51 protein-coding genes and 1 tRNA gene (1 of these 52 cut by a window edge) are annotated in these 48,574 nt (G+C 67.3%); 29 read left to right on the top strand and 23 right to left on the bottom strand.

Translation table 11 applies throughout. From position 1 onward, the window contains the following. Positions 1-127: 127 nt before the first annotated feature. From ACWDUN_RS19585 to ACWDUN_RS19575, 3 genes are read right to left on the bottom strand one after another with little or no spacing between them, the layout of a single operon-like run. Entirely contained in the window at positions 128-754 is a 627-nt protein-coding gene (locus ACWDUN_RS19585) for a hypothetical protein (RefSeq protein ID WP_449931556.1), read from the bottom strand. A gap of 18 nt (positions 755-772) precedes the next feature. Further along, positions 773-1,417 carry a PaaI family thioesterase gene (locus ACWDUN_RS19580; RefSeq protein WP_449931554.1) on the bottom strand — a complete coding sequence of 215 codons (645 nt, stop codon included), beginning with the start codon at positions 1,415-1,417 and terminating at the stop codon, positions 773-775. After that, a complete protein-coding gene (locus tag ACWDUN_RS19575) occupies positions 1,414-2,703 on the bottom strand; it encodes an adenylosuccinate synthase (protein WP_449931552.1) in 1,290 nt (429 codons plus the stop codon). The genes ACWDUN_RS19580 and ACWDUN_RS19575 overlap by 4 nt, the downstream gene beginning before the upstream one ends. A 125-nt stretch (positions 2,704-2,828) precedes the next feature. On the opposite strand from ACWDUN_RS19575, the gene ACWDUN_RS19570 reads away from it, so the two are divergent. The 3 genes from ACWDUN_RS19570 to ACWDUN_RS19560 are packed head-to-tail and all read left to right on the top strand — an operon-like array spanning position 2,829 to position 5,091. Further along, the gene (locus tag ACWDUN_RS19570; RefSeq protein ID WP_449931579.1) at positions 2,829-3,365 is read left to right on the top strand and encodes a hypothetical protein; all 537 of its coding nucleotides are present in this window, start codon (positions 2,829-2,831) and stop codon (positions 3,363-3,365) included. A 13-nt stretch (positions 3,366-3,378) separates the two neighbouring features. Next, a complete protein-coding gene (locus tag ACWDUN_RS19565; RefSeq protein ID WP_449931550.1) occupies positions 3,379-4,158 on the top strand; it encodes a site-2 protease family protein in 780 nt (259 codons plus the stop codon). Positions 4,159-4,200: 42 nt separating this feature from the next. Continuing rightward, positions 4,201-5,091: a cation diffusion facilitator family transporter gene (locus ACWDUN_RS19560; protein ID WP_449931548.1), complete on the top strand. Its 891-nt coding sequence runs from the start codon at positions 4,201-4,203 to the stop codon at positions 5,089-5,091. On the opposite strand, the gene ACWDUN_RS19555 is transcribed toward ACWDUN_RS19560, so the two are convergent. After that, positions 5,088-5,504, bottom strand: a complete 417-nt coding sequence (locus tag ACWDUN_RS19555; protein WP_449931546.1) for a DUF3151 domain-containing protein — start codon at positions 5,502-5,504, stop codon at positions 5,088-5,090. The genes ACWDUN_RS19560 and ACWDUN_RS19555 overlap by 4 nt on opposite strands. Before the next feature lie 80 nt (positions 5,505-5,584). Here ACWDUN_RS19555 and ACWDUN_RS19550 point away from each other — a divergent pair, with 80 nt between their 5' ends. Both ACWDUN_RS19550 and ACWDUN_RS19545 read left to right on the top strand, forming a co-directional pair. Further along, complete coding sequence (locus tag ACWDUN_RS19550) at positions 5,585-6,274, top strand: Rv0361 family membrane protein (RefSeq protein WP_449931544.1); 690 nt, start codon at positions 5,585-5,587, stop codon at positions 6,272-6,274. Positions 6,275-6,384: 110 nt separating this feature from the next. Then, complete coding sequence (locus ACWDUN_RS19545) at positions 6,385-7,851, top strand: PPE domain-containing protein (RefSeq protein ID WP_449931542.1); 1,467 nt, start codon at positions 6,385-6,387, stop codon at positions 7,849-7,851. Here ACWDUN_RS19545 and fbaA read toward each other — a convergent pair. Next, entirely contained in the window at positions 7,848-8,885 is a 1,038-nt protein-coding gene (gene fbaA / locus ACWDUN_RS19540) for a class II fructose-bisphosphate aldolase (RefSeq protein ID WP_449931540.1), read from the bottom strand. The genes ACWDUN_RS19545 and fbaA overlap by 4 nt on opposite strands. A gap of 100 nt (positions 8,886-8,985) precedes the next feature. On the opposite strand from fbaA, the gene ACWDUN_RS19535 reads away from it, so the two are divergent. Beyond that, entirely contained in the window at positions 8,986-9,471 is a 486-nt protein-coding gene (locus tag ACWDUN_RS19535) for a lipoprotein LpqH (protein ID WP_449931538.1), read from the top strand. Between the two features lie 25 nt (positions 9,472-9,496). Next, on the top strand, positions 9,497-10,192 hold the full coding sequence (locus ACWDUN_RS19530) for a DedA family protein (protein WP_449931536.1): 696 nt from the start codon (positions 9,497-9,499) through the stop codon (positions 10,190-10,192). Here ACWDUN_RS19530 and nhaA read toward each other — a convergent pair. From nhaA to ttfA, 6 genes are read right to left on the bottom strand one after another with little or no spacing between them, the layout of a single operon-like run. After that, a complete protein-coding gene (nhaA, locus tag ACWDUN_RS19525) occupies positions 10,189-11,976 on the bottom strand; it encodes a Na+/H+ antiporter NhaA (RefSeq protein ID WP_449931534.1) in 1,788 nt (595 codons plus the stop codon). The genes ACWDUN_RS19530 and nhaA overlap by 4 nt on opposite strands. Beyond that, positions 11,973-13,079 carry a glycoside hydrolase family 76 protein gene (locus ACWDUN_RS19520; protein ID WP_449931532.1) on the bottom strand — a complete coding sequence of 369 codons (1,107 nt, stop codon included), beginning with the start codon at positions 13,077-13,079 and terminating at the stop codon, positions 11,973-11,975. The genes nhaA and ACWDUN_RS19520 overlap by 4 nt, the downstream gene beginning before the upstream one ends. Before the next feature lie 15 nt (positions 13,080-13,094). Then, positions 13,095-13,739 carry a TrmH family RNA methyltransferase gene (locus ACWDUN_RS19515; RefSeq protein ID WP_449931530.1) on the bottom strand — a complete coding sequence of 215 codons (645 nt, stop codon included), beginning with the start codon at positions 13,737-13,739 and terminating at the stop codon, positions 13,095-13,097. After that, entirely contained in the window at positions 13,732-14,631 is a 900-nt protein-coding gene (locus tag ACWDUN_RS19510; RefSeq protein WP_449931528.1) for a hypothetical protein, read from the bottom strand. Before ACWDUN_RS19510 ends, ACWDUN_RS19515 begins: the two co-directional genes overlap by 8 nt. After that, on the bottom strand, positions 14,631-15,398 hold the full coding sequence (locus tag ACWDUN_RS19505; protein WP_449931526.1) for an SDR family NAD(P)-dependent oxidoreductase: 768 nt from the start codon (positions 15,396-15,398) through the stop codon (positions 14,631-14,633). Before ACWDUN_RS19505 ends, ACWDUN_RS19510 begins: the two co-directional genes overlap by 1 nt. Further along, positions 15,399-16,214 (bottom strand): trehalose monomycolate transport factor TtfA, encoded by an 816-nt coding sequence (ttfA, locus tag ACWDUN_RS19500; protein ID WP_449931524.1) that lies wholly within the window; start codon positions 16,212-16,214, stop codon positions 15,399-15,401. It abuts the gene before it with no gap. Between the two features lie 80 nt (positions 16,215-16,294). Between ttfA and ACWDUN_RS19495 the strand changes: the two genes are divergently transcribed. Next, on the top strand, positions 16,295-17,956 hold the full coding sequence (locus ACWDUN_RS19495; RefSeq protein ID WP_449931522.1) for a CocE/NonD family hydrolase: 1,662 nt from the start codon (positions 16,295-16,297) through the stop codon (positions 17,954-17,956). Position 17,957: 1 nt separating this feature from the next. On the opposite strand, the gene ACWDUN_RS19490 is transcribed toward ACWDUN_RS19495, so the two are convergent. Beyond that, positions 17,958-20,234, bottom strand: a complete 2,277-nt coding sequence (locus ACWDUN_RS19490) for an ATP-dependent Clp protease ATP-binding subunit (protein ID WP_449931577.1) — start codon at positions 20,232-20,234, stop codon at positions 17,958-17,960. A 51-nt stretch (positions 20,235-20,285) separates the two neighbouring features. Between ACWDUN_RS19490 and ACWDUN_RS19485 the strand changes: the two genes are divergently transcribed. Next, positions 20,286-20,359, top strand: a tRNA-Arg gene (locus tag ACWDUN_RS19485). A gap of 260 nt (positions 20,360-20,619) precedes the next feature. Here ACWDUN_RS19485 and ACWDUN_RS19480 read toward each other — a convergent pair. Continuing rightward, positions 20,620-21,396 carry a DUF2510 domain-containing protein gene (locus ACWDUN_RS19480; protein ID WP_449931575.1) on the bottom strand — a complete coding sequence of 259 codons (777 nt, stop codon included), beginning with the start codon at positions 21,394-21,396 and terminating at the stop codon, positions 20,620-20,622. 119 nt (positions 21,397-21,515) lie between these two features. Between ACWDUN_RS19480 and ACWDUN_RS19475 the strand changes: the two genes are divergently transcribed. From ACWDUN_RS19475 to ACWDUN_RS19440, 8 genes are all read left to right on the top strand, one after another. Next, positions 21,516-22,283 carry an EspA/EspE family type VII secretion system effector gene (locus ACWDUN_RS19475; RefSeq protein ID WP_449931520.1) on the top strand — a complete coding sequence of 256 codons (768 nt, stop codon included), beginning with the start codon at positions 21,516-21,518 and terminating at the stop codon, positions 22,281-22,283. A 9-nt stretch (positions 22,284-22,292) separates the two neighbouring features. After that, positions 22,293-22,634 carry a type VII secretion target gene (locus tag ACWDUN_RS19470; RefSeq protein WP_449931518.1) on the top strand — a complete coding sequence of 114 codons (342 nt, stop codon included), beginning with the start codon at positions 22,293-22,295 and terminating at the stop codon, positions 22,632-22,634. Further along, a complete protein-coding gene (locus tag ACWDUN_RS19465; protein WP_449931516.1) occupies positions 22,631-23,101 on the top strand; it encodes a DUF2694 family protein in 471 nt (156 codons plus the stop codon). Before ACWDUN_RS19470 ends, ACWDUN_RS19465 begins: the two co-directional genes overlap by 4 nt. A 67-nt stretch (positions 23,102-23,168) precedes the next feature. Beyond that, complete coding sequence (locus tag ACWDUN_RS19460) at positions 23,169-23,804, top strand: hypothetical protein (RefSeq protein ID WP_449931514.1); 636 nt, start codon at positions 23,169-23,171, stop codon at positions 23,802-23,804. Then, a complete protein-coding gene (locus ACWDUN_RS19455) occupies positions 23,801-24,190 on the top strand; it encodes an Rv0361 family membrane protein (protein WP_449931512.1) in 390 nt (129 codons plus the stop codon). The genes ACWDUN_RS19460 and ACWDUN_RS19455 overlap by 4 nt, the downstream gene beginning before the upstream one ends. A 25-nt stretch (positions 24,191-24,215) precedes the next feature. Beyond that, complete coding sequence (locus ACWDUN_RS19450) at positions 24,216-24,884, top strand: GAP family protein (protein ID WP_449931510.1); 669 nt, start codon at positions 24,216-24,218, stop codon at positions 24,882-24,884. A gap of 24 nt (positions 24,885-24,908) precedes the next feature. Continuing rightward, positions 24,909-26,075 (top strand): FAD-binding oxidoreductase, encoded by a 1,167-nt coding sequence (locus ACWDUN_RS19445; RefSeq protein ID WP_449931508.1) that lies wholly within the window; start codon positions 24,909-24,911, stop codon positions 26,073-26,075. 12 nt (positions 26,076-26,087) lie between these two features. Continuing rightward, positions 26,088-26,969: an aldose 1-epimerase gene (locus tag ACWDUN_RS19440; RefSeq protein WP_449931506.1), complete on the top strand. Its 882-nt coding sequence runs from the start codon at positions 26,088-26,090 to the stop codon at positions 26,967-26,969. A 68-nt stretch (positions 26,970-27,037) separates the two neighbouring features. Here the strand turns inward: ACWDUN_RS19440 and ACWDUN_RS19435 are convergent, their stop codons facing one another. Next, entirely contained in the window at positions 27,038-28,033 is a 996-nt protein-coding gene (locus ACWDUN_RS19435) for a LacI family DNA-binding transcriptional regulator (protein ID WP_449931504.1), read from the bottom strand. Between the two features lie 156 nt (positions 28,034-28,189). Between ACWDUN_RS19435 and ACWDUN_RS19430 the strand changes: the two genes are divergently transcribed. The 4 genes from ACWDUN_RS19430 (at position 28,190) to ACWDUN_RS19415 (ending at position 32,115) form a co-directional block, all read left to right on the top strand. Further along, complete coding sequence (locus ACWDUN_RS19430; RefSeq protein ID WP_449931502.1) at positions 28,190-29,503, top strand: aryl-sulfate sulfotransferase; 1,314 nt, start codon at positions 28,190-28,192, stop codon at positions 29,501-29,503. A 104-nt stretch (positions 29,504-29,607) separates the two neighbouring features. Further along, complete coding sequence (locus tag ACWDUN_RS19425; protein WP_449931500.1) at positions 29,608-30,360, top strand: ABC transporter permease; 753 nt, start codon at positions 29,608-29,610, stop codon at positions 30,358-30,360. Position 30,361: 1 nt separating this feature from the next. Next, entirely contained in the window at positions 30,362-31,120 is a 759-nt protein-coding gene (locus ACWDUN_RS19420; RefSeq protein WP_449931498.1) for an ABC transporter ATP-binding protein, read from the top strand. A gap of 26 nt (positions 31,121-31,146) precedes the next feature. Then, complete coding sequence (locus tag ACWDUN_RS19415) at positions 31,147-32,115, top strand: ABC transporter substrate-binding protein (RefSeq protein WP_449931496.1); 969 nt, start codon at positions 31,147-31,149, stop codon at positions 32,113-32,115. A gap of 70 nt (positions 32,116-32,185) precedes the next feature. Here ACWDUN_RS19415 and ACWDUN_RS19410 read toward each other — a convergent pair whose 3' ends face one another. The 7 genes from ACWDUN_RS19410 to ACWDUN_RS19380 all read right to left on the bottom strand — a co-directional run bounded on the left by ACWDUN_RS19410 (position 32,186) and on the right by ACWDUN_RS19380 (position 39,486). Continuing rightward, positions 32,186-32,533, bottom strand: a complete 348-nt coding sequence (locus tag ACWDUN_RS19410; RefSeq protein WP_449931494.1) for a heat shock protein transcriptional repressor HspR — start codon at positions 32,531-32,533, stop codon at positions 32,186-32,188. Further along, a complete protein-coding gene (gene dnaJ / locus ACWDUN_RS19405) occupies positions 32,533-33,708 on the bottom strand; it encodes a molecular chaperone DnaJ (protein ID WP_449931492.1) in 1,176 nt (391 codons plus the stop codon). Before dnaJ ends, ACWDUN_RS19410 begins: the two co-directional genes overlap by 1 nt. Positions 33,709-33,727: 19 nt before the next feature. Then, the gene (grpE, locus tag ACWDUN_RS19400) at positions 33,728-34,327 is read right to left on the bottom strand and encodes a nucleotide exchange factor GrpE (protein WP_449931490.1); all 600 of its coding nucleotides are present in this window, start codon (positions 34,325-34,327) and stop codon (positions 33,728-33,730) included. Beyond that, positions 34,324-36,186 carry a molecular chaperone DnaK gene (gene dnaK, locus ACWDUN_RS19395; RefSeq protein ID WP_449931488.1) on the bottom strand — a complete coding sequence of 621 codons (1,863 nt, stop codon included), beginning with the start codon at positions 36,184-36,186 and terminating at the stop codon, positions 34,324-34,326. The genes grpE and dnaK overlap by 4 nt, the downstream gene beginning before the upstream one ends. Before the next feature lie 236 nt (positions 36,187-36,422). Continuing rightward, a complete protein-coding gene (locus ACWDUN_RS19390; protein WP_449931486.1) occupies positions 36,423-37,886 on the bottom strand; it encodes a PE-PPE domain-containing protein in 1,464 nt (487 codons plus the stop codon). A gap of 85 nt (positions 37,887-37,971) precedes the next feature. Further along, complete coding sequence (locus tag ACWDUN_RS19385; RefSeq protein WP_449931484.1) at positions 37,972-38,826, bottom strand: alpha/beta fold hydrolase; 855 nt, start codon at positions 38,824-38,826, stop codon at positions 37,972-37,974. Beyond that, positions 38,827-39,486 (bottom strand): TetR/AcrR family transcriptional regulator, encoded by a 660-nt coding sequence (locus ACWDUN_RS19380; protein ID WP_449931482.1) that lies wholly within the window; start codon positions 39,484-39,486, stop codon positions 38,827-38,829. A gap of 190 nt (positions 39,487-39,676) precedes the next feature. Here ACWDUN_RS19380 and ACWDUN_RS19375 point away from each other — a divergent pair, with 190 nt between their 5' ends. From ACWDUN_RS19375 to ACWDUN_RS19340, 8 genes are all read left to right on the top strand, one after another. Further along, entirely contained in the window at positions 39,677-41,395 is a 1,719-nt protein-coding gene (locus ACWDUN_RS19375) for a hypothetical protein (protein WP_449931480.1), read from the top strand. A gap of 75 nt (positions 41,396-41,470) precedes the next feature. Next, positions 41,471-42,346, top strand: a complete 876-nt coding sequence (locus tag ACWDUN_RS19370) for an Abi-alpha family protein (RefSeq protein WP_449931478.1) — start codon at positions 41,471-41,473, stop codon at positions 42,344-42,346. After that, positions 42,339-43,658, top strand: coding sequence for a DUF445 family protein (locus ACWDUN_RS19365; RefSeq protein WP_449931476.1), 1,320 nt, complete (start codon positions 42,339-42,341; stop codon positions 43,656-43,658). The genes ACWDUN_RS19370 and ACWDUN_RS19365 overlap by 8 nt, the downstream gene beginning before the upstream one ends. 67 nt (positions 43,659-43,725) lie before the next feature. After that, positions 43,726-44,295, top strand: coding sequence for a hypothetical protein (locus ACWDUN_RS19360; protein WP_449931474.1), 570 nt, complete (start codon positions 43,726-43,728; stop codon positions 44,293-44,295). Further along, positions 44,295-44,918, top strand: a complete 624-nt coding sequence (locus ACWDUN_RS19355) for a TIGR03085 family metal-binding protein (protein WP_449931472.1) — start codon at positions 44,295-44,297, stop codon at positions 44,916-44,918. Before ACWDUN_RS19360 ends, ACWDUN_RS19355 begins: the two co-directional genes overlap by 1 nt. 2 nt (positions 44,919-44,920) lie before the next feature. After that, entirely contained in the window at positions 44,921-45,541 is a 621-nt protein-coding gene (locus ACWDUN_RS19350) for a DUF6461 domain-containing protein (protein WP_449931470.1), read from the top strand. A 10-nt stretch (positions 45,542-45,551) separates the two neighbouring features. Further along, positions 45,552-46,490 (top strand): LLM class F420-dependent oxidoreductase, encoded by a 939-nt coding sequence (locus ACWDUN_RS19345; RefSeq protein WP_449931468.1) that lies wholly within the window; start codon positions 45,552-45,554, stop codon positions 46,488-46,490. Positions 46,491-46,512: 22 nt separating this feature from the next. Continuing rightward, the gene (locus ACWDUN_RS19340) at positions 46,513-46,935 is read left to right on the top strand and encodes a hypothetical protein (protein ID WP_449931466.1); all 423 of its coding nucleotides are present in this window, start codon (positions 46,513-46,515) and stop codon (positions 46,933-46,935) included. On the opposite strand, the gene ACWDUN_RS19335 is transcribed toward ACWDUN_RS19340, so the two are convergent. Both ACWDUN_RS19335 and ACWDUN_RS19330 read right to left on the bottom strand, forming a co-directional pair. Continuing rightward, positions 46,932-48,440 carry a dynamin family protein gene (locus ACWDUN_RS19335; protein ID WP_449931464.1) on the bottom strand — a complete coding sequence of 503 codons (1,509 nt, stop codon included), beginning with the start codon at positions 48,438-48,440 and terminating at the stop codon, positions 46,932-46,934. The two genes, ACWDUN_RS19340 and ACWDUN_RS19335, sit on opposite strands and share 4 nt — an antisense overlap. A 31-nt stretch (positions 48,441-48,471) precedes the next feature. Beyond that, positions 48,472-48,574, bottom strand: the 3' portion of a protein-coding gene (locus tag ACWDUN_RS19330) for a dynamin family protein (protein ID WP_449931462.1). 1,715 nt of this gene lie beyond the right edge of the window; 103 of the gene's 1,818 nt are visible here — the last part of the coding sequence; its start codon lies beyond the right edge, outside the window; its stop codon occupies positions 48,472-48,474.

Raw genomic sequence — 48,574 nt, 5'->3', positions numbered from 1 at the left:
ACCACGACACCCGCGAACCCACCCTGCCCACCCGACAGCGGACCCGACAACAGGACCGCGAATACCGCATCAACGCCGAACGCGTCCGCAACGCACTGGAGATAGCCCTCGACGGCGACCCGCCTTTCTAAGAGTGCAGGTCGATCACTCCGGCCCGGACCAGTAGCAGCATGCTGACCACCAGCACCCAGATCGGGAAGGCCAGCGTCAGCCACATGCTGAGGTCACTGGCGATCAGAAGCCCCACCGCCGCAACGTAAGTCACGATCACCAGCCAACGCGGCATGAGCTTGGTCTTGAGCCAGATGGTTGCCAGCGACATCATGAACACCGCAGCCACCCGGAGGGCATACGTCTTGGACACCGTCAACAGCACCATCTGACCGAACACCGCGACGTCCGGATCCACCGCTGCGCCACTGCGTTCCAGCCCGGCACCGATCCCGGCCGCCAGGAACATCATGGCCAGGAACAACAATCCGCTGCCGATGAACACCGTCGAGAAGAACTTGTCCTCATACCGGCCCAGCCCATCGCGGACGACACCCATGAACCACAGGAAGGCGATCCCGGCGAAGGGCATCAGCTTCGCGGCAACGCCCAACTGCGTGCTGCCCTCCGCCAACCACTGCGCACCCGACTCCGCACCCTCGGGCAAGGCCAGCCGGATCAGCACCAGTGCCGTCCCGAACAACAGCGCGAACAACACGCCGGCCACCGCGGCGGCGCGGGGCGTGGTGAGTCGATTGGTCACGCAGACATGGTCACACGACTACGGCTGTCCCGGCAGCAGTCTGATCATCAGACCGTTGCTCTCGGCCAGCACATTGTCATCCTCGTCGAGCAGCTCGGCATTCACAAAAGCCTTCCGCCCCTCGGCTTCCCGCAACCACCCGCGCACTCTGAGCGGCGTGTCGATGGGCGTGACGCGACGGTAGTCGACATGCAGGAACGCCGTCCGGCTGATGGGTCGCCCGGTCGCGTGGATCACCATGCCGAACACCGAGTCGAACAGCAGCGGCAGCACACCACCGTGCACGGCCTGGTTTCCGCCGACGTGATACCGGCTGAACTGCACCGTCAGCTCCACGCCGTCGGACTCGAACTTGGTCACATGCCACGGCGGCATCAGCAGGCTTCCGGCGCCGGGCAGACTCACCACCCGGTTCGCGGGTCCGACACCCTCACCGGCCTCATGCGGCTCCAGCAGCGCCACCAGTCGCTCGGTCAGATCCGCCGCGGCAACCCAGGTTTCGGAGTCCGGATCGGCCGATACCGCCAGGTCCTGGGCGCGGCGCATCGCGGTCAGAAAGCGTTCGAAACCCGGGCCGGGATCGGCAGCCTCGAACACGGGGAACCCACCGTGCCGGTCGTACTCGGGGTCGGCGCGGCGCGGATCCAGTCCGAAGTCCGTCACGCCAAGATATCCCGGCGCACGATGGTCTGATCCCGCCCCGGGCCCACGCCGATGCACGAAACCTGGGCTCCGGCAAGCTCTTCCAGCCGAAGCACATAGTCACGGGCGTTGGCGGGCAGCTCCTCGAAGGTACGGCACGAGCTGATGTCCTCCCACCAGCCGGGCAGTTCCTCGTAGACCGGCTCGGCCCGGGCGATATCGGCCTGCGTCATCGGCATCTCGTCGGTGCGCTTGCCGTTCACGGTGTAGCCGACGCACACCGGCACCGTCTCCAGGCTGGACAGCACGTCGAGCTTGGTCAGGAAGTAGTCGGTGATGCCGTTGACGCGGGTGGCATAGCGGGCGATCACGGCGTCGAACCAGCCGCAGCGCCGCGCACGCCCGGTGGTCACGCCGACCTCGCCGCCGGTCTTGGCCAGATACGCCCCGTGCTCGTCGAACAGCTCGGTGGGGAATGGGCCCGAGCCGACCCGGGTGGTGTACGCCTTCAGGATGCCCAGCACCGTGGTGATGCGGGTGGGCCCGATACCCGAGCCCACCGACGCACCGCCGGCGGTCGGGTTGGACGACGTCACGAACGGATAGGTCCCGTGGTCCACGTCGAGCAGGGTGCCCTGCGAGCCCTCCAGCAGGACGGTCTGACCGTCCTCGAGGGCCTGGTTGAGCAGCAGCCGGGCATCGGCGATGCGGTGCTTGAAGCCCTCGGCCTGGGTCAGCAGGTTCTCCACGACCTCGGCCGGCTCAAGTGCCTTGCGGTTGTAGATCTTGACCAGCACCTGGTTCTTGAAGTCCAGCGCGGCCTCGATCTTGGCGGCCAGCAGCTCCTCGTCGAGCACGTCGGCGACCCGGATGCCGATGCGCGCGATCTTGTCCTGATAGCAGGGACCGATACCGCGGCCGGTGGTGCCGATCTTCTTGCTGCCCATGTACCGCTCGGTCACCTTGTCGATGGCGACGTGATACGGCATGAGCAGGTGCGCGTCGGCCGAGATGAGCAGCCCCGAGGTGTCGACCCCGCGCTCCTCCAGCCCGGAAAGCTCCTTGAGCAGGACGCCCGGATCCACCACCACACCGTTGCCGATGACGTTGGTGACACCCGGGGTGAGGATGCCCGAGGGGATGAGGTGCAGTGCGAAGTTCTCCCCGGTCGGCAACACCACGGTGTGACCCGCGTTGTTACCGCCCTGGTAGCGAACTACCCATTGCACACGTCCACCGAGTAGATCGGTGGCCTTACCTTTGCCCTCATCGCCCCACTGGGCGCCGATGAGCACGATTGCCGGCATGGCATTGTCTCCTGAGTCTCCTGCTCAAATGTGATGCAGCCGGTGATCCACCCTATCCGAGCGACGCGTGAGGAGTTGCGTTGGCCACACATGACGTGGGCGTTTTGCTGTTCGGTGGGCGACGGATGCCCCGCGCGCTGCGTGGACTGCCCACCATTTCGCTCGACCAGAGCGCCGATTGCCGGCGCCTCGTCGTGGTCGGCGCGGACCAGGATCTGGCCTCGGTGCTCAAGCAGCTGCTGCGCGCAGACCGCCTGGATGTCGAGGTCGCGTACGTGCGCCGATCCTGGCAGGCGCGCAGGGCGCTGACCGGCGTAGCGACCCGGATTCCGCTGATCAGGGACGAGACCGGGTCGGTGATCGTCGGAGCGGCGGTGTGGATCGGCGCGGACGCACCGCTGACCGGGGAGGCCGTGGTCGACGACACCGTGCTGTTCGACGGCGAGGTGACCGCGGTCCGCGTCGAGCCGATCGCCGACCAGCCGGGTGTGCGCGCCGCCGTGCTGTCACCGCGAATGCGGCCGGGTCGGTGGGTCACCGGGCGGGCGGCACAATTGGGCACGCCCGGCGCGTTCGTGGTGCGCGACGGCGAACGGAGCACCAAAACCGTCAGACGGTCGACGTTCTACCGGCACACGCAGGGCTGGTTATCGGTGCGGTAGGTAGCGTCGGGACGTGAACATCAGGCCGTTGCGCCAATCGGTGCGCCCCAGCCCCATCTTCCTGGCGATTGTCGCGCTGACCGCGGCCGGCGGCGTCGGCGCCTGGTTCTGTGCGGATCGGGTCGAACCGCTGTCCTACGCGGCAGTGTTCGTCCTGGTGATCGCAGGCTGGCTGGTCTCGCTGTGCCTGCACGAGTTCGGACACGCCTACACCGCCTGGCGCTTCGGCGACCACAACGTGGAGGTTCGCGGTTACCTGACGCTGAACCCGCTGAAGTACGCCAACCCGTTGCTCTCGCTGGGCCTGCCCATGCTGTTCATCGCCATCGGCGGTATCGGGTTGCCCGGCGGCGCGGTGTACCTGCACACCTCGTGGATGACCGCCCGCCAGCGCACCCAGGTCAGCCTGGCCGGACCGTCGGCGAACCTGGTGCTGGCCGTGCTGCTGCTCGGCGCGACGGCGTTGTTCTACGACCCGGAACGCGCGGTGTTCTGGGCGGGCCTGGCGTTCCTGGGGTTCCTTCAGGTGACCGCCTTGCTGTTGAACCTGCTGCCGATCCCCGGCCTGGACGGCTACAACGCGCTGGAACCGCACCTCAAGCCCGAGACCCAACGCGCGCTGGAGCCCGCCAAGGGCTGGGGCTTCCTGATCCTGCTGATCGTGCTGCTGGTTCCGCAGCTCAACGCGCTGTTCTTCGGTGCGGTGTTCTGGTTCGTGGAACTGTCGGGCGTCTCGGATCAGCTGGTGTCCGTCGGCGGCGGGTTGACCAGGTTCTGGTCCGCCTGGCTGTAACGCTCTTGCGACATATGCGTACTTCCGCATATATTCGGCCCTATGGGTGCCGGACATGACCACAGCCACGGACGCGGTGACACGCGCGTCGGCCGGATGATCATCGGCGCGTCGATCCTGGCCACGTTCTTCGTGGTCGAACTCGTCACCGCGCTGAGCATCAACTCGATCGCCCTGCTCGCCGATGCCGGGCACATGCTCACCGACCTGGTCGCCATGTTCATGGGCCTGACCGCGGTGCTGCTGGCCCGGCGCGGCTCCACCTCGCCCGCACGCACCTACGGTTGGCACCGCGCGGAGGTGTTCACCGCCGTCGCCAACGCCGCACTACTGCTCGGCGTCGCCGGCTTCATCCTGTACGAGGCGTTCGAACGTTTCGGCGATGCTCCGGAGGTGCCGGGCGTCCCGCTGATCGTGGTCGCCCTGGCCGGTCTGCTGGCCAATGCCATCGTCGTCGTGCTGCTGCGCTCGGATTCCGAGCACAGCCTGGCAGTCAAGGGCGCTTACATGGAGGTCGTGGCCGACACCGTCGGCAGCATCGGCGTCCTGATTGCCGGCATCGTCACCGTCACCACAGGCTGGCCGTACGCCGACGTCGTCGTCGCCGTCCTGGTCGCGCTGTGGGTGCTGCCGCGCGCCTTCGCCCTGGCCCGCGCCGCGCTGCGGATCCTGAGCGAGTCCTCACCGCGGCATATCGACGTCGACGAGCTGCGCACGGCGCTGGAGAAGGTCGACGGCGTCACCGGCGTGCACGACCTGCACGTGTGGACGCTGGTGCCCGGTAAGGACATGGCCACCGCGCACCTGACCAGCAGCTCGGACACCGCCCGGGTGCTGGTCGCCGCGCAGGCGGTGCTGGCCGCCCGCGGCCTGGAACATGCCACCGTCCAGGTGGAACCCGCCGAGGGCGATTGCGGGGCGAAAGGCTGTTAGGCCAGGCCGAGCGCCGCCCGCGCGCCGGGATCGCAATCGTCCAGCAGATCCAGGCACCGGGCGTACTCCGGGGTCTCCCCGATGATCTGCGCGGCCCGGGCCAGCGCCGCCACGCAGCGCAGGAAGCCGCGGTTGGGTTCGTGCGAATACGGCACCGGCCCGAATCCCTTCCAGCCGTTGCGCCGCAACTGGTCCAGCCCGCGGTGGTAGCCGGTGCGGGCATAGGCGTAGGCGGTGACGGGCTGATCCTCGGCCAGCGACGCCTCGGCCAGCGCCGCCCAGGCCACCGATGCGCTCGGATGTTCGGCCGCGACGTTGGCGGGTTGCTCACCGGCGGCGAGATCCGCCTCCGCCTCGGTGTCACCCGGCAGCAATACCGGATCTGGCCCCAGAAGGTCGCCCATACGCGTCATGGGCCTATTGTGCCGTGCGGGGATATGCCGCCAGTGATTAGGCTTGCGGCAAGCGTTCGCGAGGGAGGACTGCAGTAGGGATGTCGAACCCAACAGAACCCGAGGACGGCAAGCAGCTCGGCACGGACGCACCCGAGGGCGAGGACTCGTCCGAGCGCCGCTTCACCGCGCCGTCCGGTTTCGACGGTTCCACCCAGATCATCCAGTCGGTGCCCGAACCCCCGACCGAGATCTTCGCCGCGGGCGAGCCCACCGAGATGATCGACACCTCCAAAGCCGCCGCCCCGCAGGTGATCCCACCGCGGGATGACGCGCCCAAGCCGCCGTCCCGGCGACGCAGCTGGGGATGGGTCATCGCGGTGGTCCTGGTGATCGCGGCCCTGGCGGCGGTGGCCATCCTGGGCACCGTACTGCTGACCCGCGGCAGCGCCGGCGCGGCATCCCAGGAGGATCAGGTCCGCTCCACCATCGAGAGCTTCGACGTCGCCATCCAGAACGGTGACCTGGCCGCGCTGCGTGGCATGACCTGCGGCGCCACCCGCGAGAGCTATGTGCGTTACGACGACAACGCCTGGGCCGAGACGCACCGCCGGGTGGCGGCCGCCAAGCAGTACCCGGTGGTGGCCAGCATCGACGAGGTGGTGGTTGTCGACGACCACGCCGAAGCCAACGTCACCTCGTTCATGGCCTATGCGCCGCAGACCCGCTCGACCCGCAGTTTCGATCTGCACTTCCGCGATGACCAGTGGAAGATCTGCCAGAACGGCTGACCGGCCGGAAAAGTTCGGCGACCCGCACGCACGATTACGGTCATTGCGTTTGCAATGTGTAGGGAAGTCACACTGATTCTGCTTGTGTAAGAGTGGGTTTCGTGTTGTGGATGGCGCTGCCCCCAGAAGTTCATTCGGCGTTGTTGAGCAGCGGCCCCGGTTCCGGTCCGCTGCTCGCCGCCGCGGCGGCATGGCATTCGCTCAGCGTCGAATACGCGGCCGCGGCCGCCGAACTGTCCCAGACGCTGGGCACCGTGCAGGCGGGGTCCTGGCAGGGACCCAGTGCCGAGCAGTACGTCGCCGCGCACACGCCGTATCTGGCGTGGCTGGCCCAGGCAGGTGCCAACAGTGCCGCCACCGCCGCGCGGCACGAGACCGCCGCGGCCGCGCACGCCGCCGCCCTGGCGACCATGCCGACTCTGCCCGAGATCGCGCTCAACCACACCACCCGCGCCGCACTGTTGGCGACCAACTTCTTCGGGATCAACACCATCCCGATCGCGGTCAACGAGGCCGACTACGCCCGGATGTGGGTGCAGGCCGCCACCACCATGAGCACCTATCAGGCCGTGGCCGGCGCCGCGGTCGCCACCACGCCGACCAGCGCCCCGCCCCCGCCGATCGTCATCCCGGGTGTCGGTGAGGCCGCCACCTTCATGCAGCTGGCGGCCGCGCCGCAGGCCGCCGACGCCTCGGCCGCGTTGAACTCCTCCGATGCGCTGGCCGATGCCCTGAGCGGATACTTCGATTCGATCCCGGGCGGGGATCTGCTGCTGGACTTCCTGCAGGATCCGCTGGGCAACTCGATCCAGCTGGTCCGCGACTTCCTGACCAACCCGGCGGCCGCGCTGCAGACCTGGGGTCCGTTCCTGGCGGCGGTCGCCTACCAGGCGATCTCCTGGGTCGGCGCGCTGACCACCTACCCACAGCTGTTCCTGCTGCCGTTCTATGCGGCCGGCGCCGTCCTGGGCATCGTCATCGGGGTGATCGTCTACCAGCTCACCGAACTGATGAAGCTGATGGACCTGCCGCCGCTGGTGCTCAGCGACCCGGCCCCGCAGCCGCAGGCCGACCAGCAGCAGCCCACCCCGGCCGCAATCCCGGCCGGCGGCGCTCCGGCGACGACGGCGGCGGGTGCTCCGGCCGGGTCGGCGTCGGCCGCCGCACCCGCGTCCCCGGCCACGGCGGCCGCGGCTCCGCTGGTGCCCTATGCGGTGGCCGGGCGCGATCCCGGAGAAGGATTCACCCCGACCCTGCGCGACAAGACCGCAGCCCAGGCGCCCGCGTCGGGCATCCCGGCCGCCGCCGCGGGGGTCGCCGCGACATCGGCCGCGCAGCGACGGCGTCGACGCAAGAAGGCCGCCGTGATCGAGGACCGCTCCTATGCCGACGCCTACGCCGACTACGAGCCCGAAGAGGAGCCGCAGGAACCCGCGCAGCCCCGGCCGTGGATCGGCACCTCACAGCGCAGCGGTATCGACGCAAAAGGGCTGACCACCGTGCACACCGATCAATTCGGCGGCTCGGCGGTCAGCCCGATGCTGCCGGGCGATTGGGACCCGGACGAGAAGAACTAGCCGGCTGACACGCTGCGGCCTGCACTGTGCAGGTCGTTGCACGCCTCGATGACGCGTTCGGTCATCCCGGCCTCGGCCTTCTTCAGGTAGCTGCGCGGGTCGTAGACCTTCTTGTTGCCGACCTCGCCGTCGATCTTCAGCACGCCGTCGTAGTTGGCGAACATGTGACCGGCGACCGGCCGGCTGAAGGCGTACTGGGTGTCGGTGTCGACGTTCATCTTCACCACGCCGTAGCGCAGCGAGTCCTCGATCTCGGACTTCAGCGAGCCCGAACCACCGTGGAAGACGAAGTCGAACGGCTTGGCGTCACCGGACAGGCCCAGCTTCGCCGCGGCCACCTTCTGGCCCTCGGCCAGCACCTCGGGACGCAGCTTGACGTTGCCCGGCTTGTACACGCCGTGCACGTTGCCGAAGGTGGCGGCCAGCAGGTACTTGCCGTGCTCACCGGTGCCCAGCGCGTCGATGGTCTTCTCGAAGTCCTCGGACGTGGTGTAGAGCTTGTCGTTGATGGCGTTCTCGACGCCGTCCTCTTCACCGCCGACGACGCCGATCTCGATCTCCAGGATGATCTTGGCCTCGGCCGACAGCTTCAGCAGTTCCTTGGCGATTTCCAGGTTCTCGTCGATCGGGACCGCCGAGCCGTCCCACATGTGCGACTGGAAGAGCGGATTCTGCCCGTTCTTGACCCGCTCGGCAGAGATGGCCAGCAGCGGGCGCACGAAGCCGTCCAGCTTGTCCTTGGGGCAGTGGTCGGTGTGCAGCGCAACGGTGATGTCGTACTTGGCGGCGACCACATGGGCGAACTCGGCCAGCGCCGTGGCACCGGTGACCATGTCCTTCACACCCAGGCCGGAACCGAATTCGGCACCGCCGGTGGAGAACTGGATGATGCCGTCGCTGCCGGCATCCGCGAAACCCTTGATCGCAGCGTTGATGGTCTCCGAGGAGGTGCAGTTGATCGCCGGGAAGGCGAACGAGTGCTCCTTGGCACGGCCGAGCATCTCGGCGTAGACCTCGGGCGTGGCGATGGGCATGGACTTCCTCCTGGCTCGCGTGCGCTTTCCCAGGCAGTATGTCAAGAACCGAATGTGTCCGGCAGGGCGGATACCGCCTAGACCGATTAGCGTTTGGGAAATGCGCGCCCCGGCGGTCCTGATCCTGGTCGCGGCGTTGGCCACCGGTTGCGCCGCAGCGCCGGCACCGACCCAGATCCCCGTCCCGGCCCCGGCCTCACCGGAACCGCCGATGCCGACCGATTCGGTACCGCGCGGGCGCGCCCAGGTCATCGTCAACGGCGATCTCGGCCCGACCGGGCCGGTGGCCTGCGACACCGAGGACGGACTGACCACCATCAGCGTCGGTGACGCCCTGCTGGGGGTGACCCTGATCGTGACCGATGACGACATGCCTGCGGTGCGGTCGGTGAGCATCGGTGACGTCGGCGGGGTCGCGCTGGCCTATTCGTCCGACGTCAGCGCCGCCGGAGCGGCCGCACGCACGCCGACCGCGCTGCGCAACGGGCCCACGCTGATCGTCACGGGGTCCGGCAGCGGCACCGACTCGTCGAATCCGGCGCGCATCGTCGACTCCGGCTACCGGATCGCCGTGGCCTGTCCGTGAGCGACAGCCGGTATCTTCAAACCTCATGACGGTCACCCACCTGGCACTCATGCCGGATTTCATGGATCCGATCAACCTGCTCAGTTACTTCGGTACCTGGGCGCTGATCGGCCTGCTCGTGGTCGTCTTCGTCGAATCCGGGGTGCTGTTCCCGATCCTGCCCGGTGACTCGCTGCTGTTCGTGGCGGGCATGCTGGCCGCCGGTATCGCCGCGGAGTCGGCCGAGGGCAATGTCGCCACGGTGAACTTCCAGCTGTGGCAGCTGCTGCTGTTCATCCCGATCGCTGCGGTGCTCGGCGCCCAGGTGGGCTACTGGATCGGCCGCAATGTCGGTACGGCCATGTTCAAGCCCAACGCGCGGTTCCTGAAGCAGAAGTACCTCGACGAAGCGCACGTGTTCTTCGAGCAGCGCGGCCCGTTCGCCATCGTCATCGCCCGGTTCGTGCCGATCGTGCGCACCCTGGCGCCCATCACCGCCGGCGCGGCCAAGATGAACTACGCGGTGTTCACGCTGTACAACGCCGTCGGCGCCATCGTCTGGGGCTGCGGTCTGACGCTGCTGGGTTACTGGCTGGGCCGTTTCGAGATCATCCAGAAACTGCTCGAGCCGATCGTCATCGGCATCGTCGTCCTCTCGGTGCTGCCGATCGCCATCGAGTGGTACAAGCGCCGCAAGGCCGTCAAGGATGCCGGCGAGGGTCCGCTGGCCGAGCAGGGTTAGGCCTCCAGCGCCCGGATCAGGCTGGCCGAGTCGTACGGGCCGGTGTGCCGCACGCCGTTGACGAAGAACGTCGGCGTGCCGCCCAGGTCCATCAGCTCGGCGTCCTCCATATCGTCGGTCACCCGGTGCATCACCTTGGCCGATTGCAGGTCCTCGTCGAACTTGCGGATATCGCAGCCGACGCCGTCGGCGTAGCGGTAGATGTGCTGCCACTCCAGGTGGTCCTGCATCTCGAACATCCGCGCGCCCATCTCGAAGAACCGGCCCTGCAGCGCGGCCGCCTCGGCCGCGCGGGCGGCGTCCACCGAATGCGGGTGCACCCGCTCCAACGGCAGGTGCCGCCACACATAGCGCAGCCGGTCCCCGAAATGCGCCCGCACCTCGTCGATGGACCCCGTCGCGCGGCTGCAGAACGGGCATTCGAAGTCGGCGTACTCGACCAGCGTGAGTTCGGCGTTGGGGTTGCCGGCGATGTGGTCGCGCTCGGGGTCGACCTCGCGCAGCAGGGTGGCACCGACCGCGACCGGCGGGCTGATCCGGTCGGTCACCGCGAACAGCACCCAGCCGAAGACGAACGCCACCACCGAGGCCACCAGCACACCGACGCGGGCCAGATCCTGGCTGACCGGATCGGTGATCGCGATGTCGACGATGAACAGCGAGATGGTGAACCCGATCCCAGACAGCGCGGCCCCGCCGGCGACCCGGCGCAGCGTGAGCCCCGGCGCGAGCGCGCCGATCCCGGTGGCCCGCACGATCGCCGTGGCGGCGGTGATGCCGACGAACTTGCCGACCACCAGACCGGCGATGATCCCCCAGGTCAGCGGGGAGCCGACGGCCATCTCGATGGTGTCCATGTCGAATTGCACGCCCGCATTCGCCAGCGCGAACACCGGCAGGATCAGATAGGACACGTACGGGGTGAAGGCGGTCTGCAGCCGCTCGTTGATCGAGATCGAGTCACGCAGCCGGCGCGACGCCTCGCGCGCGTATTCGGAGTTCGGTGACTGCCGGAAGGCGCCGATCATCTCGACGGCTTCCTCCACCCGGTCCCGTTCGGGGGTGAACACCGGAATCAGCAGCGCTACCGCGACACCGGCCAGGGTGGGGTGCACACCGCCCTGCAGCAACGCCAGCCACAGCCCGACGCCGAGCACGAAATAGGCGGGCCCGCGGGCGGCGGGCAGCAGCCGGACCGCCGCCAGCGCGGCGATCAGCACCACGGACAGCACCAGCGGCCAGATCTGCACCTGCTCGGAGTAGAACAGCGCGATCGCCAGCAGCGCTCCGACATCGTCGACGACGGCCAGCGTCAGCAGGAAGGTCCGCAGCCGCGACGGATGCTTGGGTCCGATGATGGCCAGCGCGCCGACCAGGAACGCGGTGTCGGTGGAGATCACCACACCCCAGGCGCGGGCGTCGTCGCCGCTCGGATTGAACAGGAAGAACACCAGCGCCGGGACGATCAGCCCGGCCAGCGCGGCCAGCACCGGTACCGCCGCGCGCGAGCGGTCGGTCAGTTCGCCGATGACGAACTGGCTCTTGACCTCCAGGCCGACCAGGAAGAAGAAGAACGTCATCAACGCGTCGTTGACCAGATGTTTGACGGTCATCTCGGCGTGCAGGCTGCCCAAGGTCAGCCCGACGTGGGTGTCCCAGAACTCCGAATAGCTATGCGCCCAGGGCGAATTGGACCACAGGATGGCGATCAGGGTGAACAGCAGCAGCAGGCCGGCAGCGGTGTTCTCGCCGCTGCGCGCGGCGGTCGGTTTGCGACGGATCACTCGTCACCGGCATCCAGGGTGTGGGCGACCTCCATCAGCATCCAGCCCGACAGTTGCACCGACAGATCCCGTTCCGGCGTCTGCGAGGCGTTGACCGCACCGTCGACGGATTGTGCGTCCCTGGTCGCCGCCTGCGGTACCTCGGCGTTGCGGTCCCAGAACGGCCCGAACAGCGGCAGCCCGTCGACGGTCTGGCGGTAATCCCAGGCCGACTGTGCCGAGGCCAGCACGATCCGGCGTGCGGTGGCCCGGGCCTGCTCGTCCTCGGGTGTGGACCCGGGCAGATCGGTGGCCACCAGCGCCAGATAGCGGGCCGTGATGGCGTTGAACAGTCCCCCGTCGCCGCCGCCGGCGCCGCGGATGACGCCGTCGGAAGTCATGTGTTCGTCGACGGCGGCCACCAGTCGGTGCACGCGTTGGGCGTGTTCGGGATCCTCGGTGCGGCGGGCCAGTTCGACCTCGAGGCCGAGTACGACGCCCTGGCAGTAGGTGTACTGGGCACGCACCATAGAGCCGGCCTTGATGCCGTCGAAGACCAGCTTGGTCTCCGGGTCGATGAGGGTGTCGTCGATCCAGTCGGCCATCTGCTGAGCGCGCCGCAGCCGGTCGTGGCGGGCCAGGAAGATGCCTGCCGGGCCGTTGGCGGGGGCGTTGAAGAACTGATCTTGTTTGCGCCAAGGGATTCCGCCGCCGTCCTCGGGCACCCAGGCGTTGAGGAACTGTTCGGCGAAGGTGTGCAGCGCCTTGGGGCGGCCGATGCCGACGAGCCGAGCGGATCGCTCCAGGGCCAGTGCCAGCCAGGCCATGTCGTCGTAGTAGTCGTTGGTCCAGCGACCCATGTTGCGCAGCCGGTGCGACCGGATCTGCCGCGTGATCCTGGTGCGCCGCTGCGGCTGCGGGTCACGCAGCTGGGCGTCGACGAGGCAGTCCAGCAGATGTGCCTGCCACCAGTAGTGCCAGGTGCCGAACAAGGCTTGTTTGCGTGCGGCCGGCCAGGCCGTCACGCCGAGCTGGGTGCCGGGCAATCCCCACAACCGTCTGAGATGCCGCTTGGTGATGGCGGCCTCAGAACTGGCTGCGCGATTCGCCCATACCTCAACCATGGGCTTGATTTTGCCCTACCAGGCCTGCGCCATGTCGGCATGCGTGCGGACCCAGGCGTGCATGGCGATGCCGGCCGCCACCCCGGCGTTGATGCTGCGCGTCGAACCGAATTGGGCGATGGAGACGGTGAACGCCGCTCCGGCACTGGCCTCGGGCGTGATGCCGGGGCCCTCCTGCCCGAACACCAGCAGGCATTCGCGCGGCAGCACCGCCGTTTCCAGCGGCCGCGAGCCGGGCACGTTGTCGACGGCCACGACCGTGAGCCCGGTTTCGGCGGCGAAGGCCAGCAGTTCGGCGGTGCTGTCGTGATGGCGCAACCGCTGATAGCGGTCGGTGACCATGGCGCCGCGCCGGTTCCAGCGGCGCCGCCCGACGATGTGCACGGTGTCGACGGCGAAGGCATTGGCGGTGCGCACCACGGTGCCGATGTTGGCGTCGCTGCCGAAGTTCTCGATCGCGATGTGGAGCGCGTGTCTGCGTTGATCGATATCGGCGATGATCGCCTCGCGGGTCCAATACCGGTAGGCGTCGACGACATTGCGGGTGTCACCGTCGCGCAGCAGGTCGGGGTCGTAACGCGGATCCGGCGGCGGATCACCCTGCCAGGGGCCGACTCCCGGCGATTCGCCCCATTCGGTGGGACCCGGTTTCTCAGTCATCGGGGGTGGTCCACAGCGCGGCGTGCGTACCGACGACCGAGACCGTCGGATAGAGCAGCGCGGCGTTGATCTCACCCTGGGTGCACATCGAGGCCCGGATGGCGACTGCGTCGCGGCTCTCGTCGGGCAGCACCAGCAGCGATGACCCGTACAGCGAGCAGGCATGCGACAGACCCTTGCCGGGCAGCGTCGGCCCGGTCAGCAGCATCAGCGGTCCGCCGCGCTTCTCGGAGTCCTCGCGGTAGCGCTGGGCCAGACCGTCGATCGACAGCCCCAGCAGCATGTAGCCGTTGCCGGTGAAGGCGTTCGGGTCGCCGATCGCCTCGGGGCGCAACTGCGATCCGTCGGCGGCGAAACCGTCGACACTGGTGGAGCGGATCACCAGACCGGTGTCGACGTCTGGGGTCGGGGACAACCCGACCGGGAACGCCGCCGCATAGGCCACCGTGGTCTGCGGCATCCGGTCCTGCGGCGAGTACAGATAGATCCCGCGCACCTGGCTCTGGTCGCGCAGCGGCCCCAGACACACTGTGCCGCTGAGCCTTTCGGGGTCGACGCCGGTGACCGGTTGCAGGTCCAGGTCGGTGACCGAGTCGCAGCCGCCGATGGCGTTGGCCTCCAGCGGATGGGCCAGCGCGCCGTAGAGCCCGAAGCGCAGGCTGTCGGCGGGCACATGCTCGGCATTCTCGTCGGCGACCGCCGCGTCGACGTCGACGAGCACCTGATTGCCCTCGAAGCGCAGATTTGCCACCGAGACGTTCCAGCCCAGCAGTGACTGCGCCTCGCCGAGTCGGGCCTGTTGCGCACCGTAGGGACCCTTGTGGTCGTCATCGCCCGAGCAGCCGGCCAGCAGCAGGGCCGACGCCGCGAGCACCGCCAACGCCCTACGCATCAGGTTCTCTCACGGCCGCGGCCCACTCGTTTGGTCAAGCCGCGCAACAGGGTTCGCGGCAACAGCCGGCTGCCGGTGGTCAGCGCCTTGTACTGCAGGCCGGGGACAATCACGACGGTGCCCTTCGCGACCTCGGTCAGGGTGTCGCTGACGACATCGTCGACCTCGAGCCAGAACCAGGACGGGGTGCCGGCCATGTCGATGCCGGCGCGCTCGTGGAACTCCGTGCGCACGAATCCGGGGCACAGGGCGTGCACGCCGACGCCGGTGCCTCCCAGACCGTTGGCCAGTCCCTCGGAGAAGGCGATCACCCAGGCCTTGGAGGCCGAGTAGGTGGAGCCGCGGCCCGGCATCAGCCCGGCAACGCTGGCCACGTTGATGACGGTGCCGGTGCCGGCCGCCAGCATCGCCGGCAACGCGGCGTGGGTCAGCGCCATGACGGCGGTGACGTTGACGTCGAGCTGGGACTGCAGCAGCGCGTAGTCGGCGGTCCAGAACTCCCCGGAGGTGCCGAAGCCGGCGTTGTTGACCAAAACCTGCACGCCGTCGCGCAGGCGGTCGCAGACGGCGTCGCGGCCGGCCTGCTCGGCGAGATCGGCGCAGATCACCTCCACCGAGACACCGTGGTGATCGCCGAGTTCGGCGGCCAGCGTGTTCAGCCGGACCGCGTCGCGGGCCACCAGGATCAGGTCGTGACCGTCGGCGGCGTAGCGACGGGCGAATCCCGCACCGAGACCGGAGGTCGGACCGGTGATCAGTACCTGCATCTACCGCTGGTAGTGCGGCGCCTGGCGGGGCTGGTGCACCGGCGGGCGCTGCTGGGTGTAGCGGCCCACGTCGCCACGCCCGGGCGGCAGGTCGCCGCGACCGGCGGGCAGCTCGGCGGGACGCGGGATCAACGGGCGGCTCGGGGAACCGCTGCGGCGGGCCAGCGCGGGCTGGCCGGCGCGGGCACCGCTGTGCCCGGGTTGCTGCACCGGCGGCAGCACCCGCAGCAGGTCATTGAATTGGCGGACGGTGCGCAGACCCTCATCCCATTGGGCGCGGGTGCTGGTGATCGGCATGGCCACCAACGTCCAGTTCTGCTCGTTCCACATGATCTCGGCGCAGTCCGGCGCGGTGTGGGCGAACGTCACCATGCGGCGGTCGCAGGCGCGGCGCGCGGCGTCGAGGTTGGTGGAGTACACCATGCGGGGGCCGATCGCGCCGAGCAGCCAGATATCGCTCTCGCGGGGCTCCTTGATGTCCTTGAGTCGCAGGTCGACGACCACATTGGTGCCGACCTTGCGGTGCAGGGCGATCACGGTGGCCACATCGTCGAGATCGAAGATGAACACGGCCTCGCCGCGGATCTGACCGAGCACCACGTTGCGGGCATGCGCGCTGTCACCGACGGTGGACATCACGCCGCGCTTCCAGCGGCTCAGGATGTCGCCAGATTCGTGTTCGTAGTCGAATCCGTGCGACTTCGCCCACGACTTACGCCGCCGGCCGAGACCCCGCCGACGGTCGATATCCACGTACAACAGCACCGCCGCACCCACGAAGCAGAGTGCGGACAGCGTGAACCAGAGAGGAACCATTGCCCTCAGCGTACTTGCTGGGAGCCGTTTGGCCAGAACTCGAAGTGGTCACAATCTCTCACCAGTGAATACTGTGCGCCGTGACCAGTCCGGTGCCCGAGACCCCCAGCGCTGACCGACCATGGCGACGGCCGGGCGCCGCCCGGTATGCCATCGAACGGTTGCGCGGCATCCGGCGGCCGCCGGTGCGGGTCTTCGAGGCGGCGGCGGGATCCGTTCAGGTCACCACGGATGCGGCCATCACGCTGCGCGACGGCAAGGTGCTGCGGGCCAATGTGTACCGCCCGCCGGGTGACGGACCGGTCCCGGTGCTGGTCTGCGCGCACCCGTACGGCAAGGACAACCTGCCGCGGCGCAAGCGCCGCGGCTACGCCTTTTCGCTGCAGTACCGGATGCTGCGCCAGACCGGGCCTGTCCGATTCTCGACGCTGACCAGCTGGGAAGCACCCGATCCGGCGTGGTGGACGGCCCAGGGTTACGCGGTGGTCAACGCCGACCTGCGCGGCTCGGGCAGCTCCGACGGGGTCGGGGACCTCCTGTCGGTCGCGGAGGGCCGCGATGTGTACGACATCGTCGAGTGGGCGGGCACCCAACCGTGGAGCACCGGCCGAGTGGGCATGCTCGGGGTCTCCTACCTGGCCATCTCGCAGTGGGAAGGCGCGGCGCAGCGCCCGCCGCACCTGTGCGCGATCGTGCCGTGGGAGGGCATGACCGACCCGTATCGGGACCTGCTGCGGCCCGGCGGCATCCGTGAGCAGGGTTTCGTCCGGCTGTGGTCACGCGGGCTGAAGGCCAATCGGCTCACCTTTTCGGTGGCGGCCCGCAACGGTGCGCATCCGCTGCGGGACGATTTCTGGCGTTCGGTCACGCCCGACCTGCGCCGCATCGACGTGCCCGCGCTGATCTGCGCGAGCTTCTCCGACAACAATCTGCACACCCGCGGCAGCTTCCGGGGCTTCGCCGGGATCGGTTCGGTCGAGCGGCACCTCTACACCCATCGCAGCGGCAAATGGGCGACGTTCTACAGCGATGATGCGCGCCGTGCGCAGCGGGAGTTCCTGGACCGGCACCTGCGCGGAACCGGCGCCGCGGCGCTGCCGCCGGTGCGACTGGAGGTGCGCGAGAGCCGCGATGTGGTCGCCGAGGTGCGCGAGGAATCGGCGTGGCCGCTGACGTCGACGCGGTGGACGGAGTTGCCGTTCCCCGGTGCGGGATCTTTCGCCTTCGACATGCGCACCGGCGGCATGCGCACGGGATGGACGTTCACCGAGGACACCGAGATCACCGGTCCGATGACGCTGCGGGCGTTCATCTCGGTGGACGGCGCCGATGACGTCGACCTCTATGTCGGGGTCGAAAAGTGGCGCGGCACCGAGTATGTGCCCTTCGAGGGGTCATACGGGTTCGGCCGCGATCGGGTCAGCACCGGATGGCTGCGGGCGTCCCTGCGCGCGCTGGATCCCGACGCTTCAACACCTTTCGCGCCGGTGCAGTTATTCGAGCAGCGAGAACCGTTACGCCCCGGCCAGATTGCGCAGGTGGACATTCCGCTCGGTCCGTCGTCCACCATGTTCCGGGCCGGCGACCGACTACGCCTGGTCGTCGCGGGCCGCTGGCTGTGGCCGCGCAACCCCCTGACAGGACAGTTCCCCGCGGCCTACGAGAGTGGGCCGCGGGGAACATGCACGCTGCACTGGGGTCCGGATCACCCAGCGCGACTGCTGGTTCCGGTCATCGAGTAGATCAGCCCAGCACCAGGCCGTCGCCTTCGGCGTTGACGTTGACCGGCACGACGTCGCCGTCGTGCACCTCACCGGCGAGCAGCATCTTGGCCAGCTGGTCGCCGATGGCCTGCTGCACCAGCCGGCGCAGCGGGCGGGCGCCGTAGAGCGGGTCGAAACCGCGCTCGGCCAGCCACTGCTTGGCAGGCAGCGACACCTCCAGCGTCAGCCGGCGCTGCGCCAGCCGCTTCTGCAGCTGGGCCAGCTGGATGTCGACGATGGACACCAGCTCCGCCGGGTTCAGCGCGTCGAACATCAGCACATCGTCGAGACGGTTGATGAACTCCGGCTTGAACGCCGAGCGCACCGCCGCCATCACCTGCTCCTCGGTGCCGCCGGCGCCCAGGTTGGACGTCAGGATGAGGATGGTGTTGCGGAAGTCGACCGTGCGGCCCTGACCGTCGGTCAGCCGGCCCTCGTCGAGCACCTGCAGCAACACGTCGAATACGTCCGGGTGGGCCTTTTCGATCTCGTCGAACAGCACCACCGTGTACGGACGGCGACGCACCGCCTCGGTCAGCTGACCGCCGGCGTCGTAACCGATGTACCCCGGAGGGGCGCCGACCAGGCGCGCGACGGAGTGCTTCTCCCCGTACTCGCTCATGTCGATGCGGACCATGGCGCGCTCGTCGTCGAAGAGGAACTCGGCCAGCGCCTTGGCCAGCTCGGTCTTACCGACACCGGTCGGGCCGAGGAACATGAACGAGCCCGTCGGCCGGTTCGGGTCGGCGACGCCGGCCCGGGCCCGGCGGACCGCGTCACTGACGGCCTGCACCGCGGAGCGTTGTCCGATGACGCGCTTGCCCAGCTCCTCCTCCATGCGCAGCAGCTTGGCGGTCTCGCCTTCGAGCATGCGTCCGGCGGGGATGCCGGTCCAGGCCTCCACCACCTCGGCGATGTCGTCGGGTCCGACCTCCTCCTTGAGCATCACGTTCTCGCGGGCCTCGGCGACCGGCAGCGCGGCGTCGAGCTTCTTCTCCACTTCGGGGATGCGGCCGTAGCGCAGCTCGGAGGCCTTGGCCAGGTCGCCGTCGCGCTCGGCCCGGTCGGCCTCGCCACGCAGGGTCTCCAGCTGTTCCTTGAGCTCGCGCACCACGTCGATGGCGCCCTTCTCGTTCTGCCACCGGGTGGTCAGCTCGGAAAGGTGTTCCTTCTTGTCGGCCAGTTCGGCGCGCAGCTTGTCCAGCCGGTCCTTGGAGGCGTCGTCCTCCTCCTTGGCCAGCGCCATCTCCTCGATCTCCAGGCGGCGGACCAGCCGCTCGACCTCGTCGATCTCGACGGGACGCGAATCGATCTCCATCCGCAGCCGGGAGCCGGCCTCGTCGACCAGGTCGATGGCCTTGTCCGGCAGGAACCGGCTGGTGATGTAGCGGTCACTGAGGGTGGCTGCGGCGACCAGTGCGGAGTCGGTGATACGCACACCGTGGTGCACCTCGTAGCGGTCCTTGAGGCCGCGCAGGATGCCGACGGTGTCCTCGACGGAGGGTTCGCCGACCAGCACCTGCTGGAAGCGACGCTCCAGGGCGGCGTCCTTCTCGATGTATTTGCGGTACTCGTCGAGCGTGGTGGCACCGACCAGCCGCAGTTCGCCGCGGGCCAGCATCGGCTTGATCATGTTGCCGGCGTCCATCGCCGATTCGCCGGTGGCCCCGGCGCCGACGATGGTGTGCAGCTCGTCGATGAACGTGATGACCTGACCGGCGGAGTTCTTGATGTCGTCGAGGACGGCCTTGAGGCGTTCCTCGAATTCACCGCGGTACTTGGCGCCGGCCACCATCGATCCGAGGTCGAGGGAGACAACGGTCTTGTCCCGCAACGACTCCGGGACGTCCCCGGCCACGATGCGCTGGGCCAGGCCCTCGACGATGGCGGTCTTGCCGACGCCGGGTTCGCCGATGAGCACCGGGTTGTTCTTGGTGCGGCGGCTCAGCACCTGCACCACGCGACGGATCTCGTTGTCGCGGCCGATCACCGGGTCGAGCTTGCCCTCGCGAGCCCGCGCGGTCAGGTCGGTGGAGTACTTCTCCAACGCCTGATAGGTGCCCTCGGGGTCGGGGCTGGTCACCCGCGCACTGCCGCGGACCTTGACGAAGGCCTCGCGCAGCGCCTGCGGGGACGCGCCGGCCCCGGTGAACACTTTGGCGATCTCACCGTCCCCGGTGGCCAGGCCGACCAGCAGGTGCTCGGTGGAGACGTACTCGTCGTCCATCTCGGTGGCGAGATGCTGGGCGGTGGTGATCGCCGCGATTGCGTCGGGGCTGAGCTGGGGTTGCGAGCTGGAGCCCGACGCGCTGGGGAGCCGGGCGATGAGGCGTTCGGCCTCGGTCCGGATGGTCGCGGGTTCGACTCCGACCGCCTCCAGCAGGGGTGCAGCGATGCCGTCGTTCTGGGTGAGCAACGCCATCAACAGATGAGCGGGAGTGATCTGCGGGTTGCCTGCGGACGTCGCCGCCTGCAGGGCCGAGGTCAGTGCCGCCTGGGTCTTCGTGGTCGGATTGAACGAGTCCACGACACCTACCTTTCTAGGTTGTGCAGCTGGGTGAAAATGCTTGTCGTGTGGTTCAACGCAGTCAAGGTTGAGTCTGTTCCGCTCAACTCTATCTTTTTTTGACGACGCCTACCGACTACTGCTCCCAGGTGGGGCGGGAAGCGAGCCTGGCGGCACGATCGAGAAGGCCATCGCGATACTCAAGACGGTCGAGCAGGTACTGCATGAAGAGCACCGCGAGCAACAGGCTGGGCATGGGAGCCCTAGTCACCCGCAGGCAGTCGAGCCGATATACCAGTCGCCGCGCAGGCGTATCGATACCCCACTCCACCGGCGAAATCGTCGCAATCGTGTCGCCTTCAGCATCGAATACGCCCCGCGCCGTTTTATCGGCGTTGTCGGCGGGGTTGACGAACAGACTCGCAAGCCCGTGCAGGCCGTCTTCACTCTCCAATCGGAGATCGGTCGAGCCGGTCCGAAATCTCCTCCAGAACGAACCCGACCGAACCAACCAGCCCAACGTCCGGCCGCCGGGTTCACGCACGGTCAACTGCTGATCTTTGCGCCCACCTATCCGGCTGAAATTCAGCATGGGCACGCCCGCCGCGCTCCCCATGTCGAAGGCAAGCGGTTCGCTACCCCGGCCGATTGTGATCGGCACCGAATCTCGCGAGTAGATTCTGGCAACCGCATTGCCGCGCGAGTCTTCTAACTGACAGACCAACTGGCTATCACCGGGTCCGGACAATTCCCGAAGAAATAGGGTGGGCTGCTCCAGCGGGTACTTCGACGCCGAAGGTGGTTCGGGTGCAACCTGCGACGTCCACACGCGTCCGTCGAAGAATCGAATTTGTCCGGGTTTCCACGGATCGCAGAACCAGCCGGCCTGCCCCGGTGCCGTCGAATCGCTAATAATCGCCCCCGCTCTCTACCATCCGATCTTATTGGCAAACAGGCACATGGCCGCACCGAATTTCGCGCTCCGATGGACCCGTTCTGAATGTTAGATTCGGAATAAGGGGGGTGCGGGCGGTGGATCTGTTCGACATGTACGGCGACGTCATGAAGACGGTCGCCGAAACCATGCAGCGAATAGATCCCGTCGGACCTATCGGCGCAGCAGGCGAGATCGTCTCCGGATTGTTCAGCACTGCCGAGTTGATCAGTGAGAACGGTATCGACGCGATGTGGAATCGCGCAGCCGACCTCGGCGAGGTTGCCTCCGTTGCGCAAGGAATGCTGCCGCTGGCGAAGCAGACTCTGATCATCCAGGGCGGCTTGAAAACGGTGCTGGGCATGCAGTTGCAATGTGGCTGGACGAACACGCCAGAAGACGGCGATGGATACAGCCAGAGCGCGCAACGCTTCAACACGGTTGCCGATGGGCTCGAATCTGCGTTTCCCGACTCGCGATGGACGGGTGAGGGTGCGGACGCCTACAAGAGTGCGAACCAAAGCCAGAAGAACCGGGCCCGTAGGATGCCCGATGCTGACCTCGACGTGTTGATGGCAATCTCATCGGAGGCGGGTGCCGTCGAGAACACCCGCAGGATTCTCAATAACGCAGCGACACTCATGGGCAACGCCATTGCACCAGCACTCGCCGCGCGCGCAATCCCACGCGTGGGAAAGGCAATGTCGCTTGAGATCGAAATGGCAGTGGTCGGTGTCTCGTTGCCCACGTGCATTTGGTACATGAATCGACTCAGCGAGCACTCTGAACACTCGGCCAGGACGATGGACAAGGCGGCCGAGGCCTACGACGCGATTGCCGCAGAATGCTATCCAACTCAAATGTGAGGATGTGCGATGACAACGCCCGGCGGCCCCTCTGACGAATTACGGGTGACTCCGAGCCATCTGCGCGATCTGGCATCCAAACACGGCGACGCCGCCACCCAAATCGCACAGGCGACCCACCTCACAGACGGCATTGATGCCGCGATCCTGCGCACGCACGGAACGGCCTGTAGCAGCGCCGCCGCGGCGGCATCACGGGTCGCCGAGGCCCGGAAGCGTGCATGCATCGCGCTGGAGACGACCTCTCAAGCACATGAAGCGAATCTCGGCACTGCTGCAGACCTCTACACAGGCACAGATGCACAGGGACGCGCCGCGATCGACGGGCAGATTCCCGGGCAACCGCGATGACCGACTACGACGAACCACTGCACGATGACTCAGACAGCGGCCTGAGCGCCTTTGATATCTACACCGACATGTTGCACTCCGAGGAAGCAACCGGCTTGAGCGCTTTCGACCACGCAGACTCGGACTCCGGCGCGGAGGAATCCGAAGTCGTCTTCTTCGCGACCAACGCGTCGGGAACAGTCACCGTATCGGCGAAGATCGATGGCTGCGTCCACAGCGTGAGTTTGTCGGCCCAATCCATGACGATGACCGAAGCGGAACTGGCGCGTGAGATACTCGCCGTCGCCGATGTCGCGGCAGCGAAAGGGCGTGCGGGACAGTACGAGCTCATCTCGGGCATGCTTCGGGTGCAAGGCCAGGACGAGCCTTCTGCACGCGAGTTGCTCGTACATGGACTCGGACTTCCGACACCGGAGGAGGCCATCGCCGCCGAAGCTGAGTTGGTATCCCGACACATGGGTCCATGAGCGATACGTATGTCGACACACCCGGTAGCGCTGCGCTGTGACCGCATGACGCGACTAACGTCGTCATATGTCTGAGTCCGAGTTCGGCGATTTCGAGTTCGAGCGGAAGTTCTACGTCCGGGAGTTACCCGCCGTCGCTGCGCTCGACCCCCGCCCCATGCTGATCGTGCAGGCCTATCTGTTCGCCGCCGACGGTTATGCGGTCCGCATCCGCGTGCAGGGGCCCGCCCCTGAGGATTTGGACTCACCGCCCGCGGCGCTGATCGAAGCCCTCGGCGACGACGCGATCGGCACCATGACGGCCAAGGGTCCGGCCGCCGGCGGCACCCGCTACGAGGCCGAACGCGATCTCGATCCGCTGGTCGCCGGGCAGATCGTCGCCCGCGCCGACCACGTCATCGCCAAGGTGCGCTACTCGGCGTGGCTGGGCGAGGACGGTTGGGTCATCGACCGGTTCCTGGGCCGCAACGCTCCCCTGCTGTTGGCCGAGGTCGAGCGCAACGCACCGGTGGTCGACCTGGCCATCCCGGCGTTCTGTGCGACAGAGGTCTCCGAGGATGACCGGTTCCGCAACGAATACCTGGCCCATCAGCCCTTCGGCGGCTGGGCCGAGGGTTACCGCGACGAGCTCGACCGCCACGGTCCGCGCTTCGTCGACACCCTCGGGCACAACGAGGTCGAAGGCATGCGGCAGCATCCATGAGGCGGGTGTTGGTGCTGGCCTGCGCGGTCATCGCCGTGACCGGATGCACCCGGGCGGTGTCGGGCACCGCTGCCGCGCCCGCCGATGCCCGGCCGTGGACGGCCGAGGAGCAGATCAGGGATCTGGTCGATGCCTTCGAATCCGCCTGGAACAACCGCGACTTCGACGGGCTACGGGAGATGCTGTGCACCGCGCTGTTGGCCCAGGATGTGTTCTCCGACAGGGAGCTCAGTGATGCCCGCGCCGACGGGACCTTCGACCTGACGATCGTCGAACTGGAGATCGACGATGCGTCGGCGGCGGCCATCATCGAGAACCACGGCGAGGACGCGGACGAGATCGCCTTCGTGTCGGAGCGCGGCGAATGGAAGTGGTGCGAATACTGACCGGTGACTTGCTACCTTCTGCTGCATGACCGCTGGTTGGGGATCACTGCTGGCCGAGCTCGCCCCGCTGGGCCTGGTGATCGCACTGTCACCGCTGACGATCATTCCCGCGGTGCTCGCCCTGGACAGTCCCCGACCACGTCCGACCGGTTTGGCCTTCCTGGCCGGTTGGGTGCTGGGGCTGGGTGTGCTGACATCGCTGTTCCTGGCCGTGTCCGGGCTGATCGGTTCGTTCGACGAGCCGCCGAGCTGGGCGTCGTGGCTGCGGGTGGTCGTCGGGTCGCTGCTGATCATCTTCGGTGGCTACAAGTTCGCCACCCGCAAGCAGTCCGAACATTCACCGGCCTGGATGGGCAAGCTCACCGGCCTGACCCCGAGCCGGGCGCTGGCCACCGCGGCGGTGCTGGTGGCGGTGAACCCCAAGGTGCTGTTCATGTGCGTGGCCGCAGGCCTGGCCATCGGTAGTGCCGGCGTCGGCATCGAACATGCCTGGCTGGCCGTGCCGTGCTTCGTCGCGGTGGCCGCATCGACGGTCGCCATCCCGGTGATCGGCTACGTGATCAGCGGAGACCGGTTGGCCCAGCCGCTGGCCCGGCTGCGCCGGTGGATGGAGCAGCAGCACGCCACGCTGGTCGCCGCGATCCTGGTGGTGATCGGCATCATGGTGCTGTACAAGGGAATTCACGGTCTGTGACGGGCTGACCTACACTCGGCGGCTGTGGGAATCGATGATCGCGACGCGCTGCAGACGCTGCGTGCCGCCGTCGACCCGCGCGCACCGCACGCCGACGCGCTGATCGGCCGCTTCTACACCCGCTGGTTCGCCATCGACACCGGCGCGCGCGACCTGTTCCCGCCCGACCTCACCCGCCAGCGGCATGCCTTCGGTCAGGCGCTGAGCTGGTTGCTGAGCGAGATGATCGCCCGGCGCGCCGACGAGCCGGTCGCCTTCCTGGCCCAGTTGGGTCGCGATCACCGCAAATACGGTGTCACCCAGGCGCATTACGACACCATGCAGCTGGCGCTGCTGGCCACCCTGAAGGATCATCTGACCTACGTCTGGGAGGGCCGGATCGCCGAGGCCACCCAGGACTTCGTGGGGTTGGTGGTCGGTGTGATGCGCGGGGCCGCCGAGGCCGAGCAGGGTCCGCCGTTCTGCGATGGCACCGTGCTCGAGCACATCCGCGCCACCCGCGACGTGTCGGTGGTGCGATTGCAACTCGACCAACCGCTGTCCTACCACCCGGGTCAGTACGTCACCGTCCAGGTTCCGCAATGGCCACGCCGGTGGCGGTATCTGAGCCCGTCGATCCCGGCCGACGGCAGTGGTGCCGTCGAGTTCCACATCCGCTCGGTGAGCGGCGGCATGGTCAGCCCGGCGATCATCGGGGAGACCGAGGTCGGTGACCGGTGGCGGCTGTCGCATCCGCACGGCGGCCTGCACGTCGACCGCGATGGTGGCGATGTACTGATGGTGGCCGGCAGTACCGGTCTGGCGCCGCTGCGGGCATTGATCATGGACCTGTGTCGCGAGGCGGTGAACCCGCGGGTGCACCTGTTCTTCGGCGGCCGATTCCCGAGCGATCTCTACGACCTGCCCACGCTGTGGCAGATCGCATCGACGAATCCCTGGTTGTCGGTGACCCCGGTGTCGGAGTACTCCACCGATCCGCCGTGGGCGGCCGACTATCCCGACCCCACACCACCCCGTGGCCTGCACGTCCGCCAGACCGGCCTGCTGCCCGAGGTGGTGACCCGCTACGGCGGCTGGGGTGACCGCCAGATCCTGATCTGCGGCGGGCCGGAGATGGTGACCGCGACCAAGGCCGCGCTGCTCGCCAAGGGGGCGCCACGGGAACGGATTCAGCACGATCCGCTGTCGTGAAAGGATTGCCTTGTGTTCGAGACCCTGCGTGATCCGTCCTCGGCGCTGACAGCCACCTTCGCACCCGGTGCCGGCATGATCGGCATTTCGCTGGCCGAAGGTGACGACGAGTTCCTGGGCCAGCGCCGCGGTCTGGACGCCTACATCGCCGACGGTAAGACGATGGGCATCCCCATCCTGTATCCGTGGGCCAATCGGTTGAGCGGCAACGAATATGGGGCCGGCTCGACGACCGTGGACCTGACCGGCGTGGCCGGGGTGCGCACCGATCCGCAGGGGTCGCCGATGCACGGTGTGCTCGCCGCCCACCGCGGCTGGCGGGTGACCGAGCGGACTTCCCATGAGCTGACCGCCGTGCTGGACTTCGACACGCCGGAGTTGCTCGCGGCCTTCCCGTTCTCGCATGTGCTCACCCAGCGGGTGATGCTGGCCGACCGGACGCTGACCATCGCGACCCTGGTGGCCCCGCCCTCGGGTATCGCCGTGCCGCTGTGTTTCGGTTATCACCCGTACTTCACGATTCCCGGGGTGCCGCGCTCGGAGTGGGTGCTGACCACCCCGGCGATGCGGCACCTGCCGGTGGATGACCGCGGCCTGCCGACCGGGGCGCACGAACCGTGGCCGGCCGGGTCCGCGCCGCTGGCCGACCGGGTGCTCGACGACGGGTTCGACGAGGTACCCGAGGGCGCGGTGTTCGCGATCACCGGCGGCCGCCACCGCATCGAGGTGCGGTTCGTCCGCGGCTATCCGGCGGCGCAATTGTTCGCGCCGGCCGCCGATGCGCTGGTGGCCATCGAGCCGATGGCCGCGCCGACCGACGCGCTGCGCCGCGGCGGTTACCGGGTGGCCGACGGTGTCCCGGTCACCTCCGAGTTCACCATCACCGTCACCTGATCCGCCCAACCGAACAAACGGGCCCGAAAAGCCGAGTAGATTCCGCCAATTCGTCAGTTTCGGTGCGACTAGCAACCGCACGTGGTTCCGATCTTCAGTGACGCTGCGAGCGGGTCCGGCTCGGCCGGCGCACCATCCAACAATCGACCAAGGGCCAGGCGCGCCATTCCATCCACGGGTTGTTGTGCAGCGGTCAGGCGGAACTGCCCGTACTCGGTGTGTCCGCCATCAAATCCGACCACTCGGACATCGCCCGGGATACCCAGTCCTGCGTCGATCACGGCGCGCAGCACCGCTTCGTGCTGTCCGAAGGTGCCGACGACCAGGGCCTGCGGAACTTTGCCGCGCAGCAGATTTCGCACCGCGACATAGGCGGAATCCGCGGTCAGGTCGGTGCGCACCAGCAGCACGTCTGCACCGGCAGCACCGGCACCGGCGAACCGCTGCCCGACCGTCTCGCGGTCACCGTGCCGAACATCGTCCTCGGTGAATCCACCGACGAAGGCGATGTCACTGCACCCATGCTCATCGACAAGGTGCCGCGTCACGAGTTCTCCTGCGTAGACGTGATCTATCCCGACTATCTCGGTGGCCACCTGACCACGGACGCTGTGCATCCATACGACCGGTATACGTTCCTGCACACACAGTCTGGCAGTTTCCTGCGCATTCGCAGCACCGATGACGATCAACCCGTCGATACCCACCTCGGCGAACGCCGTCGCGAATTCGAGCTCGCGCTCCGGGTCGTACCCGGTGTTGCCGATCATGGTCAGGTGGTCACGGGCCCGCGCCTCTACTTCCAACCGGCCCACGAACTGTCCGAACAGCGGCAGCGTCAGGTCCGGTACCAACAGCCCGATCTGGCGCCACCGGCGCGGCCGCCGAAGCGCCCGAGCGCGCAGATCCGGCCGGTAGTTCAACTCCTCGATCGCGCTGACGACTCTGGCGCGCAAGGATTCTGACACCGGCCGCGGCCCGTTGTTGAGCACGTAGCTGACCACTGCGGTCGACGTCCCCGCCCGATTGGCCACATCCGCCAACGTCGGCCTTTTTCCAGTCACTCCCGAGCACCCTCTCGGTCATCCACATCGTGGTCGACGCTTTTATTCACGCCGATCGAGACAGTTCTACCGCGCGCAGATCTCGTTACGCTAATCGATTAGAACTTTTACGAGGAGGACCTATGGATGTAACAGGCCGTTGGTGGAGTAGCTGACATGGCATTCGTACGACTCGCCGGAGTCACCTATCTGGATCCCAAGCTGGCCCATGACAGCTTCGTGTTGTTCACCGGCGCCGATTCCGTCACACGACTGATCGACCTGCATGGCACGGTCCTGCACGAATGGCCCTATGCGGGCGTTCCACCGCGAATTCTCGATCCGGCACTCAACGGCGGGCGCCTTGGTGACGTCGGGGTCCAACTGTCCGACAGTGGCGACTCCCGGGGCGGAATCTATGCCAACGGCACGGTCGGACAGTTGAGTTGGAGTGGCGAACACGTCTGGGAATGGGGCACCGAGGCACCCGGTGGCGCCGCCCGGCAGAACCACGACTGGGAGCTGTTACCGAACGGGAACCGGCTCATTCTCGTGACGGTCCCGCGTGTAGTGCCGGGCCTGAGCGAGCATGTCGTCGGTGATCAAGGGCTCTACGAGGTCTCGCCGGACGGCCAGATCGTGTGGCAGTGGCTGGCCGGGGACCATCTGGATGAGTTCGGCTTCTCCGACACCGGTTGGGCTGCGCTGCGCGAGACGGCATCTCGTGACCCCGAGGACCCGTGGGGCTATCTGGAGATGAACAGTGCCAAGTCGCTCGGGCAGAACCATTGGTTCGACGCGCGTCCCGACGCTGTGTTCCACCCCGACAACATCCTCATCAGCTTCCGCAAGGCCAACATCATCGGACTCGTCGACAAGCGGTCGGGCGCGCTCGTGTGGAAACTCGGCCCCTACTACCCTGCGGAAGCAGGAGCCCAGCACCAACGGATCAGCGTCCACAAGGTGCCGCGCCCCGTCGATCAGACCTCGGGCCAACACAATCCGCACATGATTGCCCCGGGACTCCCCGGGGCAGGCAACATCCTGGTGTTCGACAATCAGGGTGGCGCCGGTTATCCACCCGCCTCGATAGGCATCTACGCCGGTTCACGGATACTCGAGATCGATCCCGTCACCGAGGAAATCGTCTGGCAGTACACCGCCGAGGATTCGGGGTTGCCCCCGTGGACGTTCTTCAGCTCGTTCGTGAGCAATGCGCAGCGCCTACCCAACGGCAACACGCTCATCACCGAAGGAATGCAGGGCCGGTTGTTTCAGGTGACGCCAGATGGCGACATCGTTTGGGAGTATCACAGCCCCTACCAGGGATACGGTGTGGCCGGCGAACCGGAGGTGAAGCAGACCAGGGTCGCCGGGGTCGACCGGCTCAGCCTCACGGCGCTGGTTTACCGGGCACAGTCGGTGCCGTTCGACTGGGTGCCCGACACCACACCACGGGCAACCCTGCAGAAGATCGACCTACGGCCATGACGACGGACGTACACACAGCGACTCTCGACTCGCACGCCATGGATGCCTCGTCACCAAGAAACAGCGGACGGAAGCTCCGGTTACCCCGTGCGGCGACTCGGCGCGTGCGGACTCTGGGTTGGACGATCGCCGGCCTGTTGCTTGCATCGATGGTGTGGTCACTGGTGGTGGCGACCGGACAGTTCCCTCGGCAACTGTTCCCGAGCGTGCCGCAAATCCTCTCGGCGGGAGGAACTCTGTGGTCGGACGGACTACTCGCCGATGACATCGTCGCGAGCGTGGGACGGGCCGCGACAGGCTTCGTCATCGGCGCGATCGCCGGTGTCGTGATCGCCGTGTGTACCGCCACCACAGCGGCGGGCCGTAACCTCCTCCAACCGGTTCTCCGGGTTTTCGCACCGATCCCGACCATAGGACTGGTCCCCCTGGCCATCCTGTGGTTCGGGCTCGGCGAGAACAGCAAGACGCTGGTGATCGCCTTGGGTGTCTTCGTCCCGGTGTGGATCAACAGTCACAACGGCCTGGCCGGCACCCCTGTCGACTACCTCAAGGCCGCGCGATGCCTCGGTGCCGGGCGGTGGCAGATCCTGACCAGGATCATCCTGCCCGCTGCCGCGCCGGACATCGCATCCGGTCTGCGGGTCGGCGCCGCAATGGCTTTCGTGTTGATCGTCGTCGCCGAGATGACCGGCACCACTGCCGGTATCGGTTACCGTATCTACCAGGCGCAGCTTTTCTCACAAGCCGACCGGTTAATCTTCTGCCTGATCATTCTAGGTTTGATCGGCGCGCTCTGCGACTTGTTGATCCATTCGGCCACCACGCCGTTCACCCGCTGGGCCCAGGAGCAACGCTGATATGGCGATCGAAGTCAGAGACCTCGTCGTGCGTTTCGGCCAGACGCCGGAGCCGACACTCAAGAACATCTCCATGGTCATCCCCGACGGTTCGTTCACCGTGCTCGTCGGCGCATCGGGAAGTGGGAAATCGACTCTGCTGCATTGCCTGGCGGGGCTGATCGCACCCACGTCAGGGTCGGTGACCGACAACGGTGACCCGGTCACCGCACCGCACCCACGCCGCGGTGTCGCGTTCCAGCGCGACGTGCTGTTCCCGTGGATGAGCGTCGGCGGCAACGTCAACTTCGCACTGACCGCGCGCGGAATCGCCAAAGGTGAACGGCGCGAACGCATCGCGGAGTTACTCGACCTTGTGGAACTCAAGCCTGATGTCGTTCATCGACGGCCGTCCGAACTCTCCGGGGGCATGCGGCAGCGGGTGAGCATCGCGCGGGTGCTCGCAGGCGAACCGACCGTCATGCTCATGGACGAACCGTTTGCGGCGCTGGACGCACTGACCCGGCTACGCATGCAAGACCTGCTCATCGACCTGTGGACGCGGCTCAACCGAACGATCATCTTCGTCACCCACGACATCGACGAGGCAATAAGGCTGGGCGACAACGTCAGCGTGCTCCACGATGGCCAGATCGTCGACCAGATCACCAATCCACTCAGCCGCCCGCGACCTGCCGACGCACTTGCGGATCAGCCGGGCTACAGCGATATCCGCAAGACCCTGCATCACCAACTCGGCATCGACCACGCCGTGCATTGACCCCGGAACCAGAGAAAGAAATCCCCATGAAGATCACCCTCAGAAGAACACTGTCCGCCCTACTGACCGCGATGGCGTTGACCGCCTCGCTGGCCGGTTGCACTGACTCGAAAAGCGCTGCCGCCGACGAGCTGACAGTCGGCTTCGTCGTCGACCCGTCGTGGGCACAGATACCGGTTGCGGCCGACACGGGACTATTCACCGAACACAACGTCAACGTGAAGGTGATCAACTTCCAGTCCGGGGTGGAGGCACTACAAGCGGCAGCAGCCGGCCAGGTGGATATCACCACGGCTGCCGACGTGCCCACGTCGGCAGCTCTCACCCGGACCCCGTCGTTGCGCGTGGTCGCCGATGGTTCACGCTGGGAAGGCTCACGCGTCGTCGCGCGGCACAGCGCCGGCATCAACGGCTTGGCCGACCTCGCAGGCAAGCGTATCGGCACTCCCCTCGGAACGAGTGCCGCCTACTACATCTCCAGTGTATTGGCGGACAACGCTATCGACGCGGAGTTGGTACAGGTGGCGCCGTCGGCCATGGTCACCGCCGCCACCCAACGCAATGTCGATGCGGTGTCGATCTTTCAGCCGTACCAGGCTCAGACGATCCAAGCGCTCGACGGTGATGTGGTCGAGCTGGATGGCGGAAGCTACCGGCAGCACAGCCTTTTCATCGCCACCGAACCGGCCATCGCGTCCAAGGGTGAGGCCATGACCGCCTTCTTCGCTGCACTCGATGACGCGAGCGCCGCTCTGTCCGAGCAGGATCAGGCAGCGACGGATGCCGTCGCGAAGGCAACGCAGCTCGATCCTGCGTTGCTGCAGACGGTCCTCACCGAGTTCGATTACACGATCGAGCTCCAACCAGACCTGGCGACCAAGCTGACCGACCTCGGCGAGTGGGCAAAGACGCAGAAGTCGATCGAACCGACTACCGAATTGCCCGACTATGCAGGCTTTCTCGACAACCAGTTTCTGAACAAGCCGGCGTCCTGACCTGGAGGCCGATACGACGAACGCCGGGTTCGCTGCTGCGTACCCGGCGCTAGTCGATCATGTACTCGATCTAGCGCTTGCTCCGGGGCTGCCAGAGCACCAGCGCGGTGCTGGGTTTGCGCAGCCGTCCGACCTCGGCGGTCAGTTCGGCCACTCGGCTCTGCAGGGCGTCGACCTGATTGGTCAGCTCGATGATCCGTTTGATCCCGGCCAGGTTCACGCCCTCGTCCTGCGAGAGCCGCTGCACCTCACGGAGCAGGTCGACGTCGTGCTGCGAATAACGCCGACCTCCCCCGGAGCTGCGTTGCGGTCTGACCAGACCCAGGCGGTCATAGGTGCGCAAGGTCTGGGCATGCATACCGGCCAGCTCGGCGGCCACCGAGATCAGGAAGGTGCGGGCTTCGTCCTTGCGCGCCATCAGACGTTACCCGCCCATCCCGCGCGCGGATCGAAACCCGTTGCGCGCTCGGCCTTCGCGTAGGCCTCCAGCGCCTCGGCCGCTTCCCCTTCCAGGTTGGGCGGCACCGCCACCTTCACGGTGACCAGCAGATCGCCGTGCCCGCCGGAGCGTTTCGGCACTCCGCGGCCCCGCACCCGAAGGATCCGGCCGTCGGAGGTGCCCTTGGGTACCCGCACGCCGACCTTGCCCTCCAGCGTCGGCACCGAAAGCGTTGCGCCCAGCGCCAATTCATGGAAGCTCACCGGCACGGTGACGGTCAGGTCGTCACCGTCGCGCCCGAACACCTTGTCGGGGCGCACGTGCACGGTGACATAGAGGTCACCCGAGGGCGCACCGCGCAGACCCGCCTCACCCTGGCCGGCCAGCCTGATCCGCTGACCGTCCTCGACACCCGGTGGGATCCGGACGTTGATGGTGCGCGTCCGGGTCGTCACGCCGGTGCCCTTGCACTCGTCACAGGGGTGCTCGATGATCGACCCGCTGCCGCGGCATTCGGTGCACGGCTCGGAGAAGCCGAACGCGCCCTGGTTGCGGTTTATCACCCCGGCGCCGTTACAGCTGGGGCACACCTTCGGGCTGGTGCCCGGGCGGGCGCCACTGCCGTGGCAGTTGGTGCACGGTGCCGGGCTGGTGAGCCGCAACGGCATCGCCACGCCCTTGGTGGCCTCCAGGAACGACAGTTCGGTCTCGGTCTCCAGATCGTTGCCGCGCCGGGGGCGACTCGGCCGGGGCTGCTGAGCGCCCCGGCCGAACAGCCCACCGAACAGGTCGCCGATGTTCGCCCCGCCGGCCTGGCCGGCCTGATCGAACAGGTCGCCGAGGTTGAACTCGACACCGTCGCCTGCGAACCCACCGAAACCACCGGCGGCGCCGCCGCGCCGACCGAAGCCGCCATTGGCGAACAGCCGACGGGTCTCGTCGTACTCCTTGCGCTTGGCGTCGTCGGTCAGCACTTCCTTGGCCTCGGAGGCGGCCTTGTACCGCTCCTCGGCCGCGGTGTCACCCGGATTGCGGTCCGGGTGGTTCTCGGCCAGGATCTTGCGCGCGGCGCGCTTGATCTCGTCCTTGCCGGCGTCAGAGGTGACACCGAGCTCCTTGTAGAAGTCCTTCTCGACCCACTCACGCTGGGCCATACGTCACCTCCTTCACGGGCTAGTCCTCTGATTCTGCGGGTTGTGCACTGCCGGAGTCGGCATTCTCGACCGTGTCGACCACGGCGACCATCGCGTGGCGCACCACCGTGTCACCGACCTTGTAGCCGCGGCGCATGACGGTGCCGACCACCGGGGCCGATCCGTCACCCTCGTGCTGGACGGCCTCGTGCAGCGACGGGTCGAACGCGTCACCCTCGGCGCCGAAGGCATTCAGGCCCAGGCCCTCCAAGGTGTTCACCAATTTCTCCGACACCGCCTTGAGCGGACCGGATTCCAGGTCACCGTGGCTGCGGGCGCGCTCCAGATCGTCGAGCACACCGAGCAGCTGGGTGATGACCCCGGCCTTGGCCCGTTCGGCAGACACCTGCTGATCGCGCATGGCCCGCTTGCGGTAGTTGGCGAATTCGGCCTGCACCCGCTGCAGATCTGCGGTCAGCTCGGCGACCTTGGCGTCATCAGCCGGATTGTCGGCCGGAGCCGGCTCCTCAGGGCTGTCCTGAGGAGCCGACGCCTGCTCGCGAACTTCACCGGTGTCCGGATCGATGCGCCGTTTGTCGGTGATGGTCACCGGCTCTTCGTGCGAATCGGCCTGGCTCACTTGTTCTCCCGGTTGTCCTCGTCTTCGACGACCTCGGCATCCACGACGTTGTCGTCGGCCTGCTGAGCACCGGCGTCGCCACCGGCAGCACCCTGCTCGGCCTGGGTGGCCTCGTAGATGGCCTGGCCCAGGGCCTGGCTCTCGGTGCCCAGTTTCTCCATCGCGGCCTTGATGGCCGCGATATCGGTGCCGGCCAGGGCGGTCTTGGCCTCGGCGATGGCACCGTCGACCTTGGTCAGGGTGTCCTCGGAAACCTTGGAACCGCCCTCGGCCTCACGCTGCTCCTTGACGAACTTCTCCGTCTGGTAGACCAGCGACTCGGCCTGGTTGCGGACGTCGGCCTCCTCGCGACGCTGACGATCCTCGTCGGCGTGCGCCTCGGCGTCCTTGATCATCCGGTCGATCTCCTCCTTGGAAAGGCCGGAGCCCTCCTGGATCTTGATCGTGTTCTCCTTGCCGGTGCCCTTGTCCTTGGCGGTGACGTGCACGATGCCGTTGGCGTCGATGTCGAAGGTGACCTCGATCTGCGGCACGCCGCGCGGGGCCGGCGGGATACCGGTCAGCTCGAACGAGCCGAGCAGCTTGTTGTGCGAGGCGATCTCGCGCTCACCCTGGAACACCTGGATCTGCACCGAGGGCTGATTGTCGTCGGCCGTGGTGAAGGTCTCGCTGCGCTTGGTCGGGATGGTGGTGTTGCGCTCGATCAGCTTGGTCATCACTCCACCCTTGGTCTCGATACCGAGGGACAGCGGGGTGACGTCCAGCAGCAGAACGTCTTTCACCTCACCCTTGAGCACACCGGCCTGCAGCGCGGCACCCGCGGCGACGACCTCGTCGGGGTTGACGCCCTTGTTGGGCTCCTTGCCTCCGGTCAATTCCTTGACCAGCTCGGTGACGGCGGGCATGCGGGTGGAACCACCCACGAGCACGACGTGGTCGATCTCGCCGACGGAGATGCCGGCGTCCTTGATGACCTGCTGGAACGGCGCACGGGTGCGGTCCAGCAGATCCTGGGTGATGCGCTGGAACTCGGCGCGGGTCAGCTGCTCGTCGAGGAACAGCGGGTTCTTGTCCGCGTCGACGGTGATGTAGGGCAGGTTGATCGAGGTGCTCTGGCCCGAGCTCAGCTCGATCTTGGCCTTCTCGGCGGCCTCACGCAGCCGCTGCATGGCCATCTTGTCCTTGGTCAGGTCGATGCCGCTGGTGCTCTTGAACTTGTCGACCAGCCATTCGACGATCCGGTCGTCCCAGTCGTCGCCACCGAGGTGGTTGTCACCGGAGGTGGCACGCACCTCGACGACACCGTCGCCGATCTCCAGCAGGGACACGTCGAAGGTGCCGCCGCCGAGGTCGAAGACCAGGATGGTCTGTTCCTTCTGCCCCTTGTCCAGGCCGTAGGCCAGCGCGGCCGCGGTGGGCTCGTTGACGATGCGCAGGACGTTGAGGCCGGCGATCTGGCCGGCTTCCTTGGTGGCCTGACGCTCGGCGTCGTTGAAGTACGCGGGCACGGTGATCACGGCGTCGGTGATGTCCTCACCGAGATAGGCCTCGGCGTCACGCTTCAGCTTCTGCAGAATGCGCGCGCTGATCTCCTGCGGCGTGTAGTCCTTGCCGTCGATGCCGACCGACCAGTCCTTGCCCATGTGGCGCTTGACCGAGCGGATGGTGCGGTCGACGTTGGTAACCGCCTGGTTCTTGGCGGGCTGACCGACCAGCACCTCGCCGTTGCGCGCGAACGCGACGACCGACGGGGTGGTCCGGGAGCCCTCGGAGTTGGCGACGACGACGGGGTCGCCACCTTCCAGCACTGCGACGACGGAGTTGGTGGTCCCGAGGTCGATACCGACCGCACGAGCCATAGTTGTTGCCTCCTGAGTTTGGCTTGATTAGGTATCTGAGTGAACCTCGCTCAAGCCTGCTCCTGAGAGGATGGACCTGTCAAGTCAGAGTTGAGTCTGTTTCACTCAAGTTGTCGATCAGGTCAACGGGGCGCCGCGCAGATTTGTTCCCGCGGTCCTTCCGAGCCGCGGCGAAACCCGCGTACCAGGGGTTCGGGCGGCCGGAACAACCCCGGGTACGGGGGTTTCGCCAAGAGTTATGCGGTGGGCTCGGCTGGCTCACCGCCATCGAGGTCCTGGTTGTGGTCTGCCGCCTGCGGATCCGTGGCCGGCGGGACCTCATCCTGAGCGTCCTGGCCCTCGCTGGGCAGATCGAGCGCCACCTGACCTTCTTCCCCAACGTCCGGTTGATCCCGATCCTGGCCGGTTTGCTCGTCGGCCTGATCCAACGGATCGCGCCCATCGGGAGCGGACTCCTCGGCGATCGAGGCCATGAACGCGTCCCGCTGCTCCTCGATCCTTTGCTCCTCATTGGTCTCGACAGGGTCGACACCCGACCGGGTGGTGACCGTCGGCTCATCAAATTCCACCGCGGTATCGACAACGTGTGTCTCCGGCTTCGGCGCGAAGAGCGCGCGGGCGTTGGCGATCCCCTCGCCGATCGCATCACCGAGGTCGTTGATCACCTCGGCCGGGTCGAGTCGCGGGATCAGCCGCGCCGGCGCCGGCACCCACGGTTCGATGCTGCGGTCGTAGCCGAGTTCGACGATCACCCGAAAAAACGGCTCGACGATGTCGATCAGCTTTTCCGGCACGCCGAGCGTCCGCAGCGGCGCGAACAGCGGCAGATCCGGGCTGTCGAACAGGTAATAGCTGGTGCGGCCGTCGGTGCCCCGGAATCCTGGCGACGACGTTGGATCGTCCGTCGGGATGTCCAGACCGAACGGCCAGGTATGCAAGTACACAATGCCCAGCACCGCGTTCAGGGTCGCGACGAGGTTGAGCGGATAGATCGGGAAGTCGGCGAACCCGTCGTACTGGCGGTTGACGACGACGGTGTCGAATTGGGTGTCGGTCGGTTCGGGCCCGTTGAACGTCCAGTCCAGGATGGGGAGATAGAAGCCTGGAAACCGCGACAGCAGACCACCGTTGGGCACCCGAGCGTCGCCTTCCAGGATGAAGTCGATATCGGGTGCTGAGGTTCCGTCCGGGTACTGCGCAGTGATCCGGTCGCGCACGCTGTTGACCGAGGTCGCCCCCTGGGACAGCCCGTAGATCACCACCCGGTTGCCGGGGGTCGCCGCAGCTATCGCCTGTTCCAAAGCGGTGGCCCCGGCTCGGATCGACTGGTCACCGGTGAGGTCGAACAGCCCGGTGAGCTTCCACCACGGCTGATCCGGCAGGAGGGCGTCGGCGAGCCGCGGATCACCGACGGCAACCCCGAGCAGACGCAAGATCCCGTTGAGAGGCCACGCCTCTCCCTTCGCCCGGACCGCGACCGGGGTCAGCTCGTCACCGTCGGCGACAGGAAAGAACGGCGTGACGAACTCGTCGAGGATGCGCTTGAGGTCGTCGTCGGGCCACTGCGGGCAGGTCGCCCCGCACACCGCCAACACCGTGGTGTCGGCCGCCAATTCGACCCGTGGTGGTGCGGGTGCCGCAGTGGCCGCGGCCATCAGCGCTACTGCCGCAACGGCACCCATGTGCTTTCCGATTCTCATGATCCGCCCCCGCTTCTGTTACCGAGTCCCGAGGCGAATGCTCCTCGCGTCCGGCCGGGGGGAACCTGAGTAGCGCGCTACTCAATTACCGCGGCGCGAGGAACTCCCGGACCAGGCGGACGAATTCGTCGGGCTGGTCATAGGTGACGATATGTCCGGCGTCGGCGATGGTGACCAGCCGGGACTCGGGGGCCAGTCGATGTGCGGCGGCCAGTTCGGCCGCCCCGACCAGCCGATCGTCGGCACCGCGCATCCACAGCGTCGGCACCCGTAGACCGGGAAGCTCCGACGTGAGGTCCAGCCGCATCGCGCGCGGCCCATAAGCCGCGACCTGCCAGTCGTCGAGGGCCTTCTCACCGTGACGGTTCTTGGCTCGGGCCTCCTCGACGGCCAGCGCGACGATGCGCTCGAAACCCGGGGTGCTCGCACCCGCGTGCAAGTTGCCCGCCAACGAGGACCGGATCAGTCGGGGAAACCGGGCCAGCAGCCAGCTGAATCCGCGCAGCAGACCGGGCGTGCGCATGGTCGCCCAGGTGAGGAACTGATACGGCCGCGTGGCACCGATCCCGCCCGGCCCGATCGCCACGAGGGCGCTGACCCGCTCCGGATGTTCCAGCGCGAACCCCGTGGCCACGCCACCGCCCATCGACAGGCCGATCAGGGCCACCCGGTCGAGCCCGAGTTCGTCGAGCAACTCCGCGAGGAACCGACGAAAGAAGGTGTCGTCGAGGCATCCTCGCCACGGTCGGCTGCCGCCGTGCCGGGGCAGATCGATGACGTATACGCGGTGATCACGCGCCAACGGGGCGATGACGTCGTGCCAGACGGCCTGCCCGGTGTCCAGCATGGCGCCGTGCAACAGCAGCAGGGGTGGCCCGGTCTCACCCGCGCGATAGAGACGCACGGGTCCGCCGCAGATGGTCAGGTCGGTCGGCCGCATCTACTGCGCCTCCAATTGCCCGTCGAGGCGCCCCAGCAGCACGAGCTGCGCCTGCCGGGCCGCCGACGGATCGACGGGAAGCCCGGTGGCCAGGCCGCGTCCGATCAGGTCGCCGAACAATGCGACGGTGGTGCGTAGCTGGTCGTCGGTGCCGCCCGCGGTATTGAGCAGCCCGACGGTGAAGACGCCGAGCATCCGCACCAACGGTTCGGCCGCCACCTCGGCGTCGATCACACCGACGCCCTGCAGGGTCACGACATAGTCGGTCAGCCACGCGAAACGCTGCTCGTAGCGGTCGTCGGTCACCCCGCGGACGTGGTCGCCGAGGATTGCCTCGTCGCCCAGATACAGCGCACGCATCAGCGGATCGGCCAGGATCGCCTCGACGCCGAACCGGTAGACCGCGGGGAGGTCGACCACGCCGTCCTCGGCGAGCACCCGGCGGTGCACATCGGCGGTCAGTCCCCGCATGCTGCGCGCCAGAACGGCCGCCAGGATTGCCGCCTTGTCCGGGAACTCAAGGTAAACAGCGCCTTTCCCGATACCGGCACGGGTGGCGATATCGGCGATGGTGGTGCTCGACCATCCCTTGCCGACGGCGAGCTCGCGCGCCGCGGACACCACGCGGTCCCGGCGGTCGGGGATCAGGGGACGGGGCACGCCAGGCCTTTCGGTAGTGACCAAAAACCTCAGTTCGGTCACTACCGACTGTAGCGCTCCCCCGGCGAAACCCGCGTACCCGGGGTTGGTAAGCGCTTTCCGACACCGGGTACGCGGGTTTCGCCAAGAGGGTGAGCAGACAGCCAGCGATCCCAAGTCGATTGCAAGAAGCCCCGGCCATAATCCCGCAATGCAACTTCGATCCGGCCCGCATGCCGCGCGACGGGCGTTATCCCCGCTCTGGCAGGAAGCCCGCCGCCGCCCCACCCATTTACGGCCCCGCTCTCTGCCCGCACCACTGCTCGCCCTCGCCGTCCTCACCTGGCTGGGCGCGGCGACGATGCTCGCCTTCGGGTTCATCCCCGGACTCTTCACCCCCGAGCAGCACTCCCTCTTCAACGGCGAACTGGTTTTCGACTACGCGCCGATCTGGCCGCTCCTCTGCGGCTTGGCGGTCGGTTCCGGCGTGGCCGCGACCGCGTACGTCTACACCGCGACCAGTCCCGCTGCCCCACGTCATCACGCGGTCCTGGCGTGGTGTGCCGGCGTGGCGACACCGCTCATCCCGACCCTCATCCTGACGATCGACCGATCCTGGCAGATCCTGCCCGCTGCCGGCGCGTGGTTGGCCTCCACTGCTCTGGTGGTCAGCCGGCTGTACATCTGGCGCCGGCCCCTCGGTCCGTGGGCCGGCATCCTGTTGGTCTGCCTCGTCGCAGTCCCCTGGGTTCCGCTCATCTGGGCGAACATCCGGTTCGGCCAGGCGCTTGACGCTGCCGCCGACCCGAACGCGCTCCTCTATCTGTTGCTCGACGACATCGGTACCCAGACCTACGTCCCGGCGATCGCGCTGGCATTCGTGGCGGCGATGGCGACCGGCGGCGTCGCGCTGGCTGCACATTCCCGGTCTGCCGTGGCGCATTCCCTGTCGCGCCATCGACGGGGCTGGGGCTTCACCGGACTGCTGTGCGCTGCGGCAGTTCTGATCGTCGTACTCGAGATCACCGAATTGGGTGGCATCTCCTCAGGTTTCAAGGAGAACTACTGGACACCCGGCGGACCGGGCACGTGGCCGCACGCGGCTCTCGTCGCCGCCGCGATCGTCTACGGAACCCGTCGATCGTTCCGATCACCGCTGCTACAACGCGGTGATGTCCGGACCACTCTGACCGTCGGCATCAGCGCATTGTCCAGTCAGATCGTCATCGCAGTGGTGGTCACGGCGAACCTCGTCGCCAATGCGATCACCGGACCCGCCGGAGAGGGCATCACGCCGCCGGCCGGGCTCGAACTCGCCATCATGTGGCTGACCCTGTTGACACTGGTGCCGGTCGCCGTGCGGGGACGTTGGAACGCAACGATCGGACAGTTCGTCGCCCGGGTGGGTCTGCTGTATCTGCTGCCGGTTTACCTGAACCTCACACTGAACCAACTGGGCGTTTCCGCGCCCTTCTCGTTCTGGGCCAAGCCCACCCAGGTTGTCATCTGCCTCGTCGCCGTCGCAGCTGTGGTCGCGGTGTGCGGGCTGACCGGCCGCCCGACGCCGATTCCGATGGAGCTGACCAATCGACTGGCGTTGATACCACTGCTGATCGTCGTCGGTACCGCCTGGATCCCGAGCGTCCTCGCCGTCCCCCTGACACCCGTCATCGCCGTCACCGCAGCGCTGTTCGCGCTCCTGTGGGCGATGCCGCCGGACTCCGGCACCGCACACACAGGTGTCGTGCTCGCCGTATCCGCTCAATTGCTCCTGGTCGCGGCCGCCGCGGGGATCGTCACCGTCTACAAGGACATCTCGGCCGATGACACCACGCTGGCGCTGCTTCTGTTCGCCGTACCGCTGAGCGCCCTGTTGTGCGCCCATGTGCAGCCCGCTACCGAGGGCACCGAACACCCGGTACCGCATTAGCCGGTACCGTGCCTTATCCGGTCCAAGTGGACCGCACAGCCGCTCCACCGTCGCGCGCATGGGGGTCCATCACAGGTGTCAGAGCAAATCCCGCATCCCGGTCCCACCGCTGTCCCGCTCGAGGATGTCATCGACGCCGAACCCGAGACCGACGAGACCCCCGTCGCCGACGAGCCGGTCGAAGCCACCGTGACCGACAAGGCTCCGGTCAAGCGCAACGGCTTCAACCGACGAGGCTTCCGGCTGGCGACCCCGCTCGGCGATATCGCGATCGCCATCCGCACGCCCAAGCAACGGCCCGTCGTGCCCAGGCGGTTCGATCCGCTGGGCCTGACCGACCGCGCCTTCGACGCCGCCAAGATGGGTCTTCAACTCGCCGCCTGGGGTGAGGAGCAGGTCGCGACCTACGTCAAGAACCGACTGGACTCCATCGAGACCAACTCCCGCCCACTCCCCCAGCCCGAGCCGTCACCCGGCGATTCGTTGCACACCAAGCTGGGCCGACTGTTGGACCGCGCGCTGGATCAGAGCACCGCGGGCAGCCAGCAGGAGCTCTACCACCGGCTGTTGGATCAATTGGTGGCCGACGAGGCACGCATCATCGGAGCGCTCTCGGACGGGGCGTCCTCGCCGCTGGTCAACGTCTACAGCCGTTCCCGCAATCAGGTCGTCCTGCAGAATGCGTGCCTGATCGGCCGCACCGCAAACGTCGCACTTCCGAATATGGTCCCGCAGTACGTCGACCATCTGCTATCCCTTGGTCTGGTCGAGACCGGTCCGGAGGACTCGTCCAGGAAATCCGATTACGAGGTGCTGATGGCGGAACCCATGGTGTTGAAGGCGGTCAAGAGCGCGTCCAAGGGACCGCTGATCGCGCGAACCGAGAAGTTGTCCCTGAGCCTGTCCGCGCTCGGTAAGGGCCTGTGGGCGGCTGCCGTCGCCAATGGCTAGCGAGACGATACTCGCCGTCCAATCCTGGCAGGAGATAGCGGCCGACTTCGAGGTCAACTGGTTCATCTATCTGTCGATGCCGTTCATCGCGGCGTTCGTCGGGTGGAGCACCAAGATCGTCGCGGTGGAAATGCTCTACCGGCCAATGGAATTCAAGGGTATCGGCCCGTTCGGCTGGCAGGGCATCGTGCCGCGCCGGGCAGGCAAGGTGGGCTCCAAGACCATCGAGTTGCTCACCCAGAACCTGCTCAAGCCCGAAGAACTGCTCGAGCGCGTCGACGCCCGCGAGGCCGTCGAGGCGTTGCGTGAGCCGCTGACCGAGGCCATCGACGAGGTCTCCCGCGAGATCGCCGAACAGATCCGCCCGGGGTTGTGGGATGCCCTGCCCGATCAGGCCAGGCGTGCCATCCAGAAGCGCATCCAGGACGAGACACCGCGGGTGGTGGAGTCGCTGCTCAACGAGATGCGCGCCGACCTCCCGCGTTTCGTCGACGTCCAATTCCTGGCCGTGACCACCCTGGTGCGAAACAAGGACAAGCTCAACAAGCTGATGCGCGGCATGGGTGATGACGCCATGGCGTTCGTCCGGCGCAGCGGCATCTACTTCGGTCTGGTCATCGGCGTGGTGCAGATGTTCGCCTGGGCCCTGTTCCAGAACCCGTGGATCATGCCGGCGTTCGGTTTCGGCGTCGGGTTCATCAGCGACTACATCGCGCTGAACATGTTGTTCCGGCCGATCCAGCCCAAGAAGTACCTCGGCTTCATCCCGTTCCAGGGCCTGCTGCACGCCCAGCGTGAGAAGGTCACCCGCGATTACGCCCGGATCCTGGCCGACGACCTGTTCTCCCCGGAGATCCTGTTCGACGGGGTGCTGCGCGGCCCGGGCGCCGACAAGCTGTTCAGCCTTGTCGGCAGGGAGGTCAACGCGGCGATCGACGCGCAGACCGGTGTCGCCACCCCGCTGGTCAAACTCGCCGTCGGCACCCAGCGCTACAACGCGCTCAAGGACAGCCTGGTCCGAATCGTGTTGGAGCGCCTGCCCACCACGCTGGTCGAGGCGCAGGACTACGCGATGAAGACACTCGATCTGGAGAACACCATCATCGACAAGATGGGCCAGCTGTCCAACGAGGAGTACGAGTCCATCCTGCGGCCGGTGTTCAAGGATGACGAGCCCACGATGATCGCCGTCGGCGCCATCCTCGGCGGTGTCGTCGGCGAGTTGCAGGTGGTGCTGATCGAGCACTTCGGCAACGAGCCGGCCGCCGTGAACGCGCTGCCCGAAGCGGTGCGCCTGATGCTGCACCAGTAGCCGGCCGAAACCGCCGTGATAGCCCTGATACCCCGGTAGGCGACGACCCGACGGTAGCCTGCAAAGTGTGACGGGTGGGGCGAGACGGGCAGCGGCGTGCATCGGCACGGGCGGGATCGCCCTCGCAGTACTGCTCGGTGCGTGTTCCAGCAGCACCGACGGCAACCCCGTCGGCACCGGGCCGACCGGCACCGAACCGGACTTTCCCACCTCGCGACCGGACCGCACCACCACCACGCTCACCCAGTCGCCCATCACCCCGGCCCCGGCACCGCCGCCGGTCACCGTGCCCCCCGGCGGCGAGGCGCTGGCCCCACGCAACGGATACGTCTACATCGAGACGAAATCGGGCCTGACCCGCTGTCAGATCTCCGAGCAGGCCGTGGGGTGTGAGGCGGAGTTCGAGAACTCACCGGAGATCGACGGATTCCCGGCCAACGGTGTCAACGTCACCGCCGAGGGTGAGGTCACCTGGCTCTCAGGCAATCTCGGTGACATCCCCACGGTGCAGCTGGACTACCGCACCTACACCGCGGTGGGCTGGACCATCGTCGCCACCGAGGACGGCACGCGTTTCACCAACGACGGAACCGGGCATGGCATGTTCGTCCGGATCGAGGGTGTGGAGACCTACTGATGAGTGTTGCCCGGCGCGAACGCGCGGCGTTGGTGGAAACCATGCGCGCCGCCGGACCCGACGCCCCGACCCTGTGCGAGGGATGGAGCACCCGGGATCTGGCCGCGCATCTGGTGGTCCGGGAACGGCGTCTGGATGCCGCGCCGGGAATTCTGGTGCCGCAGTTGGCCGGTTACACCGAGCGGGTGCAAGGCCAGGTGACCGCGGCCACCGATTGGCCCGATCTGTTGAGCCAGGTCGCCGCCGGACCGCCACTGTATTCACCGTTCAAGGTGCTGGACCCATTGGTCAACGTCGCCGAGATGTTCATCCACCACGAGGACGTCCGGCGCGCCAAGAGCACCTGGGAGCCAAGGGTTCTCGACGAGTCGACGACGGCCTCGCTGGCCAGGCAGGTGCGCTCGTTCGCCAGGATGACGCTGGCCAAGTCGCCGGCAAAGGTTTCGCTGCGCACCCCGGACGGCACCGTCCTGGCCACCGCGGGCAAGGGCGCGGACGTCACCGTCACCGGTGAGCCCGGCGAACTGCTGCTGTTCGCCGCGGGCCGCGAACCCGTCCGCGTGCAGTTCGACGGTGAGGCCGATGCGGTCGCGGCCGTCCGGACGGCGCGGCGCGGTCTGTAGCCATGCCGGCCACCATCGCCGACTATCAGTGGTGGAACTCGTTCCGGCCGCAGTGGGCCGACGGCCACTGCGTCACGTTGGTCGCCGATGCCACCCCGGCACAGGTGATCGCCGCACTCGGCGCCGACACCGTCGCCCGGGTGCACGGGATCGACGATCTGATGACGCGCGCGTTCGCACACTGGGACGGGGGCGGTGCACCGCAGCTGTCCCTGATCGGCGTCACCGAGATCGGCCGTGGCTGGACGCTGATCGCCGAGGTGAACGGATTCGTCGGTGTCACAACCGAACTCGTCGAGCCGCTGACCGCAGGACGGACGGTGGTGGCGCATTTCCGCAATATCAACGCCGTTTACCAGTTCACCTGGTGGCACGACGGGCAGCTGAGAACGGACCTCGATCTGTTGTTTCCCACCGAACGGTCCGGCACCGAGCCGGACGCGCTGGTCGAACACCTGCAGGGCGTCGGGGTCCCGCTGGGCGCCGATGACGACGTCTCGTCGGTGGATCTGAGCGCGGCGGCCTTCGCCCTGGCCGAGCGCATCACGGGTGTGGCCTGCACCCCGGCGATGTTCGAGGAGGCCGAGTTCACCGTCGCCATGGTGCCGATGCCCAGGGGCTAGGGTGGAACCCATGTCCAGCATCGATTTCCGGGTCTTCGTCGAACCGCAGCAGGGCGCGAGCTATGCCGATCAGCTCGCCGTGGCCCGCGCCGCCGAACAGCTGGGATACTCGGCGTTCTTCCGGTCGGATCACTACCTGGCGATGTCGGGTGACGGACTGCCGGGCCCCACCGATTCCTGGGTGACCCTGGCCGGGATCGCCCGCGAGACCACGACCATCCGACTGGGCACCATGGTCACCTCGGCCACCTTCCGCCACCCCGGACCGCTGGCCATCGCGGTGGCCCAGGTCGACGAGATGAGCGGCGGGCGTGTCGAACTCGGGCTCGGGGCCGGGTGGTTCGAGGCCGAGCACCAGGCGTACGCGATCCCGTTCCCGGCGCTGGGCGAACGCTTCGAGCGGCTCACCGAGCAGCTGGAGATCCTCACCGGGCTGTGGGGCACCCCGATCGGGCAGACCTATGACTTCACCGGCACCCACTACACCGTCAAGGACTCCCCCGCCCTGCCGAAGCCGGTGCAGAATTCGGTGCCGATCATCATCGGCGGAGCCGGACCCAAGCGCACCCCGGCGCTCACCGCACGGTTCGCCGACGAGTTCAACATCCCGTTCGCCTCGCTGGATGATCTGACCGCCCAATATGACCGGGTCGCCGCGGCGGTGGCGGCCGCGGGCCGAGCACCGGAATCGCTGACCTACTCGGCGGCGTTCGTGCTGTGCGCCGGCGCCGACGAGGCCGAACTGACCCGCCGGGCCGGTGCCATCGGGCGCGAGCTCGACGAGATGCGCGGCAACTCGCCGGTGGCCGGGACCGCCGCCGAGATCGTCGACAAGCTCGGCGCCTTCACCCGAGCCGGTGTGCAGCGGGTCTACCTGCAGGTACTGGACATGTCCGATCTCGACCACCTGGGGTTCTTCGCCTCCGAGGTCATCGCGCAGCTGGACTGAAGCACCGCTACGATCGGTGGCCGTGACGGGCGATCCCAAGTGGCATGAGCGAACGCCCACCCTGCTCGCGGCCAGTGCCGCCGCGCTGATCGCCATCGGACTGGTGGTCTGGCTGACGATGGTCGTGGTGCGACAGGTCAACACACCCGCCCCGCCGCCGGAATATGTCACGCCGACCTTCGCCGACGAGTCCAGCCAGAGCGCCACCACCACCGGGTCGACGTCGACCACCAGCAGCTATGTGCCGCCGGAGACCAGCGACATCCTGGTGCCGGAGACGACGACGAGCAGCGAGACCACCACGACGCGCACCACCCGGGAGCGCACCCGCACCGAGCGCACCCGCGACAGCGACGATGAGGACGACGCAGAAGAGACGACCACCACGCGCCGGCATCGGCAGAACGAGACCCGGACGCTCTACCCGATCTTCCCGTCTCCCTAGCGCCCCAGCGCGTGGAACTCGGCGACCAGCGCCTCGGCGCTGCGTACCGCCGCCCGGCAGGCTCGCGCGGTGAACGGATCGTTGAGCGGGTGATCGGCGCGCCGGCGCCAGCGCTGGGTCGCGGCGAACGCCGCGCGCGGCCCGTCGTCGGGGGCCAGCGGGCCCAGTCCGAGCCTGCTGGCCGCGTCGGTGCCCGAACCGCCGATCATCCGGCGCAGCGAGGCCATCTCATCCTCGTTCAAAGTCGTTGGTCGCGAACGTAACTGGCTGAGCAGACGGAGTTCCTCGAAGGCATGCGTATCGGCCAGCAGCGGGTCGATATCGGCCTGGATCTGGCGGGCGGCGTAGATCGGGTTGACCTGGACGAAGCGCCGCAACGCCAGCAGCGCGGTGTGCGCCTTGAGCAGATCCGAGCGTTGCGCGAACTGCTGGTCGATGACATCGCGCAGGGCGATCAGGCCGCTGCGCTCCAGTAGCTCGTCGGCCAGGGCCACCGCATCGCTGATCCCGGCGCGCAGCACCGCGATCGAGATCCGCAGGCCGAACATGCCGAACCGCTCCAGCAGTGCGGTGCGGGTGGCGGCGTCCACCGGCAGCGTGTCGTCCTCGCGGACGAACCGGTCCGCGCTGAGCATCGCCTTGGTGAGTTCGGCCGGTTCCATCCCGGCCAGCTTCTCCAGGGCGACGAACTCGCTCTGACGCAGCGTGCGCGCCGTCAGCGCCAGCAGTCCGGACACCGGGACGACGGCCTGACAGATGCCGGTGCGGTCCATCTCGGCGGTGAACCGGGTGGCCACCTCGCGGGCGGACAGCATGGCGTCGAGGCGACCGGCGCCGATCTCGTCGGCACGGGAGGCCACCCCGATGACGCCCAGTGCACCGGAGGCGCCGGCCTCCCCGCCGACGAGCTCACCGATCTGGCGCAACAGCGCGATATCGGCGGCGTTCAGCGTGCGCAGCAGGAACACCACGGCGTCCACCCGCGGCACACCGTCCTCGGGCACCAGCAGACGCAGGGTCCGCTCGGACACGTCGCGCGACAGCGAGGATGTGCCCGGGGTGTCGATGATGGTGGCGTCGATGAGTTCGGCGGCCGGCCATTGCACGTCCAGATCCTCGATATCGTCGGGATCCAGCCCGGCGAAGCTGAAGGTCAGGCTGCGCTGCTGATCACCGGCGGTGCGGGCGATCGGCACATTGGACCGCCGTCCGTCGCGGTGGTTGGCGGTCACCTTCGGTGTGGGGCCATGCCGGAAGGAGGTCACGATGCGGGTGGCCTCGGTGGCGTCGGTGGGCGCGATGTCCTCCCCGACCAGCGCGTTGACCAGCGTCGACTTACCGGCCTTGAGGGTTCCGGCCAATGCGATCCGCATCGGCTGGTTGAGCCGGGCGCCGATGCGGTCCAGCTCGGCGTGCACATCGGGGCGGTTGCGGTAGGCGGGATCGGCCCGGTAGGCACGGATGGTGCCGCCCAGGATGGCGCGGACGTGATCGCTGGTGCTCATGACCGACCCAGCTTATGGGGCCGAGCCATGATCAGGTGCTGACCAGCTTGTCGGTGTTGTCGATGACCTGCCGCAGGATGTTGAGCTGACGCTGCAGTTCGCGGATGCGGTTGTTGCGCTCGGTCTCCTCGACC

This window comes from Mycobacterium sp. NPDC003323 (assembly GCF_053589535.1).
This window is presented reverse-complemented; position numbering and strand designations above follow the sequence as displayed.

Excerpts from the sequence above, each read along its gene's own strand:
- ACWDUN_RS19570 (WP_449931579.1), top strand. The coding sequence starts at position 2,829 with ATGCCCCGCGCGCTGCGTGGACTGCCCACCATTTCGCTCGACCAGAGC.
- ACWDUN_RS19545 (WP_449931542.1), top strand. The coding sequence starts at position 6,385 with ATGGCGCTGCCCCCAGAAGTTCATTCGGCGTTGTTGAGCAGCGGCCCC.
- ACWDUN_RS19365 (WP_449931476.1), top strand. The coding sequence starts at position 42,339 with ATGGCTAGCGAGACGATACTCGCCGTCCAATCCTGGCAGGAGATAGCG.
- ACWDUN_RS19455 (WP_449931512.1), top strand. The coding sequence starts at position 23,801 with ATGAGGCGGGTGTTGGTGCTGGCCTGCGCGGTCATCGCCGTGACCGGA.
- ACWDUN_RS19510 (WP_449931528.1), bottom strand. The coding sequence starts at position 14,631 with ATGCGTAGGGCGTTGGCGGTGCTCGCGGCGTCGGCCCTGCTGCTGGCC.
- ACWDUN_RS19345 (WP_449931468.1), top strand. The coding sequence starts at position 45,552 with ATGTCCAGCATCGATTTCCGGGTCTTCGTCGAACCGCAGCAGGGCGCG.
- ACWDUN_RS19350 (WP_449931470.1), top strand. The coding sequence starts at position 44,921 with ATGCCGGCCACCATCGCCGACTATCAGTGGTGGAACTCGTTCCGGCCG.
- ACWDUN_RS19390 (WP_449931486.1), bottom strand. The coding sequence starts at position 37,886 with ATGAGAATCGGAAAGCACATGGGTGCCGTTGCGGCAGTAGCGCTGATG.
- ACWDUN_RS19470 (WP_449931518.1), top strand. The coding sequence starts at position 22,293 with ATGACAACGCCCGGCGGCCCCTCTGACGAATTACGGGTGACTCCGAGC.
- ACWDUN_RS19460 (WP_449931514.1), top strand. The coding sequence starts at position 23,169 with ATGTCTGAGTCCGAGTTCGGCGATTTCGAGTTCGAGCGGAAGTTCTAC.
- ACWDUN_RS19465 (WP_449931516.1), top strand. The coding sequence starts at position 22,631 with ATGACCGACTACGACGAACCACTGCACGATGACTCAGACAGCGGCCTG.
- dnaJ (WP_449931492.1), bottom strand. The coding sequence starts at position 33,708 with ATGGCCCAGCGTGAGTGGGTCGAGAAGGACTTCTACAAGGAGCTCGGT.
- ACWDUN_RS19575 (WP_449931552.1), bottom strand. The coding sequence starts at position 2,703 with ATGCCGGCAATCGTGCTCATCGGCGCCCAGTGGGGCGATGAGGGCAAA.
- fbaA (WP_449931540.1), bottom strand. The coding sequence starts at position 8,885 with ATGCCCATCGCCACGCCCGAGGTCTACGCCGAGATGCTCGGCCGTGCC.
- ACWDUN_RS19535 (WP_449931538.1), top strand. The coding sequence starts at position 8,986 with ATGCGCGCCCCGGCGGTCCTGATCCTGGTCGCGGCGTTGGCCACCGGT.
- ACWDUN_RS19355 (WP_449931472.1), top strand. The coding sequence starts at position 44,295 with ATGAGTGTTGCCCGGCGCGAACGCGCGGCGTTGGTGGAAACCATGCGC.
- ACWDUN_RS19515 (WP_449931530.1), bottom strand. The coding sequence starts at position 13,739 with ATGACTGAGAAACCGGGTCCCACCGAATGGGGCGAATCGCCGGGAGTC.
- ACWDUN_RS19530 (WP_449931536.1), top strand. The coding sequence starts at position 9,497 with ATGACGGTCACCCACCTGGCACTCATGCCGGATTTCATGGATCCGATC.
- ACWDUN_RS19560 (WP_449931548.1), top strand. The coding sequence starts at position 4,201 with ATGGGTGCCGGACATGACCACAGCCACGGACGCGGTGACACGCGCGTC.
- ACWDUN_RS19505 (WP_449931526.1), bottom strand. The coding sequence starts at position 15,398 with ATGCAGGTACTGATCACCGGTCCGACCTCCGGTCTCGGTGCGGGATTC.
- ACWDUN_RS19555 (WP_449931546.1), bottom strand. The coding sequence starts at position 5,504 with ATGACGCGTATGGGCGACCTTCTGGGGCCAGATCCGGTATTGCTGCCG.
- ACWDUN_RS19410 (WP_449931494.1), bottom strand. The coding sequence starts at position 32,533 with ATGGCGCGCAAGGACGAAGCCCGCACCTTCCTGATCTCGGTGGCCGCC.
- ACWDUN_RS19450 (WP_449931510.1), top strand. The coding sequence starts at position 24,216 with ATGACCGCTGGTTGGGGATCACTGCTGGCCGAGCTCGCCCCGCTGGGC.
- ACWDUN_RS19375 (WP_449931480.1), top strand. The coding sequence starts at position 39,677 with ATGCAACTTCGATCCGGCCCGCATGCCGCGCGACGGGCGTTATCCCCG.
- ACWDUN_RS19415 (WP_449931496.1), top strand. The coding sequence starts at position 31,147 with ATGAAGATCACCCTCAGAAGAACACTGTCCGCCCTACTGACCGCGATG.
- ACWDUN_RS19520 (WP_449931532.1), bottom strand. The coding sequence starts at position 13,079 with ATGGTTGAGGTATGGGCGAATCGCGCAGCCAGTTCTGAGGCCGCCATC.
- dnaK (WP_449931488.1), bottom strand. The coding sequence starts at position 36,186 with ATGGCTCGTGCGGTCGGTATCGACCTCGGGACCACCAACTCCGTCGTC.
- ACWDUN_RS19420 (WP_449931498.1), top strand. The coding sequence starts at position 30,362 with ATGGCGATCGAAGTCAGAGACCTCGTCGTGCGTTTCGGCCAGACGCCG.
- ACWDUN_RS19335 (WP_449931464.1), bottom strand. The coding sequence starts at position 48,440 with ATGAGCACCAGCGATCACGTCCGCGCCATCCTGGGCGGCACCATCCGT.
- ACWDUN_RS19385 (WP_449931484.1), bottom strand. The coding sequence starts at position 38,826 with ATGCGGCCGACCGACCTGACCATCTGCGGCGGACCCGTGCGTCTCTAT.
- ACWDUN_RS19430 (WP_449931502.1), top strand. The coding sequence starts at position 28,190 with ATGGCATTCGTACGACTCGCCGGAGTCACCTATCTGGATCCCAAGCTG.
- ACWDUN_RS19550 (WP_449931544.1), top strand. The coding sequence starts at position 5,585 with ATGTCGAACCCAACAGAACCCGAGGACGGCAAGCAGCTCGGCACGGAC.
- ttfA (WP_449931524.1), bottom strand. The coding sequence starts at position 16,214 with ATGGTTCCTCTCTGGTTCACGCTGTCCGCACTCTGCTTCGTGGGTGCG.